The organism is Mesorhizobium sp. M0587 (assembly GCF_040320945.1).
GTDB lineage: Bacteria > Pseudomonadota > Alphaproteobacteria > Rhizobiales > Rhizobiaceae > Mesorhizobium.
The window spans coordinates 115,344-155,788 of the sequence record NZ_JAMYQP010000012.1 but is presented as its reverse complement, the minus strand read 5'-3'; the positions used below and the strand labels follow the sequence as shown (position 1 = coordinate 155,788).

Below are 40,445 nucleotides of genomic sequence, written 5' to 3'. Positions count from 1 at the left end.
CAGGGTCAGCTTGGGTTTTCCAGAGTTCGCCGGGCGGATCATCTGCTTTGGCTACGATTGGCAGGGAACCGCGTTCGCGCTCGACAATCAGAGGCTGGAGGAGGGCGAGCCGGGCGTCCTGATGTTCGAGCCGGGCACAGGCGAAGCTCTCGATGTGCCGGCCAATATCCGCACCTTTCATGAGGTCCAGCTTATACAAAACGCGGATGCTGTACTGGTTCCCAACATCTATGCAGATTGGCGGGAGGCCGGCGGGGCAGAGCCGGCCTTTGCACAATGCATAGGGTACAAAAGACCACTGTTTCTCAGCGGAGAAGATGCAATCGAGAACATGGAACTGTCGGATCTGGATGTCTACTGGCACATCATGGGCCAGATCATGGCCAAGGCCAAAGGCCTGCCGCCGGGAACGCGTTTAAATATCAAACCGCCCGAACCTGCCAAGCCACTGGTGGCGCCAACGAAATCGATACTGTCGAGATTGTGGAATTCGTTCTCCAGGTACAGGTAGTGTTTTCATGACCGGTCAATGCACCGGTCTCTGGTTTATAGTTCAGCGTTATACTGAGGTAAACTGACGGCAAAACGTGTTCGGAATTGCGGTGACAGTGCATCTTTTCGTCACCTGCCTCGCCCTCCCGGTTGACCCACCACAATGACAGTCGGACGGACATGGTAAAAGTGTACTGTCACCGTAATGCCACGTGATGCTTTGATCGAGCCATTCGTGTCAGCCGCGTCGTAGCTGGCGTCAAAGGCGTCACCAGGCAACTTTACGCGCACTGCCATCGGCTCGAACCTCTCTGCGCAAAGCAATGCTGCTCGCGCCGAGCCAACGTCCTGACATTGACTGTTTTCGGGCGGGATCGGCAAGGGCCGGCGCGCTTGAGCAGGCCACACGATCCACAATCTTCACAGCCCGCTTTCGCAGGGCATTCTCATGGAGCAAGCCTGATGGCCCGACCCGCAACCGCCGCCGTTCGCCTGTTGACCGGCGAACGCGAACCCGTGCGCCTGGCGACGACCGCGAACCTGGAGACGGTCATCGTCGACGGCGTTGCCTGGATCCAGGGCCTCAAGATCATCGATGGGGTCCAGGCCCTGGTCGGCGACCGCGTGCTGGTCAAGGACCAGGACGACGCCAGGCTGAACGGCATCTACACGGCCTCGGAAGGCTACTGGTACCGCGCCGCCGATGCCCGAACCAGCCGCACCATGCAGAAGGGTACGACGGTGCATGTGCAAGAGGGTGTGGTGTCAGCCAGCTTCGTCTTTTCGTTCCAGACGCCGGTGCCGGCAGTCGGCCGCGACGAAATCGTGCTGGCTTTCTTCAACTCCGACGATCTTATCGGGGACGCGACCGCGGCGGTCAGGGGTGAACTGGCCGCCGTGATCGCCGAGGCCGAGCGCGCACGCGACCTGGCGCAGCAATATGCCGCCGACGCCGCACAGGTTTCGGGCGTCAACGTGCCGATCTATGCGTCCGTGGCGACGGCATCGGGATCGTCCATCGTCGCCGGCGTCAAGAGCATCAGCACACAATACCGCGCACCATCCTACAGCGTGCCGGCAACGCTCGTGGGCGGCGCCAATTATGGCCGCATGGCGAAAGCGTCGATCGACGCCGCGGGCTATCCCGCGCTGGCCTATTTCCGATCGGCGGATCGTTTCATGCCGGACGGGACGGCGGACGCGGTGAATGGCGGGTATTGGGCGCTAAAGGAAAGCCCGGCTTCGGCCACCATGTTCGGTGTTTATGAGGGGGCCGCCGACAACGCAGCGGCCTTCAATGCGCTTGCCAGCTACTGCCGGATCACCAAGGCGGGGGTGTTCATTCCGCCTGTCGCGACCAGCTACGTGGTGTCGACCACACTCGACTTCCGCGACATCGCTGAGATCAACGGCAAAGGCGCTCTGATCACCGGTGTTTTTGACGGTCTTTCAGCGGTTCGCATCGGCGGGGCCGGAGCCAATGTCGTGCGTAAAGCTACCATATGGCTGGAGGTGCAAAACTCATTAGACAAGTCGGTTGTCGCCAATACGCGAGGCATCCATTTCGGGGGCCTGGCCGAAAGCAAACTCTGGCTGCACGCGCGGGGCTTCGATGAGGGCCTTTATTTCGATGGCATGGCGACAACCACCAATTGGGTGAGCAACGAATTCAACATTCTGACGCTCTACAACAACGGCTCGCACGTCCATTGTGATTTGGCAGGTGCCAGCTACTTCACCAATAATCAGTTCCGAGGCGGCACGTGGTATATCGGAACCAACCAAAAGGGCACGGCTCGCGGCACGTTCAAACTGACCCTTGCCGGCACGGCCGCTCTTGAAGAGGTTCTAATCGATAGTCCGCAAATCGGAATCGATGGTGCCTCCGCAGGCGTCAGCCATGCGGCGTTCGTATACGCAATCCTCGGCAGCACCAGCAATCTTACAACTGTGTTCTTCAAGAATGCCCGCATTGAGACCTACAACAGCTTCACGAACACACTCGCACTAGTGAACGTGCCATCCGCGACCGGCTTTGCCTCCTTCAACATCGATCTGTTGAGCGCTGCGGGTATCGAGACCGCCAACATCATTTCACCGGACCTCAAGCGCCTGTTTGTCGCACTGCGTGACATGTCGAACCGGCCAACCGGCGGAGCGAACTTAGTGCGCCGCTTTCAGGGCGAGCGGTTCTTCCCGGTGCAGGCAGAAGGCCGCATCACGGTTCCCGGGGTTGTCCTCTACGACAGCGCAAGCGGCGGGTATGCAGCGCCATCGGCCTTTCTCACCAATGGCGTCACGGCACGCACTTCCAGAGCGAACGGCGACGGCCAGTTGGTAGTGTCAAGCTCGGGCCAGGCAATCGGGCACATCTACAAGAAGGGCAACACCACGCAGGCCGCGTTTCTCAATTTCCTCAATGGCTCGCGGGCTGTCACTGTCGTCTGCTTTGATGCCGCAGGCAACGTGCTGTCTGGCAACGCTCCGTATTACGCCAAGGGCAGCAATGGTCAGTCCGTCGCGCGGACCGGCGCAATTGTCTATGAATATTCGACCAATTGGCTTTGGATACACCCGGGCGTTGATTCATTCTTCGTCGGCACCTCGGGTTGGATCGGTCCGGCGGTTATCGAAAGCATTGATTTTGAGCAGGGCTATGCAGCCCCGATGCTTCGACTGCGGGATCAAGAAACCGACATTAGCCGGCTCTGCTATAGCCAGAATGTAGAGAGCTATCTGCCCGTAGGCGCAACGATCGAGCGCAGCGGCTTTAACGGCTACCGCAACACCTTTCTCCTAAAGACGACTCTCGACACGGCAGCTCTGGCCGGCGCCACGATGATTGGCGTCGTGAACGCGCTAGGCATTACCAGCGGAGATCGGATCGGCATTGAGCTAGACACTGTCATCACTGGAGCCGAGAGGCAATGGCACAATACCACGGTTTTAGGTGCTCCGTCGGGCAACACCGTAGCCCTTGCCGCGGTGCTGCCCGCTACAGCTGCCGTGGGCAGGAGGGTATGGCTCAACAGATGGGTGACACGCTGAAGCAGTAACCTTGATGGGTTTGCGGATAACATTTGCCGCAAACTATCTGAAATGAAGTGTCGCTTCGCCGAAGAACATCGCCACGATGTTGCGTACGACCATCAACCAGAAGAATGCTTGAACGAACGAGTTTCTCCAGATTACGCCGAACACCTCGCCGCAAGCAGTCCGTCAGCGGACAAGCTCACAAAAATATTGAAGGCAATCCAGCGGATTGCCTTCATCGAGTAATTCCTCTCGCCACATAGCCGAAGGACGCTATTTCGAGACACTGGCTGCGTCGCCCTGCGCCGATATAGCATTTTCCGACCCGCTGTCCTGAATGCAACGGAGCGCCGACTTGCCGCGCACGGGCCTGCGACATCGTAGACAGATCCCCCGGTCGTAACCGCCTGCCGGAAGATCGTCCTCCCCCGCCAAGCCCCACAATCCGAAAGGAAAAACCATGGAACGCAACTTCGCGCGTTCGCTTGCGCTCGTTCTCAAATCCGAAGGCGGCTGGTCGGACAATCCGGCAGACCCCGGCGGCGCCACGATGAAGGGCGTGACGCTCGCCAATTTTCGCCGCTATGTGAAGGCCGACGCCAGCAAGGCCGATCTGCGCGGGATCAGCGACGCTGAGGTGGCCACGGTCTACCGCCACTTCTACTGGGATGCCGTACTCGGCGCGGAACTGCCCGACGGGATCGATTACGCCGTCTTCGATTTCGCCGTGAACAGCGGGCCCGGCCGGGCCGCCAAATACCTTCAGGCGGCGGCCGGCGCCGCCCAGGACGGCCGTATCGGGCCCGTCACGCTTGCCGCGGCCAGGGCAAGGCCGGCCGGCGTCGTCATCGACCAGCTTTGCGATGCGCGGCTGGCGTTTCTCAAACGGTTGCCGACATGGGCGACATTCGGGCGCGGCTGGTCCGATCGCGTCAAAACGGTGCGGGCTCAAGCCTTGCTGATGTCCGCCCGACCTCCAGCGGCGGTGTCAAACCCGGCGCCGCAGCCGCCCGGGACCGCAACGCCCGCCGGCGAAGCGCCGCGGCCCGGGTCGCCGGCGCCGGCTGGTTCCAACATTCCAGCTGCCGCCAGGGCAGGCGGCCTCATCGCCGCCTGCCTGCTCGTCGCCTACGCCGCCTGGCGCCACATCGCCGCCGCCTTGCAAAGGATATTCTGACCATGGCCACCGTCATCCAGCCGACCGTCCGTCCGACCAACAAGCTGACGGCCGCGACCATCGCCGCCGCGGCGGTTTCGGTTTCCGGGGTCTTCGTGCGCAACATCTGGCCTTCCTGGTACGATGCCGAGACCTGGGCCACGCTACTGCCGATCGCCGTCTTCGCCGTCGGCTATCTGGTCAAGGACGCGCCGAACCAATGAGCGCTCTCCTCACATTCTTCCTCAGCAATCCGGCCGTTCTCGGCATCGGTGCGGCCATCATCGCGGGACTCGGCTGGGGTGTTCGCCAGCGGCTTGCCGGCGAACGCACCGAGCGCGCCAGGCAGGCCGCCCTAGAGGCCGCGGCGCGCGATGTCGCCGACGAGATCCAGAACGATGTCGGCGCGCTGCCTGCCGCCGCTGCCCGAAAGGAGCTCAAATCATGGGCAAGGGATTGAAGCTCGCATCGGCCGCGGCCCTGGTCATGGTGGCCGGCTGCACGACCGTCAAAGGCGGATTTTGCGCGGTGTCCAGCCCGCTGCGCCTGCGGGCGGTCACGGTCGACGCGCTGTCGGACGCCGAGGTCAAGGCGCTGCTGGCGCACAATCGCAAGGGCGAGAGGCTGTGCGGGTGGAAGCCATGACGGACCTCGCGCTTGCACCCGGCGCGCTGGCCGTTTTTGGCGCGAGATCGGTCTTCAGGTTCCAGATCGCGAGGGCAATGGCATGATGTATGATCTCTTCGACCTGCTCGGCATCAAGGGACCGGTGGTCGCCGCCGGCCTGGCCGGCGGTGTTCTGCGCGCCCTGTCGCGGCACCGGTACAAGCTGCGCGAAATGGTGGCCTCGCCAATTTGCGGTGCGCTGGCCGCGGCCTATCTGACACTGCCCGTGGTCCAGTATGCCCGCGCCACCGGCCTGCCGCTGGCCAATGACGACACGACCACGCTGGCGGCGGCATTCCTGATCGGCGTCTGCGCCATGTGGATATCGGATATCATGTTCGAGGCGATCGTGCGCAGGTTCAAGCAGGCGGAGGAAGAGTGATCCACGGCGACCTGAAATTGCTCTAATACGCTCCGCATTCAACTGTCGAAGACAACCGAATAGCCCGCCTCGGCTCGCGCCGGGGCGGGCTTTTTGCGTTTTCAGCCGGATGTGCGATGCCGTTGCCGGTCGGTCGCGATGCGTGTTTCAACGCCGGTCCGGAGCTTTGTGCCAAGGGCTTGGCAAGCTCAAGCCAAGATGTTGACGGCGCGGGCCGCGACCGCGATCGTCAGCAGCGAGATCATCGCCTCGGCCATCATCAGCAGCTTGGCGCGGCGGGAGAGCGGCAAGGTGTCGGTCGGCGAAAACGCGGTCGCATTGGTGAAGGCGAGAAAGACGTAGTCGACGAAGCCGGGCAGCCAGTCCCGGATCTCGCGGTCGTTCAGGGTCATTTGCGGAAACAGGAAATCGGCATGGGCGCGTTTGACAAGGCCGCAGGTCGGCGGCCCGCCGCGATCGGTGCTCCAGAACCAGAGGGCGAAGACGATGACGTTGGTGACCCAGATGTTGAGCGCGTCGACCAGCAGCGTCTCGCCGCTGCTGCCGGCATGGCCCGCCAGCAAGGCGCGCACCAGAAACACCAGCGAACCGCAGTTCATGATGCTGACGACGCCGGTCATCACCAGGGCCGTCCTGCGGATCATGACGCGAAATCGGCCGACCATGTACCAGTGCTCGTCCTCGATCGCATTCTGGGTGGCGGCCTGTGTCCAGGCCGTCGCGACGGACAAAGGCAGGAGCAAGGCGGCCTCCAGCGCCGGCGCCAGCCAGCGGGGGCCGAACGAGAGATTGTTGATGACGAGAAGCTGCAGGCAGATAATGACGAGGACGGCCGCACGCGCCAGCCAGAAGTCGAGCGCGCGGTGGTGGATGACGGCATGCTGGTGACGCATCGAGTATCCGGGGTGTTTCAGACAGCACCATGCGGGCCGTTCTGCCTGGAAGGGGAGGGCAATGGAGCGCCGAAATTCCTGCCCAATCTTGGTCCTGCAATGGCATGCAAGTACACTTTTTCGTAAGCTTTGATGTTGGGGCTGTTCGGTAAGCCGGACGATGTGGTTTTAAGCGCCGCATGGCGGGAATAGACGACTCCATGAATCGCTGGTGCCTGCAGGGCTGCCTGCCGCCGGTTTGGATGCGACGTCGGTCTGGTCCGGCCAGCTTCGTCAGTTTTGCCGCCATTGCGCCCGGCACGCGGCTGCCGGTTGCCATCGACAGTCGAACCCCGGATGCGCGCAACTGAGCCCCGTCGCTCGTTCCGCGCGGTGGTGATTTTCACTTGCAAGGCCGCACGCATCCGGGCAGCTGTGCCTTTGCGGGTGACTGGACGAAGCAGGCGGCAATGCCCATCTATCGGGAGATCCAACTTCTTCGCACATTCCAGGCAGAAGTCATAGCTGGAATTGCTTTTTGGGAGACGAGATATGGCGACTTCGAGCGAACGCGCAGTGCTTGCCGGCGGCTGCTTCTGGGGCATGCAGGACCTGATCCGACGCTTTCCGGGCGTCCTTTCCACCCGGGTCGGCTACAGTGGCGGCGACGTGCCGAACGCCACTTATCGCAATCATGGCACCCATGCCGAAGCCATCGAGATCAATTTCGACCCGGCCAAGATAAGCTACCGCACGCTCCTGGAATTCTTCTTCCAGATCCACGATCCGACGACACGCAACCGCCAGGGCAACGATGTCGGGATGAGTTACCGTTCGGCGATCTACTACACCAACGACGAGCAGAAGCGTGTCGCGGAGGACACCATTGCCGACGTCGATGCTTCCGGTCTGTGGCCGGGCAAGGTCGTTACCGAAATTGCGCCGGCCGGCCCGTTCTGGGAAGCCGAACCCGAGCATCAGGACTATCTGGAGAAATACCCCAACGGTTACACCTGCCATTTCGTCAGGCCGGGCTGGAAACTGCCGGTTCGTGAGAAGGCCGTTTCATAGCGATTAAGGCGACACTGCCGCCCGGTTGCCGACCGGCAGTGTCAGGCCTCAAATGCGCCTAACTTCAGCGTTCCGTGTCCGGGAATGCCAAGCCATCTGAAGAAAGCCGGGGAGCCCATGCTCCGCGGCTTTCTCTCTGATTGGGCAAGCCTCACTTGCCGCAATGATTGTCGTTGACTGTCGGCGTAGTGGTGCCGGGCGAGGTGTGGGTGGCGTCCGGCTGTGCACCCTGCGGGCCGGCGGGACAGTTTCTATCGGCATTCGAGTTCAGATCGCCGGGCACGCCGATGATGCTGTTGGTCGTGCTGGGATCGATCGTGTTCGGCGATGCCGGTGTGTTCGGGTCGACTGTAACCGACCGGCCGCTACCGCCGTTTCCGTCGGCGCCGTCATTGCCAGCGCTTTGCGCCATGGCCGACGTGGCGAGACCAATCGTGAGAGCCGAAGCTGCGAGGATTTTCATGAACATGGTTTGTCTCCATTTCTGTGAAGTCGTCGCTCATTTCTACGATGGTGATCGCATCGCGACTGTTGGGGGAACCGATCACGGCAGTGAAAGGTTCCGGATAAATTTCGCCCGGCGGTTTCGACTTCTTTCGTTCCATGATCAGGCTTGGCGCAATGTTTTTTGATGCGGCATCGACACAAAAACGACTTCCCAAATCGGGCGAATGGTGCTTTAACCCGCCCATCCACAGGGGTGCTCCGTACGGTCGGGGCTGAGACGGGGGCGGCAGGCCCACAGACCCTAGAAGCTGATCTGGGTAATACCAGCGGAGCGAGGCGGGCGATGTTTTCAGGCGCACAGATTTCCCTTTATCCCATGGCCGACGATTTCGTCGGCGTCATTCTCGGCGCGCTCGGCGCGCTCGATCCATACCGAGACAGGCTCAGGATCGAGACCGACGACATCTCGACCTTGCTGGTCGGGCCGCCCGAGGTGCTGTTTCCGGCCATGCGCGACCTGTTCGTGGCGGCTTGCGCCAGCGGCAAGCACTGCGTGTTTTCGGCGGCGATCTCGCGCGGTTGCCCGGGCGAGCCGGACGATCCGATCTGCCGCTCCGACGCGATCGGCGGCCCCGTCCTCCCGCTTGCGGAGCGCAAGGTGGCCGCCATCCGCGCCGTGCAGGCCATGCCCTCGACCGGTCAGCCGGCCGCGGCGCAGTTCTCGCTCTATGTGATGGGCACGGGCGATCACATGGACGAGATCTATGGCTGCATCGATTTCCTGAAACAGTCCGGCGTCTATGAGCGCTCAAAACATTTCTGCACCAAATTACGCGGCGATGCCGGCGCTATCTTCGCCACGCTGAACGAAGCTTTCTGCCGCTTCGGGCCGGCCGCCGGCCATGTCACCCTCGACGTCACGGTCTCGGCCAACAGCCCCACCGCTGCCTGAAGCTCAGCGCCTTTTTCGCGCAAACCGCCGTCACAGGTCTGTTCATCCGTGGTCTCATCGCCATCCAGCTATCCGCGTCGCCTCGCGGCCCTCCTCGCCAAGGCAGCACCGGCCGTGATTTCAGTCGGGTTGCTCCTGGTGGCATGGGAGTTTTACGCCCGTTATTCCGGGATCAAGCCGACGACGCTCCCGGCGCCGTCGCGCGTCTTCGCGCAAGCGATGCTCAATCGCGAGGCGCTGGTCGACAACGCCATCCCTACCATCCGCGCCACGCTGATCGGCTTTGCCTGCTCGCTCAGTGGCGCTTTCGCGCTGTCGATGCTGGTTGATTTCTTCCGGCCGCTGCGGCGTGCATTGTTTCCCGTCCTCATCGTCAGCCAGACCTTGCCGCTGGTGGCGATCGCGCCGCTGGTGGTGCTGTGGTTCGGCTTCGGGCTGATGCCCAAGATCATGCTGGTGGCGCTGGTCACCTTCTTCCCGATGCTGGTGGCGCTGGTGCAGGGTTATGAGGCAACCGAGGCCGAGATCGGCCAGATGCTGCGCGCCATGGGGGCAGGGCGCTGGCGCGTCTTCCTGCTGGCACGGCTGCCTTCGGCGCTGCCCTATTTCTTCGCGGGCCTGAGGATCTCGATCACCTACGCCGTGGTCGGCGCCATCTTCGCCGAATATGCGGGCGCGGCGAAGGGGCTGGGCATCTACATGCTCAACGCCAAGAACAATTTCCGCCCCGATCTGGTGCTGGCGGCCGTGGGCGCAAGCGCCGCGCTCACACTCGTCCTGTTCGGGCTGACGGTGCTGCTGCAGCGCCTGGCCATGCCTTGGGAACGAGCCGGCAGGGAGCCGGCAGGGAAGGGGCCGTCGCGATGAGCCGGCTCGAATTGCGGCATGTGCGCAAGGCGTTTGGCGGGCTCGATGTGCTCGCCGACATCTCGCTCAGCGTCGGCGCCGGCGAGTTCGTCTCCATCCTCGGTCCTTCGGGCGCCGGCAAGTCGACGCTGTTCCAGCTTCTGACCGGCGCCGAGCACGGCCAGGGACAGATGTTCTTCGACGGCGCTCCCCTCGACGACCATGGCAGGCATTTCGCCTTCATGCCGCAGCGTGACGCGCTGATGCCCTGGCGGCGCGTCCTCGACAACACGACACTTGGGCTCGAAGTGCAGGGCATCGGGCGCAAGGCGGCGCGGGCGCGGGTCGCGCCGCTGTTTTCCGAGTTCGGACTTGAAGGTTTCGAGCGGCATTTTCCGGCACAGCTTTCGGGCGGCATGCGCCAGCGCGCGGCGCTTCTGCGCACCGTGGTGCAGGAGCGCGACATGCTGTTGCTCGACGAGCCGTTCGGCGCCCTCGACGCCCTGACCCGCACCGCCATGCAACGCTGGCTGGAACGGATGTGGCGGCACCATAGCTGGACGGCGCTGCTGATCACCCACGATGTGCGCGAAGCCGTGTTCCTGTCCGACCGCATCTATGTGCTGTCGGCACGCCCGGCCCGCATCGTGCGTGAAATCACGGTGCCGCTGCCGCGCCCGCGCCATCCCACCGGTGCCGCCGCGCGGCAAGCCGGTGTGATCGAGGCCGAGATACTCGACATCATCCTCAATTCGCAACCCTCCGAAGGACACGACCATGACTGATCTGACGCGCCGGCAGGCCCTGTTGCTCACCCTTGCCAGCGGCCTGCCGCTGGTCGCCGCATCGAGCCGGGTTCAGGCCCGATCGGCCGCGCAGAAGGTTACCGTCGCACTCGACTGGACGGTCAACACCAACCATATCGGGCTGTTCGTCGCCCGCGACAACGGGTTCTATCGCGAGGCCGGGCTCGAGGTCGATATCCTGCCATACAGCGATACCGGTGCCGGCACGCTGGTCGCCAACCGCGTTGCCGATTTCGGCATCAACGGCACCATCGGCCTTTTCACCCAGAAAACCGCCGGGGCCGACCTCAAGGCCGTCTATGCCGTGGTGCAATCCGAAACCGGCCGGGTGGTCTTTAATGCGGCGCGCGGCGAAATCAAGAGCCCGAGAAACCTCGACGGGCTGACCTACGGTGGTTTCGGCAGCGCCTGGGAGAACGCGCTGATCTCGACCATTATCCGTCAGGACGGCGGCAAGGGCGATTTCGAGACGGTGACGCTGGGAACGTCGGCCTACGAAGCGCTGGCCAATGGTTCCGTCGACTTCACGCTTGAGGTCTCGACCTGGGAAGGCGTCGAGGCCGAACTGAAGGGCGTCAAACAGCGCAGCTTCGTTTATGCCGATTATGGCGTGCCCGACGAGCACACGACGCTGATTTCTTCCAGCGAGGCCTATCTCCAGGCAAACGCCAAAGCCGCGTCCGCCTTTATCCAGGCAACACGGCGCGGCTACCAGTTCGCCGTCGACCATCCAGAGGAAGCTGCCGCATTGTTGATCGCCGCCAACAAGGATGCCTTGACCAATCCGGCGTTGATCCACGCCTCGATGAAGGCATTGATCGACGGCCACTACCTGCGCAGTCAAAGCGGCGCCATCGGCACCATGGATCCGGCCAAGATGGAAGCCATCGGCTCCTACCTCTTCGCCGCAGGGATCCTCCGGAACGGCGACGGCGAGCCGGTTGCCCGGCAGCCGGATTTTGGGAGCTATTTCAGTAACGGCTATCTGGGGTAGGGATCAAAACCGCACGGGGCGCCGGCGTGGAAAGCTGCTCAAGCTGGTTGACCCCGTTCGTCAGCCTCGTCAAAGTCGAGCGCCTGAGGCAAAAACTTTACCGCAATGAAGGACAAAACCGCAATGAAGGACAAAGTGGCGACCGCCACTACGTCCAAACCTGTCCCAAGCAACATCCGCTTGCCCTCCCGAAAACCAGAGCGGTTCACCGTTTCACGGAAACGCCGAACCGCTCTATCTCTTCGTTTTGGCCGCCGCATCACGCTCCTTGCGGGCACTGGGGTAATTTGGATCGAGGCGTAGGGCTTCGTCGAGATCGGCGATGGCGCGGCCGTATTTCCCCTTCTTGTTCCAGCAGAAACCTCGATTGTACCAGGCCTCGGCACCCATCGGCCGTAGACCAATCGCCTTTGTGGAATCGGCAATGATGCGATCGCAGTCATGTTTGGCCGCCCAACCGCGGCTGCGCAGTACGTAGGCGTCCGCATTGTTGGGTTGCAGCGAAATGATCGTGCTCAGATCCGCGATGGCGCGGTCGATGTCGCCCCTCTGCTGCCAGAGCAAGGCACGATAGAAATAGCTGTCGATGAAGTTCGGGTCGAGTTCTATTGCCTTGTTGTGGTCCGCCATCGCTCGGCCGGGATCGCCCTTCAGCGTGAAGGTGAAGCCGCGCAAACTATAGGCGCGGGCATCGGACGGGTCCGCGGCAATTGCAATGTTGTATTGCTCGATCGCCTTGTCGAATTGATTTTGAGAGCGCCAGATCGCACCCGATTCGATGGCGTCTTCGACGACCTTGTTCGGAAGCCGACCAGTTGCTGCCGGGGCTGACGTTTTCGCCTTTGCGGCCACCGCAAGCTTGCGGCCTTTTCGCGCGATAGCCATCTTCGGATCGAGTTCAAGCGCCTTGTCGTAGTCGGCAATGGCCCTGTTATAGTCGCCCTTGGCGAACCAGGCGCTGCCGCGTCCGAAATAGACAGGCGCGTAGGCGGGCTCTATCTCAGCAGCGCGATCGAAGTCGGCGATGGCGCGATCGAACTGGTCCTTCTTGCCCAAGGCAATGGCGCGGCCGAGGTAAGCGTCGAAATAAGTAGGATAGAGTTCGATAACCTTGCTGTAGTCGACGATGGCTCCATCATAATCACCCTTCTCGGTGCGCGACATTCCTCGCCCGACATAAGCGGCCGCCTTCCTTGGATCGAGCGCGATCGCGCGGCTGTATTCGGCAATGGCGCGATCGTATTTGCGCTTGCTGTAGAATGCCTCGCCGCGATCCATGAACGCCTTGAGATTCTTTGGATCCGAGCCGACGGCCTCTGGTGCGACACCGCCTTTCCTGGACGCAGCCACCGCCGCCTCGCGGGCGACCGCGTAGTCACGACTGCCCGGATTGAGCCTTATCGCCTGGTCGAAATCGGCAATGGCGCCGCTGTAGTCCTTGCTGTCTGCCCGTTCTATGCCACGTCCGTAATAGCTGGGAGCGTCCTTCGGATCGATTTCGATCGCCGCCGAATAGGCTGTGATCGCTCGCCCGGCGTCGCCCTTCACGTGCCAGGCCATGCCTATGCAGAAATATGCATCGAGCACCTTCGGATCGAGCTGGGCTGCCTGTCCGCAGTCGGCCAGAGCACCTTCAGGATCACCGGACGTGACCTTGGCCATGCCCCGGCGAACATGGGCAGAGACCAGGCCTGGCAGGAGTCGGATCACCTGATCATAATCGGCAATCGCTCGGTCATACACTCGCTCGGCGGACCAGGCATTTCCGCGGCCGAAATAGGCGAGGGGACTGTCGGGGTCGAGCGCGATCGCCTTGCCATACGCGCCGATTGCCTTCACGTACTGGCCGGCATCCGACAGTCCGTCAGCCTTTTGAACGGCGGCCACGACGCGCGGATCGGTCGACTGAATGAGTTCCGTCAACTTGGCGGTGGAGAGCTTGCTTTCAGGCCGGGCTTTGCGGCCAGTTGCCTGCGGAGCTGCGGGTTTGGCGGCGGCCGCAGCGGCCGCCATATTGCCTTGTCCCTTCGCAGCCAATGCGGCCTTGCGGGCGACCGCATAGTCCGCATTGTCTGGATCGAGCTTGATCGCCTGGCCCAAGTCGGCGATTGCCTCGTCATAATCCTTCCTGTCGGCACGCGCCATGCCGCGCCCATAATAGCTGGCGCCGTCTTTCGGATCGATCTCGATGGCTACAGAATAGGCGGCAATCGCGCGCCCCGGGTCACCCTTGGCGAGCCAGGCGATGCCCTTGCAGAAGTACGGGTCGCGCGCTTTTGGGTCGAGCGTCGAAGCCCGGCTGCAATCGGCAAGAGCGCCTTCGGCATCGTCTGACGTGATCTTGGCGAGTCCCCGGCGAAAATAAGCCGCAGCAAAATTGGGGGCGAGCTGGATGACGGTGTCGTAATCGGCGATCGCCTGCTCGTAAGCGCGTTTGGCGGCCCACGCCTTGCCGCGGCCGTAATAGGCGAACCGATTGTTCGGATCGAGCGCAATCGCTTGGTTGTAGGCGCCGATTGCCTGATCGTACTTGCCCATGTCAAAGAAGGCATCGCCGCCAAGGACCGCTTCCAGGGCGTGCGGGTCGGTCGCCTCCAGGGCTCTTGCGGCCAGCGTGTCTTGCGTGGCCGTAATAACCGGAACGACGGCTCGCTGCTTCGGCTGTTGGGTGTTGGGCGACAGTGTTGGCTTGCTCTCGCCGGCGCCAAGCTGGTCGCCGCAGCTTCCTGCCCGCGTCGGGTCAAGCTCGATGGCACGCAGGCAATCCGCCACCGCTCCGGCGCCGTCTCCCTTGAGTGTCCTTGCGCGGCTGCGCCCGAGATAGGCGTCTGCATTGTCGGGATCGAGGCTGATCGCCTTGTCGAAATCGAGAAGCGCGCCCTCCACGCCATATTTCGACAGACGCATTCCGGCGCGCTCGATCAGAGTCTTCGCGGCTGCGGCATCGCTTGTCGTATCCCCGGCGGCGGCCAAATCTTCGCCGGGCGCCTGTTCAACATCGTAATCGGTGATAGCGGGGTCGAATTCGCTCCCGACCGCGCGAACGATGCGGCGGTCGATATCGTTCTGATCGATATCGATCGCCTCATCGTACTCGGCCAGGGCCTGTTTCGATGAGCCCTTCCTGTCCCAGGCGATGCCCAGGCCCGTACGCGCCTTGGCATTTTGAGGGTCAACCTCGATTGCCTGTTGAAAATCGAGTATGGCCGCGTCGGTCTCGCCTTGGCGCAGGAAGGCGAGACTGCGGCTGGTGTAGGCATCGCTGGAGGACGTCTCCAGGCTGATGGTGATGTTGAAGTCGGCGATCGCGCGATCGTCGTTTCCATTGTTGTACCAGTCGACGCCACGGTTGAAGTATGCGGAAGCGTCCCTCGGATCGAGCGCGATCGCCTCGCCGTAGTCGGCGATCGACTGGTCGTATTGCTTCTTGTCGTCCCGAGCGACGCCCCGTTGGAAATAGGCTATGGCGCGGATGCGCGCCGGCTCTGCGGCGTCTTCCGCAACCGCGGTGCAGGCGACAATGCGCTTGTCCGGCTCGATGTTCTCGCCGATGCAAGTGGCATAGTCCTTCTGGGCTGCGAGCGCCGGCGTGTTCAAGGCGAGAACGGCGCCAAGCCCGGCTAACGGCCACCAGCCGGGCGCAAGGTACGTCAAGATTCCAATCGCGGCGGCGGCCAGCCCCGCATCCTTCCAGCTCATCATATCGCTGGCCCCCAAAAACCTTGATCCGCCTTGGCGGCAGTGTTTCTATTGTTCCTCATTTGTTCCAAAATGCAAGCACAAATTGCAATGTGGCGGAAAATCTGGACCGCAATGGCGTATCGCGGCGCCTCGCGCCCCGTCCAGCGCCGGTTTAGGGCCGATCCGATCTTCCCGGTTAACCGCCCGGCAATTGTTGCGTGCAATGGTCCCCGCGGGGGATCATCGGGGGTGCTTGCCTTGCTCGTGTCGAAAAGTGAAACGCTTTTGCCTGCCAGCGGAGACGGTTACTTCTCCGCGGTGCGGAAGCGCGAGATACTGATCGATCTGCGCGAAGGCTTCTTTCGTACCTGCGCCCTGGCCTGCGCGTGGTTGTTCGTCTACCGCGGCGTGTATCACCTTCTGCAGGACCCGACCCGGATCAATGTCACGTTGCTGGTGTTTTCCGAGGTGCTTACCTTCACATGGCTGCTGTTGTCGCGGCGACCGGTGACGCGCGACTGGAACCCGCTCACCGTAGTCATTTCCGTGACCGCCAGCTTCGGCACCACCTTGATCGCCCTCGAACCGGGTGTCGCCATCATCCCGGTCCATGTTGCCGCGCCGCTGCAGCTCCTGGCTGTATGTTTCGTCATCTGGGGAAAGATATCGTTGGGCCGGTCCTTTGCCATCCTGCCCGCCAACCGCGGCTTGATGACCGGTGGCGCCTACCGGCTGGTGCGGCACCCGATCTATGCCGGCTACCTCGCCGGCCATGTCCTGTTCCTGCTGTCGGCCTTTTCCTTCTACAATTTCGCCGTCTACGCCGTGATCACCTTCCTGCAGTTGCACCGCATCATGCGTGAAGAGGCGTTGCTGGCCACCCTGCCGGAATATCGCGATTACATGAACCGCGTACCTTACCGGCTGTTCTACGGGATCGTCTGACGGTTCCTGGCCCGGCGCCGTCGGATTTAACTGCCGCGAATTGGATCTGTGGACATCGTGAAATGGTAATTCCGCCAGGTCTCTAACAATTACAATTTTATTAATATTGTACCGCTCGTATTCATACGACGGACATCATGTCTTTTACTCAAGCATGAAATTCTGAAACCGAAAAATCGCCTCCTGCGTAGTTGGAATCGCAATCGGCTGTGTGCCGACTGCTTTGGCGCAACGACAGCAGGAGAGTGTTATGGCTTTCACCGACAAAACGGTCGCCAGTGTGTTGGCCGGTAGTGCGATCGGCTTCGTTCTTTCCCTGCCTGCGAATGCCGCGGGCGGGATTGGCGTCGGTGTCGGCGCCTCGGTGGGCGGCAGCGGCGGCATCAATGCCGGCGTCGGCGCTTCCATCGGTGGTAGCAATGGCGTCAACGCCGGTGCCGGCGCTTCCATCGGTGGTAGCAGTGGCGTCAACGCCGGTGCCGGCGCCAATGTCGGCGGATCGAGCGGCATCAGCGCCGGGCTCGGCGCCAATGCCGGCGATACCGGTGGCATCGGCGTTGGTGTCGGCGTGGGCATCGGCGGCGGAATCAATCCGAGCAATCCGTCGAATCCCAGCAATCCCAGCCATCCGAACCTGCCGGGCATCGTCGCCGACATGTCGGACAGTCAGGTGGCGCGGATGAAGAAACGCTGCGTCGATGTGCTCAGCAGCGAAGGCAGCTATGACCGCGACCTGCGTCGGCTCTGCCTGATGATCGCCCGCCGCTGACGCAGGAGCGCCGGGATCGGAAGTGCAGAACCAGCCGTGAGGCTGACCGCACTCTCCTGGCTTCCGGCCGGTCGGAAAGCCCGCCCCTGGCGGGCTTTCCGCATCCGCTATGCTGATCCCGGCGATATGCCAGTCAGGACATCGGGGGAACGCAAACCCGTTCGAAGCGTTTGTTCCTGAATAATGTCGCCAACGCTTGACGCCGAAACCGGCGCACAAGCGCATAGAGGAGTGAGATTCATGGGCCTAGGTACCATACTCATCATTATTCTTGTCCTTGCGCTGCTCGGCGGCCTCAGCGGCCTCGGCGGCGGCCCGTTCTACGGAACCGGCTATTATGGCGGCGGTGGGCTTGGGCTTGTGCTGCTGATCGTCATCATCCTTGTCCTGCTCGGGCGCATCTAGCCGCGCTGCTCGACCCCGGCGGGCGATCGCAATTTCTGACAGATGCCGCCGTGCACCGGATCCTGAAGTTCGCAGGCCGGCTCGTGATCAGGCATTCGGCAAACTCCCGTATGGTGATTGCGGTCCACGTGGAAACAAGAGGAGAGGGTCCCACCCCTGGTCCTCCTCCAAGGCCTGCCCCGGTTTGCCGGAGCGGGCTTTTGCTTTCCTTGGAGACGCGTTTCGTTGCGCAGCCGAAATGCCTGGATCGCTGCGGCGTATGCTTCGCAGGCTCCAACCGCCCAGCGTTGACAGTGCTCCCGTGTCGCGATATTGAGCAGGACTTTACAGGTTCACTGAACAGGTGCGTATATGAAGCGGCGCGTGGCTCAACTGTCTCCCGGCACGGGCAAACCCGAGCAGATCGCGACTGTTCTCGAACACGAGATCCGCTCCGGCGTTCTCGGCTTCGGCGACCGGCTGCAAAGCGAGAACGAACTCGTCCAGCGCTTTTCCGTCAGCCGCAACACCATCCGCAAGGGATTGGAGGAACTGTCCAGCCGCGGCCTCATCACCACCAAGGTCGGCATCGGATCCTTCGTTACCTTCGACGGCAAGCCGGTCGACGATGCGATCGGCTGGTCGCGAGCGCTGGCCGATGCCGGCGCCAATGCCGAGACAAGGACGCTGCGGCTGGAGGTGATGGAGGACGCCGAGCTTGCCGCGCTGCTTGGCATAGAAAGCCCGTTCTTCATCGCCGTCGACCGGGTGCGCACCAATGCCAGCGATGGTCATGCGATCTCGATCGAGCGCAGCCGCCTGCCGCTGTCGCCCGAACTGGAGGACGTGCCGCTGCGCGGCCTGCGCGAAGGCTCGCTGCACCAGACATTGCGCGGCGCCGGCCTCATTCCCGACCATGGCGAGGAATGGGTCGACATCGAGATGCTGAACGCGGGTGACGCCGCCATCCTCGGCTGCCCGCAAGGCACGCCCTTCCTGCGCGGCCGCCGGTTGACGCGTGCAGCCGACGAGAGGCCGATCGAATATGTGACCAGCTTGCTCAACCCCGCGCATTTCGCGCTGCATATGAGGTTTTGAGCGATGACCGACGAAACCGAGGACATGCTCGACCGCGCCATGGGCGCGCTTGCCGGCGGGGCGCTGGGAGACGCGCTCGGCATGCCGACGCAACTCTTGTCGCCGGCCCGGATTGCCGAACTCCATGGCCATGTCGAGGACTTCGTCGCGCCTTTCGCCGACCATCCGGTGTCGAAGGGGCTGGCGGCGGGTAGCATCACGGACGACACCGAGCAGGCGCTGCTGCTCGGCCGCATCTTGGTGATGTCAGGCGACCATTTCGACCATACGCGCTGGGTCAACGCGCTGCTCGACTGGGAGCGCGAGGTCAAGGCTCGCGGCAGCTACGATCTGCTGGGACCCTCGACCAAGCGCGCCATCGACGCCATCAACAATGGCGTTTCGGCCGAGGAAGCGGGGCGTAGCGGCGACACCAATGGCGCGGCCATGCGCATCGCGCCGGTCGGTATCATGCTGCCGCCGGAGCCGCTCGACGCGCTGGTCGCCAAGGTGGCCGAGACCTGCCGGGCGACGCACAACACCTCGATCGCCATTGCTTCGGCCGCGGCGGTCGCGGCGGCTGTCAGCCATGGCGTTGCCGGCGGCGACTGGCGCGCGGCGTCCGACAGCGCTATCGCGGCGGCGAGGCGAGGGGCGAGCCTCGGCCATTGGGTGACCGGCGGCGACATCGCCGCGCGCATTGCGTGGGCGCAGGATATGGTGCGCGGCAAGGCGACGAGAGATGCGGTCCGGCTGATCACCGATCTGGTCGGCACCGGCGTCGCCAGCCAGGAATCCGTTCCGGCGGCCTTCGCCGTGCTGGAGATCGCGCAGGGCGATCCCTGGCGGGCGGCCGTCATCAGCGCCAATCTCGGCGGCGACACCGACACGATCGGCGCCATCGCCGCCGGCATGGCTGGCGCCTGCACGGGCTTTTCGCGGCTGCCGCAACAACATGTCGCGCGGCTTAAGGGCATCGACATGTCAGAGGTTCGCGCGCTCGCCGCCGATCTCGTGAAGGCAAGGGTGGCGAAAGCCGGTTCCGGCAAGGACGCGGCGGCATGAGCGGGCGTCTCGTCCATATCGGCAGCGCGGTGGTCGACTATGTCTATCGCATCGACGCCTTGCCGGCGCCCGGCACGGAGAAGACCGCATCGAGCTTTGCGCAAGTCGCCGGCGGCGGCTTCAACATGATGGTCGCGGCCGGCCGCACCGGCATGAAAGTAGCGTTCGGCGGCCAGCTCGGCAGCGGACCGGACGGCGATTTCCTGCGCGCCGCTTTCGCCGCCGAAGGCATCGAGACGCTGACGCCGCCATCGCCTGTCATGGACAGCGGCAATTGCGTCGCAATGATCTCGAGCGATGCCGAACGCACCTTCGTGTCCTGGCCCGGCGCGGAGAGCGTGCTCAGCCTCGATATGATGGCGCCCGTCGCGATCGCTCCGGGAGACTGGGTGTTCGCCTCCGGCTATACGCTGAGCTACCCGGGGAGCCGCGACGCACTGGTCGACTGGATCGAGGCGCTGCCGCCCGGGACACCGTTCGTGTTCGATCCGACGCCTGTCGTGGCAGACATTCCGCGCCCCATTCTGTCGCGGGTGCTCGCCCGCACGACCTGGCTGAGCTGCAACATGACGGAAGCCGCCGAGATCGCTGGCCAAGGCGATATCGAGGCTCTGGCGGTACGACTTCTCGAAGTCCATTGCCCAAACGCCGATGCCGTCGTCATTCGCGCCGGCGCCAAGGGCTGCCATGTGCGGCTGGCCGACGGCGGTGCACGGACTATTTTCGGCTTCAAGGTTGCCGCCGTCGACACCAACGGCGCCGGCGACACCCATATCGGCGCTTTCGTCAGCGCGCTGGCGCGCAACGTGCATCCCTTCGAGGCGGCGCGCTACGCCAATGCGGCGGCGGCCATTTCGGTCACCCGCCACGGCGGCTCATCGGCGCCCAGCGACCGCGAGATACAGACATTCCTGAGCCAAGCCACCGCGACCGGCGGGCCTGGCCAGAACCGGAAGGCCAATCAGACAGCCTGACAAGCCCGGGAAGCGGGCACACCAAAGAGAGGAACGGAAACATGCGCATGCCTGACTTGACTGCTCTCTTGACGGCGACCGCCGTCTTCACCTCCGCACTTACGCTGGCCGCCAGTGCCGGCGAAGTCCATGTGCTCAACTGGAAGGGATACGGCGCCGACGAGCCGTGGGCCGTCGCGGCTTTCGAAAAGGCGACCGGCAACAAGGTCGTCAACGATTTCTTCAATTCCGAACAGGAAATGCTGACCAAGATCCGGACCAATCCCGGCCTATACGACGTGGTCATGATCAACGCCGCCTTCAACGACCAGGCAATGGCCGAAAAGCTGATCCAGCCGATCGATACCTCCAAGCTGCCGAACTATGCCGACATCAGCAAGGACAAGGCGAGTTCGCCGATGCTCGACCATGACGGCAAGGTCTATGGCGTGCCGTGGGTGTGGGGCCTGACCGCGCTCGCCATCAATGAAAAATCCTTCGACAAGCCGCCGACGAGCATCGCCGAAATGTGGGATGCCGCGCATAAGGGCCGTGTCGTCATCCGCGACGACGCCGTCGAGGCGGTGCAGTTCGGCGCCATCGCCACGGGCCAGAATATCAACGACATCAAGGATATGGATGCGGTCAAGACGAAGCTCACCTCGCTGATGCCGCAGATCAAGACGTTCTGGAGCTCGGAGAACGACTGGAACCAGCTGGTCGCCTCGAACCAGATCGACATCGGCACCTATTGGAGCGGCTCGGCCGACCGCGCCAAGACGCATTTCAAGCTGCCGGTCTCGCTGGTCATTCCGCAGGAAGGCGCCGTCGCTTGGCTCGACGCCTTTTCCATCCCGGCCGGTTCCAAGAATGTCGCCGGCGCCGAGGCCTTCATCAACTACATGATCGACCCGAAATTCTATGTCGAATGGGTGACCAAGGTTGGCGCGCCGGTGTCGGCCAACACCAAGGCGGTGGAAGCGCTGCCGGAGGACGCCTTCAACCGCAAGGTGATGGGCGACCCCGAGGTGGCCAAGCGCATCCAGTTCCAGGCGCCGATCACCGACAAGCAGCGTGAGGCCTATCTGGCGCTGTGGCAGCAGCTCAAGGTCGATGTGAAGTAACATCGGCATCCAGGGCCGGCCGGCGCTGTCTGCCGGCCGGCGGTCCGGTTCCCGGGGAGGGTAGCATGGCAGCACAAGGGGCAGCCGCACGGCGCGGCGGGCTGAGATCGGCGTTGCCGCTGCTGGCGCCGGCCTATCTCTGGCTGACGGTGGCGATCTTCCTGCCGCTCTCGGCCATGGTGTTTTTCTCGTTCATGACCGAGCTGCCGCTGGCGGGAAAACCGTGGGCGTTCACATCAGGCAACTATGCCGCCTTCTTCTTGCAAAGCCTCTATCCGACGCTGCTGCTCGCCTCGCTGCGGCTCGGCCTCGAAGTGACGCTGTGGTGCATCGTCATCGGCTATCCCGCGGCCTACGTGCTGGCCAAGGTGCTGAAGGGCCGCAGCCGCGAGGCGATATTCCTGCTCGTCATCCTGCCGTTCTGGTCGAACGGGCTGGTGCGCATCTTTTCCTGGGCCATGGTGCTGCGCGAAGGCGGCATTCTCGACACCGCGCTCAACGCGGTGCTGCCGTTCAAGATCAACATCGACCTGATGTATTCCTATCCGGCCGTCATCATCGGGCTGGTGCACTCCTACGTGCCCTACATGGTGCTGACCTGTTATCTCACCTTGCAGGCCGTCGACGACTCGCTGATCGAGGCCGGGCGCTCGCTCGGCGCCTCGCGGCTGCAGCTGCTGAAGCGGGTGATCGTCCCGCTGTCGCTGCCGGGGCTGGTGGCGGGCGCGGCACTCATCTTCGTGCCCGTCGTCGGCTCGTTCATGGAGCCGCGCATCCTCGGCGGCCGCACCGGCACCTTCTACGGTACGGTGATCGAGGACCAGTTCGTCGCGGTGTTCAACTGGCCGCTGGGTGCGGCTCTCTCCTTCATCCTACTGGCGGTGGTGCTGGTCATCCTGGCGCTGGCGTCGCCGGTGCTGCGCAGGGCTGCGTGATGGCGACCACCCGCATCCTCGAATGGCTCGGCCGGCTCTACATCCTGGTGCTGCTCGCCTTCCTCTATCTGCCGATCATCATCATGGCGTTGATGTCGTTCAACGTCTCGCCCTTCTACCAGCTGCCGTTCGAATGGACGACGGAGTGGTATGCCGCGCTGTGGCAGAACGACCAGCTGATCTCCGCCACCTGGAACAGCTTGGAGATCGCCATCATCACCACCGTCATCTGCGTCGTGCTCGGTTCGGCGGCCTCGCTGGCGCTCTATCGCTATGAATTCCGCGGCAAGAAACTTTTGCAGGCGCTGCTGTTCCCGCCGATCGCCATTCCATGGCTGATCACCGGCACGGCAATGCTGATCTTCTTCTTCGGCGTCGGCATCGGGCGTGGACTGTTCGCCATCCTGCTCGGCCATGTCGCGCTAGCATTGCCCTATGTCATCGTCGTCGTCTCGGCGCGGCTGCAGACCTTCGCGCCGGAACTGGAAGAAGCGGCGCGCTCGCTCGGCGCCAACCAGTGGCAGGTGACGGGCCGCATCACGCTGCCGTGGATCATGCCGGGCGTCATTGCCGGCGGGCTGTTCGCCTTCGCCGTGTCGTTCGACCAGTTCGTCGTCTCCTACTTCCTGTCGACGCCGGGGCAGACAACGCTGCCGGTCGAAATCTACGCCGCGATCCGCAAGGGTTTCACGCCCGAGATCAACGCGGTCTCGACCATCATCATCGCCGTGTCGATGGCGCTGATGCTGCTCACGGCGCGGTTCTTCAAATTCGGCGGAGAGAAATAATGGCCGGCGTCCAGGTATCGAACGTCTCGCGCAGTTTCGGCGCGCACAAGGCGCTGGACGATGTCTCCATCGACTTCGCCGATGGCGGCTTCTATGCGCTGCTCGGGCCATCCGGCAGCGGCAAGACCACGCTGTTGCGCCAGATCGCCGGGTTCGATTTTCCCGACTCCGGCCGCATCGCCATCGGCGGCGAGAGCGTCGAGCGGGTGCCGGTCGAAAAGCGCCGCATCGGCATGGTGTTCCAGAACTACGCGCTGTTTCCCAATATGAGCGTCGCCGACAATATCGCCTTCGGCCTGTCGGTGCGCGGCGAGGCCAAGACGGCGATTGCGACGGAGGTGCAGCGCGCGCTCGATCTGGTGCAGCTCGGCAAGCTTGGCGGCCGCCGGCCGCATCAGCTCTCCGGCGGACAACGCCAGCGCGTGGCGCTGGCGCGGGCCATCGTCACCAAGCCGCGCGTGCTTTTGCTCGACGAGCCGCTTGGCGCGCTCGACAAGGCGCTGCGCGTCGACATGCAGATCGAATTGAAGCGCATCCAGCGCGAGATCGGCATCACCACTATTTTCGTCACCCACGACCAGGAAGAGGCGCTGACGATGAGCGACCGCATCGGCATATTGCGCGACGGGAGGCTGGTGCAGGAAGGGCCGCCGGAGGAGATCTACGACCGGCCGAAGAGCGAATTCGCCGCCACCTTCCTCGGCGACGCCAACATCTTTCGCGGCGATGCGACAGGCAACGGCATCCGCCTGCCGGACGGCACGGCGATCGCCGCCGGCGCGGGCGCCAGGCTTGCCGCCGGCGCCAAGGCAAGCTGCGCCGTGCGGCCCGAGCGCATCCGCATCGCCAGGGATGCCGGAGCTTCGGATGGCGGCGCCAACATTCTGCGGGGACAGGTGTCGAAACGCATCTTTGCCGGCAACAACAGCACATACTTCGTCGAGCGTGCCGGCCAGACGCTGAAGGTCATCGTGCAGAACACCGGCGCCGACAGGCTGGACGAGGGGCAGGAGGTGGTGCTGCACTGGTCGCCGGAGAGTACGGTGCTGATTGCGGCGGGGTAGGTGGCGCGGCTGATAGCTACGACGGTCCGCGTTCCTTCGCAGGGGGGAGATCGGCGGTTTCGACGCTGCGGCTCTTTCTCCAACGCAGGAAATTTGCGAAAGCGGTAGTGACGGCCAATCTCCCCCCTAGGGGTCCCCTAGGGGGGAGATGCCCGGTCCACCCTCCGCAGCTGCAGCGCAGCTGCTGCGGAGGACGGGCAGGGCAGAGGGGGCGCTGTCCCGCATACGATCGAGTAAGGCCCGGAGCACGCCGATGACCCTGGAACTGAGTGCGCGGGACCGCTCCATGCTCGACGGCGAGCAAGGCTCATCCGCGGCCGCCGCGATGAAAATCGTCGTCGCGTTTTCCAAGGCCATCGGGGCCGGTAGCCTGCTCGACATTGCCGGCGCCCATATCGATGGCTGCCTCTATCACGGCAAGGCTGGGCTCGATTTCGTCGAACGGCTGGTCGAGGGCGGCGGGAGGGTCCAGGTGCCGACGACGCTCAATGTCGGTTCGTTCGACCTCATCCATCCCGGCATGGTGAAGATGCCGGCGGCCGAGGTGCCGGCGCGGCGGCTGATGAAGGCGCATATGGAACTCGGCTGCCAGGCGACGTTTACCTGCGCGCCTTATCAGACGCGATTTCGGCCGAGTTTCGGCCAGCAGATCGCGTGGGGCGAATCCAATGCCATCGTCTTCGCCAACTCGGTGATCGGCGCGCGCACCAACCGCTATGGCGATTTCATCGACCTGTGCTGCGCCATGACCGGACGCGCGCCCGCCTGGGGCCTGCATCTGAGCGAGAACCGGCGCGGCCGGATCCTGTTCGAATTGGCCCCTCCCGATCCGGAGCCGAGCGACAGCCTGTTCGTCGGCGTCGGGCTGATCGTCGGGCAGCGGAGCGGCGACCGCATTCCGGTGATTGCCGGCCTGCCGCAACCGCGCGACGAGGACCAGCTGAAGGCGCTGGGCGCGGCGGCGGCAACGACCGGTGCGGTGGCGCTTTTCCATGCGGTGGGAATTACCCCGGAAGCCAGGACGATCGATGAGGCGTTCCACGGTCAGGCGCCGGAGGAAACCATCCACATCACTGGCGCCGATATCGACCACGCGCTGGCAAAGCTGTCTGGAGTGCCGGCCGGCGCGCCTTTGGCCGCCGTGTCGCTGGGCACGCCGCACTTTTCCCATGAGGAATGGATGCGGTTGTTGCCAATGCTGCGCGATATTGCGCCGGACAGGGGCATCCCGATCTACGTCAACACCGGCCGCGCGACACTGGCGCGATTGCAACAGGAGGGCGCGCTTGATGGCATGGAGGCGTTCGGCCTCATTCCAGTGGCCGATACCTGCACCTATGTCACCGCGATTCTCGAGCGCCTCGATGGCGTGGTGATGACCAATTCCGGCAAATGGGCGCATTACGCGCCCGGCAATATCGGCGTGTCCGTCGCCTTCGCCGAGATGAAGGATTGCATTCGCTCGGCTGCGGTCGGGCACGTCGTGCGGGGTACGTCATGACCGCGCCGGCGGGGACAGACATCGTCGGGCGATCCGGGACCTTTCAACTGGCCGGCAGTGCCGAAGGGCAGGCGCTGGTGTTTTCGCAGCCACTCAGCTTCTGGGGCGGCATCGATGCGGAGACCGGCGACATAACCGACCACTCGCATCCTGGCCTCGGCCAGAATGTCGCCGGCAAGATCCTGGTCATGCCGAGCGGGCGCGGCTCGTCTTCCTCGTCCTCGGTGCTGGCCGAAGCGCTGCGCAGGGGCACGGCGCCGGCCGGCATCCTCTTGGAACGGCCGGACCCGATCCTGGCGGTGGGCGCCATTGTTGCGGAGTTTCTCTACGGGATCAGCATGCCGCTGGTGGTGTGCGACATCGCAGGCATTGTTTCCGGCGATCGGGTTGTGATTGGCATTGGGGCGGATGGCAAGGCGATTGTCAGCAAGGTCTGAGAACAGCCGTTCAAAGTCAGTGCCGATGCTTCTTTACTTTTCGCTGCCGTCCGCTTCACCCAGCCATCAGCCCCGCAGCACCACGTCGCCAGTAAGCGGCCGCCAGCGTTTGGTCCCGGCCGAGCCCCAGCGTGCCGCGCCAGTGTTCGCGCACGACTTTCGCCGCGGCCGCCTCGGCGGCGAACCAGCCGAAAGCTGAGCCTTCTTGCGGCCACGTTGCCGAGCGGACAGCCTCGGCCAGCAGCCTGTCCTCGCCTGCCGGCACGCCGTCCCTGGTCAGCCAGTGCAATTCGATGCCTGTGGTGTTGGCGATCTTCTGCTTCTCGCCAGCATCGGCGATCTCGACGAAGGCCACGCCCCTGGTTGCAGCGGGCAGCGTTTCCAGAAGCCGCGCCAGCGCCGGCAGCCCGGTCTCGTCAGCGCCCATGACATACCAGTCAGCCTGCCTCACCGGGCGGCCGACCGGACCCATGATACCGACCTTCATGCCGGGCGCGGCCTGCATGGCCCAGGCGGAGCCGACGCTGTCGCCGGGATGGACCAGGAAATCGACGGCCATGATGCCCTTGGCGACATCGAGCGCGCGGATGGTGTAGACCCGTGCCACCGGGCGCCGGTCGTCGGCGGGCCAGACCGGCAAACCATTGCCGCCGAGTACCGGCCAGAGTGGATCTGGCACATCGCGGGTCGGAAACAGCATGCGGATATGCATGCCGCCGAACTTGGCGAAGCGGCTGAGATCCTCGCCCGCAAATCGGAGGCGGCGCATATTTGGGGTGAGGTCGCGAACACCCGTGACCGTCATTTCGCGGAACTGGGCGAGGCTGGTCTCGCCCGAGAGATCGCCGGTCCAGACGATCTCGGGGTTTTCCTTCCCGGCGTAGACCTGCACCGCGGTGGCGAGCAGGTCCTTGATGCGGGCGAGACCGTCGCGGTCTGCGGCGTTGGCCCGCATCACCAGCTGTTCCATGTCGATGGAGGCGTCGCCGAAGGCGAAGCGGAAATCGATGCGCTGGCCGTGATGCGAAGCATCGGCCTCGAAGCTCTGCAGCCTGTCGGCGATGCTGTCCATATAGTCCGGCAGATGCCGCAGGTTGAGCCGCGCTTCGCAGGCCAGTTCGCGCACCGATGCTTCGATCATTCTATCCTCCGATCCTGCCGGTGAGAGCCACCTTGAAGGTGCGGCCCTTGCCCTGTTCCGTTGCCGCCGTGGTCGACCATGCGCTTTGCGGGTCGGTGTAGGCGGTGTTGAAGACGTTATCGACGCCGAAATCGAGCTTGAGGTTGTCGTTGATGGTCCAGTTGGCGAAGACGTTGACCAGATCGAAACCGTCGTCGACGACCGGCGCGGCGGTGGGATTGGTGCGGCTGGTGCGGGTGATCTTGCCGACGCTGAGATATTGCGCGCCGACGGTGAGCTGATCCTCCAGCATGCGGAAGCCGACAGTGGCCGAGAAGCGGTCGAGCGGCGTGTTGTTCAATGTCTGGCCGGAATAGACGCCGCTGACGACCTTGGCGTCGATCAGCGCGCCGGCGAGGTTCACGAAGCCCCAGGCGTGATCGTAGACCATTTCGGCCTCGACGCCCCTCAGCCGCGCGTCGCCGATGTTGATCGCCGTGCGCGGCAGGACGGTGAGGTCGACGTCGATGTAATCCTCGACGTCGGTGTGGAAGACGTTGAGCTTGGCGCGCAGCCGGTCGCCAGCCGTCAGCACATCGTCGTACTTCACGTTGATGCCAGCCTCCCAGTTCTTCGCCGTTTCGGGCTCAAGCAGGAGGTTGGGCCGGTAGGTGTCGCCGCCGCCATGCGCTCCGCCGCCACGGAACACATCCTGCAAGCCCGGCGCCCGGTAGCCTTCGGAATAGGTGCCGTAGAGCTGGAAGCCGTCGAACGGCGTCACGCCGACGGTGAGGCGCGGCGACCAGCGGTCGCCGGAGACCGAGGCTTGCTGCGGCGGCACGGCGCGGGTTTCACCATCGAGCTGGTAGCCGTCATAGCGCACGGCCGCGATCACTTGCAGCCAGTTCTCGTAGTCGCCCTGCCATTGCAGGAAGCCGCCATAGCCCTGCTGCTCGCCGGCACCGAAATGCGCAGCTTCCGAGGAGGCTTCGAGATAGTAGTAATCGAGGCCGTAGGTCAGCGTGTGGGCGATCCCCCAGGCGTCGAAGCGCGAGGAGTTCTTCACGTTGAAGCCTGACGTGGCCACATCGTAGAAGCGGAAATTGCCGATCGCCGAGCTGGGCCAGACTTGCGTCTGCTCGGCGCGGGTGCGGTTATGGTAGGCATTGGCGCTGAAGTCGATCAGCTCGTCGTTGTCAGGCTTCCAGGTGTAGGCGGCGGTGTACGTCTGGTTGGTGGTATTGGTGTCGTAGCGGCTGAGCGTCGGCGAGGTCGAGCCGCTCGATCCGGTGATCTGGTCATTGTAGCGCTGCAGAATGGCTGCAAGCTTCAGCTCATGGCCGTCGGCCGGTCGCAACGTCGTCTTCAGGTAGCCGCTGGTCACCCGTTCGCCGGTCCAGGGCACGGTATCGCCATTGCCGTCGGTGTAGCTGTCGCGGTCGCGGTAGATGAGGTTGCCGATGATGTCGGCGTCGTCGCTGAAACGGTAGGCGCCCGTGGTGCTGGTGGTGAAGCCGTCGCCGTTGCTTTCATAGCCGAGCTTTTCGCTCAGCGCCCAGTTCTCGTCCTTCTTGAGGAAATCGCCGGCGTCCTTGGTCTCGAAAGAGACGACGCCGCCAATGCCGCCCGAACCATAGGCGTTCGACACCGGGCCGCGAATGACGGTGGCTTCCTTGATCAGCTCCGGCTCGACATAGAACGAGCCCGAACCATGGCCGACGCGCCAATAATCCTGGCGGGCGCCGTCGAGCGTCACGACGACGCGGCCATACTGTTCCAGGCCGCGAATGTTGATGGCGGTCGCCGGATCGTCGCCATTCATCGAGGCGGCGACGCCCGGCGTGGTGCGAAAGATGTCGGCGGCTGTGTCGGGCTGGATGCGGTCGAGCTCGTCCTGGTCGACGGCGCTGATGCCGGCCATCGATTCGATGATCGCGGTCTTGATCATCGTCGCCGAGATGGTGATCAGGTCCAGCATGGTCGCCGGCTGGTTCTGCGCGGCATCGGGCGGCGCCACGCGGTCGGCCTTGGCGGCGGCGCCTTTTTCCTTCTGATCCTGTTCCTGCGCGCAGGCGAAGGGCGCGGCGCACAAGCCGAGCACGAGGGCAAGCGCGGTGCTCGCCATCAAGGTGGTGTTCGTTGTCGTTGTCATGCAGCCCCCGGGCAAAAGCAAAACTGCTGGCGGTGGCTGAACGGCCTTGGCTGGCATCAACGGATTCCCGCGACCAGGCGGTCCGGGCAGGGGTCACATATTAAAACATGATGACACAAGTCAACTTTAAATTTATAGGCCGGAGATCATCGAGGGTATTTGCACAGGAGCGGAAGCATGGCGGACGGCAAGGGCAGGAGGATCCACTGGTTGCAGCCGGGCAGGATCGCCACGGTGCTGCTTCTGGCGCTGTCGGTGCTGGCGCCATCCTGCGGCTTCAAGGCATTGGCCGCCGAGACGGTGATCGACGCGTTGGGACGAACCGTCGCGCCAGGTCCGGCAAGGCGGATCCTGACGCTTGGCTCCGACGTCACCGAGATCGTCCATGCGCTGGGCGCCGGCGAGCGGATCATCGCCGTCGACCGGGGCAGCAAATATCCGCCATCCGTCACCGACAAGCCCAATGTCGGCTCCCGCCGCCAGCTTTCGGTCGAAGGGCTGGCCGGGCTGCGTCCCGACCTGATCCTGGCGGCGGAGGACAGCGGGCCGCCGGAAGCGGTCGAGGTGCTGAAGTCGCTGGCGATCCCGATCGTCTTCATCCCGCAGGACAACACCCCGCAAGGCATCGATCGCAAGATCACGCTGATCGCCGCCAGCCTCGGGCTCGAGAACAAAGGCAAGGCGGTTTCCGGCGAAGTGCTGTCGGCTTTCCAGGCCGCCGCGGATCTCGCGTCGAGAATCCCGCTGGAGCGGCGCAGGAAGGTGGTGTTCTTCCACGGTCTCGTGAGGTTGAGCGCCGCCGGCGCCGGTACCTCGGCCGACGCCATTATCCGCTATGCCGGCGGCATCAATCCGATGGATGTCGTCGAGGGCTACAAGGCGGCGTCCGAGGAAAAGCTGATCGAGATGGCGCCTGACGTGATCCTGATGATGAGCGACGGCAAAGGCGGCCCGACCGTCGAGCAGGTATTCGGCAACCGGGCACTGGCGGCCACGCCGGCGGCGGCCAACAAGGCGCTGGTCGTGCTCGACGGCGCCTACATGATCGGCTTCGGTCCGCGCACCGCCGATGCGATCCGCGACCTGGCGAAGGCGCTTTATCCGGAAATGGAGTAGCGGGGGGCGCTGGACAGCGCCGCGACGTCGGAAGTCGCGACCGTCCAGTAGACCGGAAACGTCGAGCGGGGCAGGCGTTTTTCGCAATGTTGCCCCGTTCGTCCTGAACGCTCAGATCTCGGGAATGTTCTCCTTGAAGATCACCTGCAGCCTCGGTTGGTGCAATTCATAAGGCAGCCCCCGGACCGCATGGGTCAAGGTGTTGAGCGCCTCCCTGGCTTCGACGCGCGGGTTCTGGTCGATCACAGCGTCGAGCGTGCCGTCGAGCAGGAGCTCCTTGGTGCCTTCCGTCACCTCATGGCCAAGGAAAACCATGGATTGCGCGCGGCCGCGTTCCTTGAGCGCGCGGGCAATGCCGGTGTTGCCGGCGCCGACATTGTAAATCGCGGCAAGGTCGGGGTGCCGCTCCAGAAGGGCTGAAGCCTCCGAATACGCCTTCTCGCGGTCGTCGAGCATTTCGCGCATCTCGACGATTTCGAGGTTGGGCGATTCCTCGGTCAGGATATGGCGGAATCCCATCTCGCGTTCCTCGTGGCCGCGATAGGACAGCGAGCCGGCGAACAGCGCCACCTTGCCCGGACGCCCCGACCCCATGAAACGGTTGAGCAGATAACCCGCCAGCCGCCCGGCGGCACGGTTGTCGATGCCGATATAGGCAACTCTCGGCACATGCAGGATGTCGGAAGCGATGGTCACCACCTTGACGTCATTGGCCGACAGCGAGCGGATCGCCTCGCGCACGGTCGGATGGTCGAGCGCGATGACGCCGACGCCTTGCGTCTGGCCGCGCAATTCCTGCAGCAGACGGGCGAGCCGGTCGGGATTGAAGCCTTCGATGGTGGCGATGTGGACGTCGAGATCGGGCCGCGCCTGCGCCTGCGCCTCGATCTGCCGATGCAGCATCTTGATGAAGGAATTGGTGCCGGCCGGCAGCGCGAAGTCGAGCCGGATCACTTCGCCGGGCGAGGCCCTCGGCAGTGCTCCGTTCGGGCCTTCGGCGATGTAGCCAAGGCGCTGCGCCATTTCGAGCACGATTTCGCGCGTGCGCGCCCGCACGCCCGGGCGATTGTTGAGCACGCGGTCGACGGTGGCGGCGGAAACGCCGGCTTCCCGAGCTATGTCAGTCAGGGTGGAACGCACCGTCTTTCATCTCCTGCACGCATCGAGGTCAAGCAATTTCCACGGCCGGGCTGATGGCGACGGCGCCTCGCCATCCGCGATTCTGATGGGAAATGATGTATCCGGCCTTGGCCCATGCGCAAGCCGCCCGGCTAACTCAAATCGTCCGGCCGGATTGTGCATGACAGGGAAGGAAGGTTCCCATCAAATCCAGGCATGAGGAGTGGTATATGGCCCCCGGCACGATGCATTTCCTCGCCCTCTTGCGATGTTATGATGTGTTTTGATTATTTATGATGTTGACAGCCTTCCTATACTGCCGTCAATATCCCTCATGGGCTCGTGGAGGAAACAGGGCCCTGAGGGAGGAATTCCAATGTCTGATTTGATCCGCATCTCGCGGCGCCGGTTGCTGGCGTCCGGAGGAAAGGCGGCGGCGTTCGTAGCCGCGGCAGGTATCGCACCGCAATTCATTCGTCCGGGCCGCGCTTTTGCCGCCGACGCACTGGCGCCCGGCATGATCGGCGGCCCGACGGGCTTCGATGGCGCCGAGCGCTATCAATATGGCGCGGACACGCCCGAGGGTCGCGCCATCGAGGCGGCCAAGGCGCTGAAAGGCGCCGGCAAGGCGCCGGCCAAGATCGTGCTTGGCCTTTCGGACGGCTCGATCGGCCAGCTTACGCAGCCCTTCCCGGCCGGCGCGCCCTCGATCAAGGACCTGTGGGAAAAGGAAACCGGTATCCCGATCGAGATCGTCGGCTTGCCGAACGGCCAGGAATTCACCAAGACGATGCAGGACATCTCCACCAAGGGTGGGGCCTACGACATCTACTCGACCGAATGGAACCGCCTCGGCGACCTCGCCGAGACCGGCGGCATCGCCAAGCTCGACGACTTCGTGGCCCAGTACAAGCCGGAGTGGGACGATCCCAAGACCGGCTATGTCGACGGCGCCAAGGGCGTGTCGCTGCTCAACAAATATCGCGGCTCGAACTACGGCGTATCGCTGGACGGCGACTTCCAGACCTGGGTTTATCGCACGGATCTGTTCGGCGACGAAGCCGAGAAGAAGGCTTTCAAGGACAAATACGGCTACGACCTGGCGCCGCCGAAAACCTGGAAGCAGCATGGCGACATCGCCGCCTTCTTCCAGCGCCCCGACAAGGGCCTGTTCGGCTCGACCGATCTGCGCAACCAGGGTTGGGGCTACACCAACTGGTATCAGCGCTATGTCTCGATGGCATCGCCCAACCAGTTCCTGTTCGGCGATGACGGCAAGCCGCTGATCAATTCCGAGCACGGCATTGCCGCCACCAACGAATATGTCGCTTCGTTGGCGCACCATTCGCCGGACGCGATCTCATGGGGCTGGCCGGAACAGTACGGCAATTTTGCCAAGGGGGGTGCCGCGATGACCTGCGCCTTCTCCAACCTGCCGAAATTCCTCGACAATGCCGGCAACAAGGATTCGGCTGTCACCGGCAAGATCGGCTCGATGCTGCCGCCCGGCCGCGAAATCGACGGCAAGCTGATCAGCCGTTCCGTGCTGTGGTTCTCGCTGACCGGCATGGTCTCGTCGCAGTCGAAAAACCAGGAGGTCGCTTATCTCCTGCTGCAATGGCTGGGCTCGGCCCGCATCTACGCCTGGATGAGCGCCAATCCCGGCGGCTATCTGGACCCGTTCCGGCTCTCGGATTTCTCCGATCCGCTGGTGCGCCAGACCTACCACGCCTACCACATGGACGTGGTGCGCGAGACGGTCGCGCGCACGGTTCCGACCATCAATTATCCCGGCGCCACCGCCTTCCATAATGCGCTGGACGAGAACCTCATGGCCTCGCTGACCAAGGCCAAGACACCGGAGCAGGCGATGGCCGACACCGAGGCGGAGTGGAAGAAGATCGCCCGGCGCATCGGCGAGGACAAGCTGCTCGAAGCCATCAGGACCAACAAGGAGGCCTGGCCGACCGTACTCGATCCGATCAGCTGATCCACCTCCCGGGATCGACCTGGAGGGGAGGAGCGCCTGCTCTTCCCCTCCGCAATGACGCCACCAGCAAAAGCAGCCAGATGAAGCGTTCCATTCCCTTCGAGACTTTCCGCTATGCCGCGATATTTGCGGCCATGGCGGTGACGCTGGTGCCGATCCTGTGGATGGTGTCCATGGCCTTCAAGCCGATCGCCGAATGGTCGGCGACCGGCGCCGACCTGACATGGTGGCCGAAGAACCCGACGCTCAGCAATTTCCGCTTCGTCTTCGGCGAGTCGACCAACAGCCTGATCGTCGCACTCGACCGCACAGCGCTGAAGCCGATCCTGTCGTCGCTTTTGTCGGCCGTGTTCGGCACGGCGATCGCCATGTCGGCCGGCACGGCGGCCGCCTACGGGCTATCGCGCTTCGGCTCCGGCCAGAACCTGCCGCTGGCGCTGATCCAGCTCAGGCTGTTTCCGCCGATGGCGGTGATGATCCCCGTCATGATCATGTGGGCCTTCCTGAACTTCACCGACAGCTGGTGGGGACTGGCGCTGATCTACGGCATTGTCACGCTGCCCTTCGCCTTCTGGCTGATGAAGACCTTCTTCGACGACATGCCGCGCGAGATCGAGGAAGCGGCCCTGGTCGAGGGCTGTTCGCGCCTGCGCGTCTTCACCCGCATCACGTTGCCGATGATGCGTGCGCCGCTCGCCAGTGCCGCGCTCTTCGTCTTCATCCTCAACTGGTCGGACTATCTGATCGCGCTGCTTCTGACGACGCGCGAATGGGTGACGATCCCGGTCTATATGGCGTCGCTGTCCTCCTCGATGACCGGGCAGCTCTACGGCGCCAAGGCAGCGCTCGGCCTGATCGCGGCGGTGCCGCCGGTCATCATGGGCATCGCCATCCAGCGCCATCTTGTGCGTGGGCTGACTTTTGGGGCGCTCAAGCAATGAGCGCGGCGACGGCAGCGATTTCGGGGGACGTGATGAAAGCCGTCCAGGCAAGATCGGTCCCGCGCGACGAAGGCGCAAAGCTCGGCTTTCGTTTGACGCTGCCGGCGCAGATCCTGGTGCTGTTCATTTCGGCCTTCCCACTGCTGATGCAGCTCTACATCAGCGTCACCGACTGGTCGCCGCTGTCAGGCCTCGGCTGGTGGAATGCCTGGTCGATGTGGAACAGCTTCGCCAACTACACCGACCTCGCCGCCGACGCGCGCTTCTGGAGCGCGCTGAAGCGCACGGCCGTCGTCATGATCGTCTGCGTGCCGGCGGAGTTCCTGCTCGGCCTCGCACTGGCGACATTGTTCGCCGACGATTTTCCGGGCAAGCGCATCTTCTATTCGATCCTGCTGATGCCGATGATGGTGGTGCCGGCGGTGGCGGGATACATGTTCTTCATGCTGTTCCAGTCGGGCGGCCCGGTGAACGACATATTGTCGGCGATTACGGGCACGCCGGTCACCATCGCCTGGCTGTCGGATCCGACCCTGGCGTTGATCGCGGTGATGATCGCCGACATCTGGCAGTGGACGCCGCTGATGTTCCTCATCCTGCTGGCCGGCTTGGTCGGCGTGCCGGAGGACCAGATCAAGGCGGCGACCCTGCTCGGCGCCAATCCCTGGCAGCGCTTCGTCACCATCGTGCTGCCGAAGATGAAGACGATCATCATCATCGCGCTGGCGATAAGGGTGATCGAGAACTTCAAGATCTTCGACACGCTTTACATCATGACCGGCGGCGGCCCCGGCGTCGCAACGGAAACGATCTCCGTCTACATCTACAAGGTCACCACCCAGGACCTGATCTGGGGCTATGTGGCCGCGATCGCGCTGGCCATATTGATCGTGCTGTCCATCGTCGCGGTGTTCGCCATGAAGCGCATGGCGCGGGCAAGGCAGGTGCCGGCATGAGCGCCATCCATCTCCAGAACCTGGTCAAGAAATTCGGCGACTTCACCGCGCTGAAGACGATGGACCTGGCAATCGCCGACGGCGAGTTCATGGCGCTGCTCGGGCCGTCGGGCTGCGGCAAATCCACGACGATGAACATGATCGCCGGCATGGAGGAGCCGACCGGCGGCAAAATCCTGTTCGGCGAGCGCGACATGGCCGGCGTGCCGATGGGTCGGCGCGGCGTCGGCTTCGTGTTCCAGAATTATGCGATTTTCACCCATATGACGGTGCGCCAGAACCTCGCCTACGGGCCGAGGATGCGCGGCGCGGCGAAAGCCGAGATCGACCGCCGCGTCGGCGCCATTTCGGAGCTGCTGCAACTGACGCCGCTGCTCGACCGCAAGGCCGACCGGCTGTCGGTCAACATATTGCAGCGGGTGGCGATCGGCCGCTCGGCGATCATGGAGCCAGCGATCTTCCTGCTCGACGAGCCGCTGTCGAACGTCGACGCGGCCTTCCGCGCGGTGATGCGCACCGAGCTCAAGCAATTGCAGCGCCAGTTCAGGCAGACCATGGTCTATGTCACCCACGACCAGCTCGAAGCCATGACCATGGCCGACCGCATCGCTGTCATGGACCATGGTGTTTTGCAGCAGGTCGGCACGCCGCTCGAAGTCTACAACAATCCGGCCAATGTCTTCGTCGCCCGCTTCATCGGCGCGCCGGGGATGAACCTGCTCAAGGGCAAGCCGGCGGAAAGCGACCGTGGGCTGGTCGTCGATCTCGGACCGCTGGGCATCACGCCGCCGCTGCCGGACGGGCTCGCGGCCGCCTCGCGTGGGGCGCGCGGCGAGGTGCTTTACGGCTTCCGGCCGGAGCAGGTGATGCTAGTGCAGAATGGGCAGGGTCTCGCTATGCCTGTAAGCTTCGTCGAACGCATCGGTGCGCGCACAATCGTCCATCTCGGCCAAGGCGAGGCTGCTGCAAAGGCGGTGTTCGACAATGATGTCGGGCTCTCGATCGGGCAAACCGCGATCATCGCGCCCGATGCGTCGTCGGTGCGTTTGTTTGATGCTGCCAGTGGCCAAGCGATCGAGGCGAGGGGCTGAGATGCTTGCACAAATACCCTCAGGTCGGCGCTGCCCCTCACTCTTACCCTCTCCCCGTGAAGGACGGGGCGAGGGGGGCGTCAGCGTTGCGGCCATTCCCCTTCTCCCCGTCGCTATACGGGGAGAAGGTGCCGGCAGGCGGATGAGGGGCGGCGCCAAGGCCGACAGTCTGTCCACAACCAGCAAGGCAGGTTGAGATGGCCGATATCGTCTTTCGCAATGTCACCAAGCGCTACGGCAAGACACTCGCCGTCGACGACGCCTCGTTCACGGTCAACGACAACGAGTTCTTCTGCTTCTTCGGTCCGCCGTTGTCGGGCAAGTCGACGATCCTGCGTCTGGTGCTCGGGCTGGAGACGCCTGATTCCGGAGAAATCCTGATCGGCGGCAAGTCGGTCAACGCGGTGTCGCCGGCCGAGCGCAACGTCGCCATGGTGTTCCAGAACCTGGCGCTGTTCCCGCATATGAGCGCGCTCGACAACGTCCGTTTTCCGCTGGTCGAGCGCAGGGTCGCCGAAGCCAAGATCGAAAGGCGTGTCGCCGACGTCGCGGCGAAGCTGCATATCGGCCACATCCTGCACAAGCCGCCGGCACAGCTTTCGGGCGGCGAGCGGCAGCGCGTGGCGATCGCGCGCGCGCTGGTGCGCGATCCCAATGCCTATCTGATGGACGACCCGATCTCGGCGCTCGACGCCCGGTTGCGGGAGGAGACGCGCGTCGAACTGAAGCGCATCCAGCGCGAGCTCGGCAAGACGCTGATCTACGTCACCCACGACCAGGAAGAGGCGATGTCGATCGCCGACCGCATCGCCATCCTGGAGGACGGCAGGATCAGGCAGATCGGCGCGCCGGCTGAAATCTACGACCGTCCGGCCAGCACCTATGTGGCGCGGCTGCTCGGCTCGCCGATGATGAACATATTGAAATCGGCGCGCGGCGAGGGGGGCATCGAGGCTGCCGACGGCACGATCCGTATTGCCGACAAATCCGCTCCCGCCGACGCCGTCGAGATCGGGCTGAGGCCGGAGGACATCAAGGTCAGACCGTGGCCCAATGAGGAAACAGAGGGCAGGGGCTCGGGCCGCCCGGCGCGGGTGTTCGAGGTCGAGCCGCTCGGCGGCTACACCGTGGTGACGCTCGCCGCCGGGCAGGCGCGGCTGAAGGCACTGTTGCGTGGGCAGCCCGACATCCGGCCCGATGCCATGGTGGCGATATCCTGCGAACCAGGCAAGGTGCATTATTTCGGCCAAAGCGGGGGAGCGCTGGCACGATGAATGCGGCCGCAAGAAAAGAACTTCGGGAGGATCAGATGGCAATCAATGGCTTCGAGCCGGACGTGAAGGTTCGCGCAAAGGAATACAGGATCGGCTGCGTCGGCGCCGGCATGATCATGGCCGAGTGCCATCTCGCCGCCTACAGGGAGGCCGGGTTCCCGGTGGTGGCGATCGCCTCGCGCACCAGGGCCAGCGCCGAGAAGGTGGCGACGCGCTGGGGCATTCCCACCGTGCATGACACGCCGGAACAGCTGATCGAGGACCAGAACGTCGACATCATCGACCTTGCTTTCCCGCCCGACCAGCAGCCGGCCCTGATCCGGCATGCGCTGAAACAGAAGCATATCAAGGCGATCCTGGCGCAGAAGCCGCTGGCGCTTTCGGTCGAGGAAGCGGTCAGTCTGCGCGACGAGGCGGCGAAGGCCGGCAAGATCCTCTCGGTCAACCAGAACATGCGCTACGACCAGTCGATGCGCGTCCTGAAGCAGATCATCGACAGCGGCGCGCTGGGTGAGATCGTCTTCGCGCAGATCGACATGCATGCCATCCCGCACTGGCAGAGCTTCCTCGAAGACTATGACAGGCTGACGCTCGCCAATATGAGCGTCCATCATCTCGACGTGCTGCGCTTCCTGTTCGGCGATCCCGACGAGATCACCACGCTGACGCGCAAGGATCCGCGCACGAAGTTCGACCATTCCGACGGCATCACCGTGTCGACGTTGCGCTTTCCGTCCGGCGTGCTGGCGGTGTCGCTGGAGGATGTCTGGTCCGGCCCGCGCCAGGACGGCTACAAGGACGACCAGCATATCAACTGGCGCGTCGACGGCACCAAGGGCGTCGCCAAGGGCACGATCGGCTGGCCGACGGGTTCTGCCTCGACGCTGACCTATGCCTCGGCCGAGACCACCGGCGGCGAGTGGGTCAGCCCGAGCTGGGACACGATGTGGTTTCCGCATGCCTTCATCGGCGTCATGGAACAGCTCCAGCACGCGGTGAAGACCGGCACGCCGCCGGCGCTTTCCGTCGCCGACAACGTCAAGACCATGGCGCTGGTCGAGGCGGGCTACCGCTCGATCGACGAGGGCCGCACGGTCAAGCTTTCGGAAATCTCGATCAACTGAAACCACTGACAACTGAATCGCTTACAGGGAGGAATTCACACCATGATGCAGGCAGGTATTTTTACGGGCTATTTCCCGTATGGCCTCGAGGAGACCGCGAAGAAGATCCGCGGGCTTGGCTTCAACACGGTTCAGCTCGACCTTCACTTCAGGGATGTCGACCTGTCGGCCGGGCAGATCACCAAGGACAAGGCCAAGACGGTGCGCGACGTCTTCCGCGACCAGAACCTGCCGGTCTGCTGCGTGTCGGGCTACACCAACATCATTCATCCCGACAAGGCGGAGCGCGACAAGCGCGTCGGCTACCTCAAGGAGATCATCCGCAACGCCCGTCATTTCGGCTCGCCCTACGTGATCTCGGAAACCGGCACCTACAACACCGAATCCGACTGGGTTCATCACCCCAAGAACAAGACCGAGGAAGGTTTCGAGGAATGCCGCAAGGTCGTCGCCGACCTCGCCCAGACCGCCTATGACCACGGCGCGGTCTTCCTGCTCGAAACCTATGTCAACAACGTCGTCGGCTCGGTCGAGGAGACGGTGAAGATGTTCGCGCAGGTCGACCATCCGGGTCTCGGCCTGTTGATGGACCCGACCAACTATTTCGAGACCCACAACATCGACCGCATGGACCAGATCCTGAACCAGGTGTTCGACACGCTGAGCGACAAGATCAGGATTGCCCACGCCAAGGACGTCAAGCGTTCGGGCAGCGACAAATCGGAGAAGCACGCCGACATTGGCGACGAGGACGCCATGGAAAGCCACACCTTCCGCGGTGTCGGCGAGATCGAGCTGCCGGCCCCCGGCTTAGGCTCGCTGAACTACGACCTGTATCTCCAGCGCCTGGCGCAGAAGCATCCGAACATCCCGGTCATCATCGAGCATCTGTCGGAAGACGACGTGCCGCGCGCCAAGAAGTTCCTCGACGGGAAGTTCCGCGCCAACGGTCTTTGACGATCACTCCGCGCCGCCGGCTCGCGGCGGCGCGGCCCGAAGCAAGGGAGGAAAGAATGTTGAAATTCGCTTGGAAATTGGCGGCCGCCGCGACAGTGCTCGCCGGCGTGGCGCTTGGTTCGGCCGCCCAGGCGCAGGATGGCCAGACCTTCTATCTGCTGTCGC

At 63.7% G+C, this 40,445-nt stretch carries 40 protein-coding genes and 1 riboswitch (1 of these 41 only partly in view); of the genes, 33 read left to right on the top strand and 7 right to left on the bottom strand.

Features of this window, described 5'->3' with window-relative positions; all coding sequences use genetic code 11:
• The 7 genes from NKI49_RS14160 to NKI49_RS14130 all read left to right on the top strand — a co-directional run.
• A partial coding sequence (locus NKI49_RS14160) for a hypothetical protein (protein ID WP_352695655.1) occupies nucleotides 1–511 on the top strand: 511 nt, incomplete at its 5' end.
• Nucleotides 512–954: 443 nt separating this feature from the next.
• Nucleotides 955–3,540, top strand: coding sequence for a hypothetical protein (locus tag NKI49_RS14155; RefSeq protein ID WP_352600604.1), 2,586 nt, complete (start codon nucleotides 955–957; stop codon nucleotides 3,538–3,540).
• Between the two features lie 445 nt (nucleotides 3,541–3,985).
• A complete protein-coding gene (locus tag NKI49_RS14150; RefSeq protein WP_352600606.1) occupies nucleotides 3,986–4,702 on the top strand; it encodes a glycoside hydrolase family 108 protein in 717 nt (238 codons plus the stop codon).
• 2 nt (nucleotides 4,703–4,704) lie between these two features.
• Entirely contained in the window at nucleotides 4,705–4,905 is a 201-nt protein-coding gene (locus tag NKI49_RS14145; RefSeq protein WP_352600608.1) for a hypothetical protein, read from the top strand.
• Nucleotides 4,902–5,141, top strand: coding sequence for an ABC transporter permease (locus NKI49_RS14140; protein ID WP_352600610.1), 240 nt, complete (start codon nucleotides 4,902–4,904; stop codon nucleotides 5,139–5,141). The genes NKI49_RS14145 and NKI49_RS14140 overlap by 4 nt, the downstream gene beginning before the upstream one ends.
• On the top strand, nucleotides 5,126–5,326 hold the full coding sequence (locus NKI49_RS14135) for a hypothetical protein (RefSeq protein WP_352600612.1): 201 nt from the start codon (nucleotides 5,126–5,128) through the stop codon (nucleotides 5,324–5,326). The genes NKI49_RS14140 and NKI49_RS14135 overlap by 16 nt, the downstream gene beginning before the upstream one ends.
• Before the next feature lie 85 nt (nucleotides 5,327–5,411).
• Nucleotides 5,412–5,729 (top strand): hypothetical protein, encoded by a 318-nt coding sequence (locus tag NKI49_RS14130; protein WP_352600859.1) that lies wholly within the window; start codon nucleotides 5,412–5,414, stop codon nucleotides 5,727–5,729.
• A gap of 188 nt (nucleotides 5,730–5,917) precedes the next feature.
• On the opposite strand, the gene NKI49_RS14125 is transcribed toward NKI49_RS14130, so the two are convergent.
• Nucleotides 5,918–6,622, bottom strand: coding sequence for a hypothetical protein (locus tag NKI49_RS14125; protein WP_352600614.1), 705 nt, complete (start codon nucleotides 6,620–6,622; stop codon nucleotides 5,918–5,920).
• A 531-nt stretch (nucleotides 6,623–7,153) separates the two neighbouring features.
• Between NKI49_RS14125 and msrA the strand changes: the two genes are divergently transcribed.
• The gene (gene msrA / locus NKI49_RS14120) at nucleotides 7,154–7,672 is read left to right on the top strand and encodes a peptide-methionine (S)-S-oxide reductase MsrA (protein ID WP_352600616.1); all 519 of its coding nucleotides are present in this window, start codon (nucleotides 7,154–7,156) and stop codon (nucleotides 7,670–7,672) included.
• A 151-nt stretch (nucleotides 7,673–7,823) separates the two neighbouring features.
• Here the strand turns inward: msrA and NKI49_RS14115 are convergent, their stop codons facing one another.
• A complete protein-coding gene (locus NKI49_RS14115; RefSeq protein WP_352600618.1) occupies nucleotides 7,824–8,141 on the bottom strand; it encodes a hypothetical protein in 318 nt (105 codons plus the stop codon).
• Nucleotides 8,062–8,364: a hypothetical protein gene (locus NKI49_RS14110; protein ID WP_352600620.1), complete on the bottom strand. Its 303-nt coding sequence runs from the start codon at nucleotides 8,362–8,364 to the stop codon at nucleotides 8,062–8,064. The genes NKI49_RS14115 and NKI49_RS14110 overlap by 80 nt, the downstream gene beginning before the upstream one ends.
• Nucleotides 8,359–8,472, top strand: a riboswitch (TPP riboswitch). Its footprint overlaps the gene before it by 6 nt.
• On the opposite strand from NKI49_RS14110, the gene NKI49_RS14105 reads away from it, so the two are divergent.
• The 4 genes from NKI49_RS14105 to NKI49_RS14090 all read left to right on the top strand — a co-directional run bounded on the left by NKI49_RS14105 (nucleotide 8,463) and on the right by NKI49_RS14090 (nucleotide 11,717).
• Complete coding sequence (locus NKI49_RS14105) at nucleotides 8,463–9,071, top strand: YkoF family thiamine/hydroxymethylpyrimidine-binding protein (RefSeq protein WP_352600622.1); 609 nt, start codon at nucleotides 8,463–8,465, stop codon at nucleotides 9,069–9,071. (Overlaps the previous riboswitch by 10 nt.)
• Before the next feature lie 48 nt (nucleotides 9,072–9,119).
• A complete protein-coding gene (locus NKI49_RS14100) occupies nucleotides 9,120–9,938 on the top strand; it encodes an ABC transporter permease (RefSeq protein WP_352600624.1) in 819 nt (272 codons plus the stop codon).
• On the top strand, nucleotides 9,935–10,702 hold the full coding sequence (locus NKI49_RS14095; protein ID WP_352600626.1) for an ABC transporter ATP-binding protein: 768 nt from the start codon (nucleotides 9,935–9,937) through the stop codon (nucleotides 10,700–10,702). Before NKI49_RS14100 ends, NKI49_RS14095 begins: the two co-directional genes overlap by 4 nt.
• Entirely contained in the window at nucleotides 10,695–11,717 is a 1,023-nt protein-coding gene (locus NKI49_RS14090; protein WP_352600628.1) for an ABC transporter substrate-binding protein, read from the top strand. Before NKI49_RS14095 ends, NKI49_RS14090 begins: the two co-directional genes overlap by 8 nt.
• Nucleotides 11,718–11,951: 234 nt before the next feature.
• Here NKI49_RS14090 and NKI49_RS14085 read toward each other — a convergent pair whose 3' ends face one another.
• Nucleotides 11,952–15,419, bottom strand: a complete 3,468-nt coding sequence (locus tag NKI49_RS14085) for a tetratricopeptide repeat protein (RefSeq protein WP_352600630.1) — start codon at nucleotides 15,417–15,419, stop codon at nucleotides 11,952–11,954.
• A 39-nt stretch (nucleotides 15,420–15,458) separates the two neighbouring features.
• On the opposite strand from NKI49_RS14085, the gene NKI49_RS14080 reads away from it, so the two are divergent.
• From NKI49_RS14080 to NKI49_RS14025, 12 genes are all read left to right on the top strand, one after another.
• On the top strand, nucleotides 15,459–16,343 hold the full coding sequence (locus NKI49_RS14080) for a methyltransferase family protein (protein WP_352600861.1): 885 nt from the start codon (nucleotides 15,459–15,461) through the stop codon (nucleotides 16,341–16,343).
• Between the two features lie 250 nt (nucleotides 16,344–16,593).
• Nucleotides 16,594–17,112, top strand: a complete 519-nt coding sequence (locus NKI49_RS14075) for a hypothetical protein (protein ID WP_352600632.1) — start codon at nucleotides 16,594–16,596, stop codon at nucleotides 17,110–17,112.
• Nucleotides 17,113–17,352: 240 nt separating this feature from the next.
• Nucleotides 17,353–17,517, top strand: a complete 165-nt coding sequence (locus NKI49_RS14070; RefSeq protein WP_081689478.1) for a DUF3309 family protein — start codon at nucleotides 17,353–17,355, stop codon at nucleotides 17,515–17,517.
• Between the two features lie 351 nt (nucleotides 17,518–17,868).
• Nucleotides 17,869–18,594, top strand: coding sequence for a GntR family transcriptional regulator (locus NKI49_RS14065; protein WP_352600634.1), 726 nt, complete (start codon nucleotides 17,869–17,871; stop codon nucleotides 18,592–18,594).
• A gap of 3 nt (nucleotides 18,595–18,597) precedes the next feature.
• A complete protein-coding gene (locus NKI49_RS14060; RefSeq protein WP_352600636.1) occupies nucleotides 18,598–19,638 on the top strand; it encodes an ADP-ribosylglycohydrolase family protein in 1,041 nt (346 codons plus the stop codon).
• A complete protein-coding gene (locus tag NKI49_RS14055) occupies nucleotides 19,635–20,612 on the top strand; it encodes a PfkB family carbohydrate kinase (RefSeq protein ID WP_352600638.1) in 978 nt (325 codons plus the stop codon). The genes NKI49_RS14060 and NKI49_RS14055 overlap by 4 nt, the downstream gene beginning before the upstream one ends.
• 41 nt (nucleotides 20,613–20,653) lie before the next feature.
• Nucleotides 20,654–21,715, top strand: a complete 1,062-nt coding sequence (locus NKI49_RS14050) for an ABC transporter substrate-binding protein (protein ID WP_352600640.1) — start codon at nucleotides 20,654–20,656, stop codon at nucleotides 21,713–21,715.
• Between the two features lie 65 nt (nucleotides 21,716–21,780).
• Nucleotides 21,781–22,650 (top strand): ABC transporter permease, encoded by an 870-nt coding sequence (locus tag NKI49_RS14045; protein WP_352600642.1) that lies wholly within the window; start codon nucleotides 21,781–21,783, stop codon nucleotides 22,648–22,650.
• Nucleotides 22,650–23,438 (top strand): ABC transporter permease, encoded by a 789-nt coding sequence (locus tag NKI49_RS14040; RefSeq protein WP_352600644.1) that lies wholly within the window; start codon nucleotides 22,650–22,652, stop codon nucleotides 23,436–23,438. The genes NKI49_RS14045 and NKI49_RS14040 overlap by 1 nt, the downstream gene beginning before the upstream one ends.
• Entirely contained in the window at nucleotides 23,438–24,502 is a 1,065-nt protein-coding gene (locus NKI49_RS14035) for an ABC transporter ATP-binding protein (RefSeq protein WP_352600646.1), read from the top strand. Before NKI49_RS14040 ends, NKI49_RS14035 begins: the two co-directional genes overlap by 1 nt.
• Before the next feature lie 253 nt (nucleotides 24,503–24,755).
• Nucleotides 24,756–26,003, top strand: coding sequence for an aconitase X (locus NKI49_RS14030; RefSeq protein WP_352600648.1), 1,248 nt, complete (start codon nucleotides 24,756–24,758; stop codon nucleotides 26,001–26,003).
• Nucleotides 26,000–26,440: an aconitase X swivel domain-containing protein gene (locus tag NKI49_RS14025; protein WP_352600650.1), complete on the top strand. Its 441-nt coding sequence runs from the start codon at nucleotides 26,000–26,002 to the stop codon at nucleotides 26,438–26,440. The genes NKI49_RS14030 and NKI49_RS14025 overlap by 4 nt, the downstream gene beginning before the upstream one ends.
• A gap of 55 nt (nucleotides 26,441–26,495) precedes the next feature.
• On the opposite strand, the gene NKI49_RS14020 is transcribed toward NKI49_RS14025, so the two are convergent.
• Entirely contained in the window at nucleotides 26,496–27,581 is a 1,086-nt protein-coding gene (locus tag NKI49_RS14020) for an SIP domain-containing protein (protein ID WP_352600652.1), read from the bottom strand.
• 1 nt (nucleotide 27,582) lies between these two features.
• A complete protein-coding gene (locus tag NKI49_RS14015) occupies nucleotides 27,583–29,712 on the bottom strand; it encodes a TonB-dependent hemoglobin/transferrin/lactoferrin family receptor (RefSeq protein ID WP_352600654.1) in 2,130 nt (709 codons plus the stop codon).
• Nucleotides 29,713–29,889: 177 nt separating this feature from the next.
• Here NKI49_RS14015 and NKI49_RS14010 point away from each other — a divergent pair, with 177 nt between their 5' ends.
• Nucleotides 29,890–30,828, top strand: coding sequence for a heme/hemin ABC transporter substrate-binding protein (locus NKI49_RS14010; protein WP_352600656.1), 939 nt, complete (start codon nucleotides 29,890–29,892; stop codon nucleotides 30,826–30,828).
• Nucleotides 30,829–30,939: 111 nt separating this feature from the next.
• Here the strand turns inward: NKI49_RS14010 and NKI49_RS14005 are convergent, their stop codons facing one another.
• Nucleotides 30,940–31,968 carry a LacI family DNA-binding transcriptional regulator gene (locus NKI49_RS14005; protein WP_352600658.1) on the bottom strand — a complete coding sequence of 343 codons (1,029 nt, stop codon included), beginning with the start codon at nucleotides 31,966–31,968 and terminating at the stop codon, nucleotides 30,940–30,942.
• 355 nt (nucleotides 31,969–32,323) lie between these two features.
• Between NKI49_RS14005 and NKI49_RS14000 the strand changes: the two genes are divergently transcribed.
• The 8 genes from NKI49_RS14000 to NKI49_RS13965 form a co-directional block, all read left to right on the top strand.
• Entirely contained in the window at nucleotides 32,324–33,937 is a 1,614-nt protein-coding gene (locus NKI49_RS14000) for an extracellular solute-binding protein (RefSeq protein ID WP_352600660.1), read from the top strand.
• An 80-nt stretch (nucleotides 33,938–34,017) separates the two neighbouring features.
• Nucleotides 34,018–34,878 carry a carbohydrate ABC transporter permease gene (locus NKI49_RS13995; RefSeq protein WP_352600662.1) on the top strand — a complete coding sequence of 287 codons (861 nt, stop codon included), beginning with the start codon at nucleotides 34,018–34,020 and terminating at the stop codon, nucleotides 34,876–34,878.
• Nucleotides 34,875–35,834 carry a carbohydrate ABC transporter permease gene (locus NKI49_RS13990; RefSeq protein ID WP_352600664.1) on the top strand — a complete coding sequence of 320 codons (960 nt, stop codon included), beginning with the start codon at nucleotides 34,875–34,877 and terminating at the stop codon, nucleotides 35,832–35,834. The genes NKI49_RS13995 and NKI49_RS13990 overlap by 4 nt, the downstream gene beginning before the upstream one ends.
• Nucleotides 35,831–36,925 (top strand): ABC transporter ATP-binding protein, encoded by a 1,095-nt coding sequence (locus tag NKI49_RS13985; protein ID WP_352600666.1) that lies wholly within the window; start codon nucleotides 35,831–35,833, stop codon nucleotides 36,923–36,925. Before NKI49_RS13990 ends, NKI49_RS13985 begins: the two co-directional genes overlap by 4 nt.
• Nucleotides 36,926–37,122: 197 nt before the next feature.
• The gene (locus tag NKI49_RS13980) at nucleotides 37,123–38,199 is read left to right on the top strand and encodes an ABC transporter ATP-binding protein (protein WP_352600669.1); all 1,077 of its coding nucleotides are present in this window, start codon (nucleotides 37,123–37,125) and stop codon (nucleotides 38,197–38,199) included.
• 35 nt (nucleotides 38,200–38,234) lie between these two features.
• Entirely contained in the window at nucleotides 38,235–39,323 is a 1,089-nt protein-coding gene (locus tag NKI49_RS13975; RefSeq protein ID WP_352600671.1) for a Gfo/Idh/MocA family protein, read from the top strand.
• 42 nt (nucleotides 39,324–39,365) lie between these two features.
• Nucleotides 39,366–40,280 (top strand): sugar phosphate isomerase/epimerase family protein, encoded by a 915-nt coding sequence (locus tag NKI49_RS13970; RefSeq protein ID WP_027025334.1) that lies wholly within the window; start codon nucleotides 39,366–39,368, stop codon nucleotides 40,278–40,280.
• Between the two features lie 56 nt (nucleotides 40,281–40,336).
• On the top strand, nucleotides 40,337–40,445 hold the 5' end (the start) of the coding sequence (locus NKI49_RS13965) for a sugar ABC transporter substrate-binding protein (protein WP_352600673.1). The gene runs 830 nt beyond the window's last position; only the first 109 of its 939 coding nucleotides appear in the window; it begins with the start codon at nucleotides 40,337–40,339; its stop codon lies off the right edge, out of view.

Bases quoted from the DNA above. Each gene is read 5' to 3' on its own strand.
- NKI49_RS14110 (WP_352600620.1), bottom strand. From the start codon at position 8,364: ATGGGCGGGTTAAAGCACCATTCGCCCGATTTGGGAAGTCGTTTTTGT.
- NKI49_RS14135 (WP_352600612.1), top strand. From the start codon at position 5,126: ATGGGCAAGGGATTGAAGCTCGCATCGGCCGCGGCCCTGGTCATGGTG.
- NKI49_RS14130 (WP_352600859.1), top strand. From the start codon at position 5,412: ATGTATGATCTCTTCGACCTGCTCGGCATCAAGGGACCGGTGGTCGCC.
- NKI49_RS14055 (WP_352600638.1), top strand. From the start codon at position 19,635: ATGAGCGGGCGTCTCGTCCATATCGGCAGCGCGGTGGTCGACTATGTC.
- NKI49_RS14045 (WP_352600642.1), top strand. From the start codon at position 21,781: ATGGCAGCACAAGGGGCAGCCGCACGGCGCGGCGGGCTGAGATCGGCG.
- NKI49_RS14015 (WP_352600654.1), bottom strand. From the start codon at position 29,712: ATGACAACGACAACGAACACCACCTTGATGGCGAGCACCGCGCTTGCC.
- NKI49_RS14095 (WP_352600626.1), top strand. From the start codon at position 9,935: ATGAGCCGGCTCGAATTGCGGCATGTGCGCAAGGCGTTTGGCGGGCTC.
- NKI49_RS14075 (WP_352600632.1), top strand. From the start codon at position 16,594: ATGGCTTTCACCGACAAAACGGTCGCCAGTGTGTTGGCCGGTAGTGCG.
- NKI49_RS14115 (WP_352600618.1), bottom strand. From the start codon at position 8,141: ATGTTCATGAAAATCCTCGCAGCTTCGGCTCTCACGATTGGTCTCGCC.
- msrA (WP_352600616.1), top strand. From the start codon at position 7,154: ATGGCGACTTCGAGCGAACGCGCAGTGCTTGCCGGCGGCTGCTTCTGG.
- NKI49_RS13995 (WP_352600662.1), top strand. From the start codon at position 34,018: ATGAAGCGTTCCATTCCCTTCGAGACTTTCCGCTATGCCGCGATATTT.
- NKI49_RS14125 (WP_352600614.1), bottom strand. From the start codon at position 6,622: ATGCGTCACCAGCATGCCGTCATCCACCACCGCGCGCTCGACTTCTGG.
- NKI49_RS14155 (WP_352600604.1), top strand. From the start codon at position 955: ATGGCCCGACCCGCAACCGCCGCCGTTCGCCTGTTGACCGGCGAACGC.
- NKI49_RS13975 (WP_352600671.1), top strand. From the start codon at position 38,235: ATGGCAATCAATGGCTTCGAGCCGGACGTGAAGGTTCGCGCAAAGGAA.
- NKI49_RS14030 (WP_352600648.1), top strand. From the start codon at position 24,756: ATGACCCTGGAACTGAGTGCGCGGGACCGCTCCATGCTCGACGGCGAG.
- NKI49_RS14035 (WP_352600646.1), top strand. From the start codon at position 23,438: ATGGCCGGCGTCCAGGTATCGAACGTCTCGCGCAGTTTCGGCGCGCAC.
- NKI49_RS14105 (WP_352600622.1), top strand. From the start codon at position 8,463: ATGTTTTCAGGCGCACAGATTTCCCTTTATCCCATGGCCGACGATTTC.
- NKI49_RS14000 (WP_352600660.1), top strand. From the start codon at position 32,324: ATGTCTGATTTGATCCGCATCTCGCGGCGCCGGTTGCTGGCGTCCGGA.
- NKI49_RS14025 (WP_352600650.1), top strand. From the start codon at position 26,000: ATGACCGCGCCGGCGGGGACAGACATCGTCGGGCGATCCGGGACCTTT.
- NKI49_RS14140 (WP_352600610.1), top strand. From the start codon at position 4,902: ATGAGCGCTCTCCTCACATTCTTCCTCAGCAATCCGGCCGTTCTCGGC.
- NKI49_RS13980 (WP_352600669.1), top strand. From the start codon at position 37,123: ATGGCCGATATCGTCTTTCGCAATGTCACCAAGCGCTACGGCAAGACA.
- NKI49_RS14150 (WP_352600606.1), top strand. From the start codon at position 3,986: ATGGAACGCAACTTCGCGCGTTCGCTTGCGCTCGTTCTCAAATCCGAA.
- NKI49_RS14090 (WP_352600628.1), top strand. From the start codon at position 10,695: ATGACTGATCTGACGCGCCGGCAGGCCCTGTTGCTCACCCTTGCCAGC.
- NKI49_RS14070 (WP_081689478.1), top strand. From the start codon at position 17,353: ATGGGCCTAGGTACCATACTCATCATTATTCTTGTCCTTGCGCTGCTC.
- NKI49_RS13985 (WP_352600666.1), top strand. From the start codon at position 35,831: ATGAGCGCCATCCATCTCCAGAACCTGGTCAAGAAATTCGGCGACTTC.
- NKI49_RS13970 (WP_027025334.1), top strand. From the start codon at position 39,366: ATGATGCAGGCAGGTATTTTTACGGGCTATTTCCCGTATGGCCTCGAG.
- NKI49_RS14020 (WP_352600652.1), bottom strand. From the start codon at position 27,581: ATGATCGAAGCATCGGTGCGCGAACTGGCCTGCGAAGCGCGGCTCAAC.
- NKI49_RS14065 (WP_352600634.1), top strand. From the start codon at position 17,869: ATGAAGCGGCGCGTGGCTCAACTGTCTCCCGGCACGGGCAAACCCGAG.
- NKI49_RS14060 (WP_352600636.1), top strand. From the start codon at position 18,598: ATGACCGACGAAACCGAGGACATGCTCGACCGCGCCATGGGCGCGCTT.
- NKI49_RS14050 (WP_352600640.1), top strand. From the start codon at position 20,654: ATGCGCATGCCTGACTTGACTGCTCTCTTGACGGCGACCGCCGTCTTC.
- NKI49_RS14085 (WP_352600630.1), bottom strand. From the start codon at position 15,419: ATGATGAGCTGGAAGGATGCGGGGCTGGCCGCCGCCGCGATTGGAATC.
- NKI49_RS13990 (WP_352600664.1), top strand. From the start codon at position 34,875: ATGAGCGCGGCGACGGCAGCGATTTCGGGGGACGTGATGAAAGCCGTC.
- NKI49_RS14010 (WP_352600656.1), top strand. From the start codon at position 29,890: ATGGCGGACGGCAAGGGCAGGAGGATCCACTGGTTGCAGCCGGGCAGG.
- NKI49_RS14145 (WP_352600608.1), top strand. From the start codon at position 4,705: ATGGCCACCGTCATCCAGCCGACCGTCCGTCCGACCAACAAGCTGACG.
- NKI49_RS14040 (WP_352600644.1), top strand. From the start codon at position 22,650: ATGGCGACCACCCGCATCCTCGAATGGCTCGGCCGGCTCTACATCCTG.